Annotated in this window: 47 protein-coding genes and 1 pseudogene; 23 read left to right on the top strand and 25 right to left on the bottom strand. The window is 72.5% G+C overall.

All coding sequences use genetic code 11. The features are described 5' to 3' along the window. A partial coding sequence (dnaK, locus tag ACJ6WD_RS36610; RefSeq protein ID WP_407617384.1) for a molecular chaperone DnaK occupies positions 1–1,136 on the bottom strand: 1,136 nt, incomplete at its 3' end. Positions 1,137–1,300: 164 nt separating this feature from the next. On the opposite strand from dnaK, the pseudogene ACJ6WD_RS36605 reads away from it, so the two are divergent. Both ACJ6WD_RS36605 and ACJ6WD_RS36600 read left to right on the top strand, forming a co-directional pair. Next, positions 1,301–2,032 (top strand): annotated as a pseudogene (locus tag ACJ6WD_RS36605) (erythromycin esterase family protein); the annotation flags it as partial. A gap of 146 nt (positions 2,033–2,178) precedes the next feature. Beyond that, positions 2,179–2,940, top strand: coding sequence for a DUF72 domain-containing protein (locus tag ACJ6WD_RS36600; protein ID WP_407617383.1), 762 nt, complete (start codon positions 2,179–2,181; stop codon positions 2,938–2,940). Between the two features lie 295 nt (positions 2,941–3,235). On the opposite strand, the gene ACJ6WD_RS36595 is transcribed toward ACJ6WD_RS36600, so the two are convergent. Both ACJ6WD_RS36595 and ACJ6WD_RS36590 read right to left on the bottom strand, forming a co-directional pair. Then, entirely contained in the window at positions 3,236–4,009 is a 774-nt protein-coding gene (locus ACJ6WD_RS36595; RefSeq protein ID WP_376447816.1) for a recombinase family protein, read from the bottom strand. Positions 4,010–4,191: 182 nt separating this feature from the next. Continuing rightward, positions 4,192–5,391 (bottom strand): FAD-dependent monooxygenase, encoded by a 1,200-nt coding sequence (locus ACJ6WD_RS36590; RefSeq protein WP_376447817.1) that lies wholly within the window; start codon positions 5,389–5,391, stop codon positions 4,192–4,194. 98 nt (positions 5,392–5,489) lie between these two features. Between ACJ6WD_RS36590 and ACJ6WD_RS36585 the strand changes: the two genes are divergently transcribed. Continuing rightward, entirely contained in the window at positions 5,490–6,206 is a 717-nt protein-coding gene (locus ACJ6WD_RS36585; protein ID WP_331247524.1) for a TetR/AcrR family transcriptional regulator, read from the top strand. 103 nt (positions 6,207–6,309) lie between these two features. Here the strand turns inward: ACJ6WD_RS36585 and ACJ6WD_RS36580 are convergent, their stop codons facing one another. Both ACJ6WD_RS36580 and ACJ6WD_RS36575 read right to left on the bottom strand, forming a co-directional pair. Continuing rightward, positions 6,310–6,972: a DUF4158 domain-containing protein gene (locus ACJ6WD_RS36580; RefSeq protein WP_407617385.1), complete on the bottom strand. Its 663-nt coding sequence runs from the start codon at positions 6,970–6,972 to the stop codon at positions 6,310–6,312. 875 nt (positions 6,973–7,847) lie between these two features. After that, entirely contained in the window at positions 7,848–8,171 is a 324-nt protein-coding gene (locus tag ACJ6WD_RS36575) for a putative quinol monooxygenase (protein WP_407617382.1), read from the bottom strand. Positions 8,172–8,371: 200 nt separating this feature from the next. Here ACJ6WD_RS36575 and ACJ6WD_RS36570 point away from each other — a divergent pair, with 200 nt between their 5' ends. The 9 genes from ACJ6WD_RS36570 (at position 8,372) to ACJ6WD_RS36530 (ending at position 16,833) form a co-directional block, all read left to right on the top strand. Then, positions 8,372–10,078 carry a CocE/NonD family hydrolase gene (locus tag ACJ6WD_RS36570; protein WP_407617381.1) on the top strand — a complete coding sequence of 569 codons (1,707 nt, stop codon included), beginning with the start codon at positions 8,372–8,374 and terminating at the stop codon, positions 10,076–10,078. A gap of 145 nt (positions 10,079–10,223) precedes the next feature. After that, on the top strand, positions 10,224–11,132 hold the full coding sequence (locus tag ACJ6WD_RS36565; RefSeq protein ID WP_233661167.1) for a universal stress protein: 909 nt from the start codon (positions 10,224–10,226) through the stop codon (positions 11,130–11,132). Between the two features lie 129 nt (positions 11,133–11,261). Next, positions 11,262–11,915: a CBS domain-containing protein gene (locus tag ACJ6WD_RS36560; RefSeq protein WP_233661168.1), complete on the top strand. Its 654-nt coding sequence runs from the start codon at positions 11,262–11,264 to the stop codon at positions 11,913–11,915. Positions 11,916–12,064: 149 nt separating this feature from the next. Continuing rightward, positions 12,065–13,555, top strand: coding sequence for an AAA family ATPase (locus ACJ6WD_RS36555; RefSeq protein ID WP_407617380.1), 1,491 nt, complete (start codon positions 12,065–12,067; stop codon positions 13,553–13,555). Positions 13,556–13,675: 120 nt separating this feature from the next. Continuing rightward, positions 13,676–14,146, top strand: coding sequence for an Hsp20/alpha crystallin family protein (locus ACJ6WD_RS36550; RefSeq protein WP_233661170.1), 471 nt, complete (start codon positions 13,676–13,678; stop codon positions 14,144–14,146). A gap of 150 nt (positions 14,147–14,296) precedes the next feature. Further along, positions 14,297–14,524 (top strand): DUF1918 domain-containing protein, encoded by a 228-nt coding sequence (locus tag ACJ6WD_RS36545; protein WP_016574508.1) that lies wholly within the window; start codon positions 14,297–14,299, stop codon positions 14,522–14,524. A gap of 5 nt (positions 14,525–14,529) precedes the next feature. Beyond that, complete coding sequence (locus ACJ6WD_RS36540; protein ID WP_407617379.1) at positions 14,530–14,805, top strand: hypothetical protein; 276 nt, start codon at positions 14,530–14,532, stop codon at positions 14,803–14,805. Between the two features lie 105 nt (positions 14,806–14,910). After that, the gene (locus tag ACJ6WD_RS36535; protein WP_016574506.1) at positions 14,911–15,393 is read left to right on the top strand and encodes an Hsp20/alpha crystallin family protein; all 483 of its coding nucleotides are present in this window, start codon (positions 14,911–14,913) and stop codon (positions 15,391–15,393) included. 642 nt (positions 15,394–16,035) lie between these two features. Further along, positions 16,036–16,833, top strand: coding sequence for an ArsR/SmtB family transcription factor (locus tag ACJ6WD_RS36530; RefSeq protein ID WP_376444599.1), 798 nt, complete (start codon positions 16,036–16,038; stop codon positions 16,831–16,833). Here the strand turns inward: ACJ6WD_RS36530 and ACJ6WD_RS36525 are convergent. The 10 genes from ACJ6WD_RS36525 to ACJ6WD_RS36480 form a co-directional block, all read right to left on the bottom strand. Then, complete coding sequence (locus tag ACJ6WD_RS36525) at positions 16,781–17,725, bottom strand: glycosyltransferase family 2 protein (protein WP_407617378.1); 945 nt, start codon at positions 17,723–17,725, stop codon at positions 16,781–16,783. The genes ACJ6WD_RS36530 and ACJ6WD_RS36525 overlap by 53 nt on opposite strands. Before the next feature lie 472 nt (positions 17,726–18,197). Continuing rightward, positions 18,198–19,817, bottom strand: coding sequence for an ABC-F family ATP-binding cassette domain-containing protein (locus ACJ6WD_RS36520; RefSeq protein ID WP_016571402.1), 1,620 nt, complete (start codon positions 19,815–19,817; stop codon positions 18,198–18,200). A 245-nt stretch (positions 19,818–20,062) separates the two neighbouring features. Next, complete coding sequence (locus ACJ6WD_RS36515) at positions 20,063–20,806, bottom strand: class I SAM-dependent DNA methyltransferase (RefSeq protein ID WP_376444603.1); 744 nt, start codon at positions 20,804–20,806, stop codon at positions 20,063–20,065. An 85-nt stretch (positions 20,807–20,891) separates the two neighbouring features. Next, positions 20,892–21,797 carry an ornithine cyclodeaminase family protein gene (locus ACJ6WD_RS36510; RefSeq protein WP_407617377.1) on the bottom strand — a complete coding sequence of 302 codons (906 nt, stop codon included), beginning with the start codon at positions 21,795–21,797 and terminating at the stop codon, positions 20,892–20,894. A gap of 108 nt (positions 21,798–21,905) precedes the next feature. After that, positions 21,906–22,913, bottom strand: coding sequence for a DUF1259 domain-containing protein (locus ACJ6WD_RS36505; RefSeq protein ID WP_331247530.1), 1,008 nt, complete (start codon positions 22,911–22,913; stop codon positions 21,906–21,908). Positions 22,914–23,144: 231 nt separating this feature from the next. Then, positions 23,145–23,591, bottom strand: a complete 447-nt coding sequence (locus ACJ6WD_RS36500) for a MarR family winged helix-turn-helix transcriptional regulator (RefSeq protein WP_376558471.1) — start codon at positions 23,589–23,591, stop codon at positions 23,145–23,147. 66 nt (positions 23,592–23,657) lie between these two features. Then, on the bottom strand, positions 23,658–25,502 hold the full coding sequence (gene asnB / locus ACJ6WD_RS36495) for an asparagine synthase (glutamine-hydrolyzing) (RefSeq protein ID WP_407617376.1): 1,845 nt from the start codon (positions 25,500–25,502) through the stop codon (positions 23,658–23,660). A gap of 396 nt (positions 25,503–25,898) precedes the next feature. Continuing rightward, complete coding sequence (locus ACJ6WD_RS36490; RefSeq protein ID WP_376444613.1) at positions 25,899–28,157, bottom strand: FUSC family protein; 2,259 nt, start codon at positions 28,155–28,157, stop codon at positions 25,899–25,901. Positions 28,158–28,261: 104 nt separating this feature from the next. Further along, positions 28,262–29,206 (bottom strand): ornithine cyclodeaminase family protein, encoded by a 945-nt coding sequence (locus tag ACJ6WD_RS36485; protein WP_020930384.1) that lies wholly within the window; start codon positions 29,204–29,206, stop codon positions 28,262–28,264. 109 nt (positions 29,207–29,315) lie between these two features. Next, positions 29,316–30,569, bottom strand: a complete 1,254-nt coding sequence (locus ACJ6WD_RS36480; RefSeq protein WP_376558476.1) for a chitinase — start codon at positions 30,567–30,569, stop codon at positions 29,316–29,318. 360 nt (positions 30,570–30,929) lie between these two features. On the opposite strand from ACJ6WD_RS36480, the gene ACJ6WD_RS36475 reads away from it, so the two are divergent. The 4 genes from ACJ6WD_RS36475 (at position 30,930) to ACJ6WD_RS36460 (ending at position 35,107) form a co-directional block, all read left to right on the top strand. Continuing rightward, complete coding sequence (locus ACJ6WD_RS36475) at positions 30,930–31,784, top strand: endo alpha-1,4 polygalactosaminidase (RefSeq protein ID WP_331247532.1); 855 nt, start codon at positions 30,930–30,932, stop codon at positions 31,782–31,784. A 90-nt stretch (positions 31,785–31,874) separates the two neighbouring features. Further along, a complete protein-coding gene (locus tag ACJ6WD_RS36470) occupies positions 31,875–32,495 on the top strand; it encodes an L-threonylcarbamoyladenylate synthase (protein WP_038524498.1) in 621 nt (206 codons plus the stop codon). A 14-nt stretch (positions 32,496–32,509) separates the two neighbouring features. Continuing rightward, entirely contained in the window at positions 32,510–33,073 is a 564-nt protein-coding gene (locus ACJ6WD_RS36465) for a hypothetical protein (protein ID WP_233661181.1), read from the top strand. 234 nt (positions 33,074–33,307) lie between these two features. Then, positions 33,308–35,107, top strand: coding sequence for a coagulation factor 5/8 type domain-containing protein (locus ACJ6WD_RS36460; RefSeq protein ID WP_407617375.1), 1,800 nt, complete (start codon positions 33,308–33,310; stop codon positions 35,105–35,107). Positions 35,108–35,152: 45 nt separating this feature from the next. On the opposite strand, the gene ACJ6WD_RS36455 is transcribed toward ACJ6WD_RS36460, so the two are convergent. Continuing rightward, a complete protein-coding gene (locus ACJ6WD_RS36455; RefSeq protein ID WP_016575932.1) occupies positions 35,153–35,560 on the bottom strand; it encodes a DUF3224 domain-containing protein in 408 nt (135 codons plus the stop codon). A 104-nt stretch (positions 35,561–35,664) separates the two neighbouring features. Between ACJ6WD_RS36455 and ACJ6WD_RS36450 the strand changes: the two genes are divergently transcribed. Continuing rightward, positions 35,665–36,648, top strand: a complete 984-nt coding sequence (locus tag ACJ6WD_RS36450) for a helix-turn-helix transcriptional regulator (RefSeq protein WP_407617374.1) — start codon at positions 35,665–35,667, stop codon at positions 36,646–36,648. On the opposite strand, the gene xylB is transcribed toward ACJ6WD_RS36450, so the two are convergent. Genes xylB through ACJ6WD_RS36435 form a run of 3 tightly spaced genes read right to left on the bottom strand, consistent with a single transcriptional unit; the run spans position 36,618 to position 39,938 of the window. After that, entirely contained in the window at positions 36,618–38,051 is a 1,434-nt protein-coding gene (gene xylB / locus ACJ6WD_RS36445) for a xylulokinase (RefSeq protein ID WP_407617373.1), read from the bottom strand. The genes ACJ6WD_RS36450 and xylB overlap by 31 nt on opposite strands. Before the next feature lie 43 nt (positions 38,052–38,094). Then, positions 38,095–39,093 carry a zinc-dependent alcohol dehydrogenase family protein gene (locus ACJ6WD_RS36440; RefSeq protein WP_407617372.1) on the bottom strand — a complete coding sequence of 333 codons (999 nt, stop codon included), beginning with the start codon at positions 39,091–39,093 and terminating at the stop codon, positions 38,095–38,097. A 53-nt stretch (positions 39,094–39,146) separates the two neighbouring features. Next, positions 39,147–39,938, bottom strand: a complete 792-nt coding sequence (locus ACJ6WD_RS36435) for a DeoR/GlpR family DNA-binding transcription regulator (RefSeq protein WP_407617371.1) — start codon at positions 39,936–39,938, stop codon at positions 39,147–39,149. 421 nt (positions 39,939–40,359) lie between these two features. On the opposite strand from ACJ6WD_RS36435, the gene ACJ6WD_RS36430 reads away from it, so the two are divergent. Next, complete coding sequence (locus ACJ6WD_RS36430) at positions 40,360–40,449, top strand: tryptorubin family RiPP precursor (RefSeq protein WP_020930389.1); 90 nt, start codon at positions 40,360–40,362, stop codon at positions 40,447–40,449. Positions 40,450–40,525: 76 nt separating this feature from the next. Beyond that, positions 40,526–41,632: a cytochrome P450 gene (locus tag ACJ6WD_RS36425; RefSeq protein ID WP_233661187.1), complete on the top strand. Its 1,107-nt coding sequence runs from the start codon at positions 40,526–40,528 to the stop codon at positions 41,630–41,632. A gap of 15 nt (positions 41,633–41,647) precedes the next feature. Here ACJ6WD_RS36425 and ACJ6WD_RS36420 read toward each other — a convergent pair whose 3' ends face one another. Continuing rightward, positions 41,648–42,523, bottom strand: a complete 876-nt coding sequence (locus ACJ6WD_RS36420; RefSeq protein ID WP_407617370.1) for an NAD(P)H-binding protein — start codon at positions 42,521–42,523, stop codon at positions 41,648–41,650. 40 nt (positions 42,524–42,563) lie between these two features. Beyond that, on the bottom strand, positions 42,564–42,983 hold the full coding sequence (locus ACJ6WD_RS36415) for a nuclear transport factor 2 family protein (RefSeq protein WP_376558958.1): 420 nt from the start codon (positions 42,981–42,983) through the stop codon (positions 42,564–42,566). 112 nt (positions 42,984–43,095) lie between these two features. Here ACJ6WD_RS36415 and ACJ6WD_RS36410 point away from each other — a divergent pair, with 112 nt between their 5' ends. From ACJ6WD_RS36410 to ACJ6WD_RS36400, 3 genes are all read left to right on the top strand, one after another. Next, the gene (locus ACJ6WD_RS36410; protein ID WP_407617369.1) at positions 43,096–43,683 is read left to right on the top strand and encodes a TetR/AcrR family transcriptional regulator; all 588 of its coding nucleotides are present in this window, start codon (positions 43,096–43,098) and stop codon (positions 43,681–43,683) included. A 140-nt stretch (positions 43,684–43,823) separates the two neighbouring features. Continuing rightward, positions 43,824–45,383, top strand: a complete 1,560-nt coding sequence (locus ACJ6WD_RS36405) for an SDR family oxidoreductase (RefSeq protein WP_407617368.1) — start codon at positions 43,824–43,826, stop codon at positions 45,381–45,383. Continuing rightward, positions 45,380–46,753 (top strand): deoxyribodipyrimidine photo-lyase, encoded by a 1,374-nt coding sequence (locus ACJ6WD_RS36400; protein ID WP_331247543.1) that lies wholly within the window; start codon positions 45,380–45,382, stop codon positions 46,751–46,753. The genes ACJ6WD_RS36405 and ACJ6WD_RS36400 overlap by 4 nt, the downstream gene beginning before the upstream one ends. Positions 46,754–46,789: 36 nt before the next feature. Here ACJ6WD_RS36400 and ACJ6WD_RS36395 read toward each other — a convergent pair whose 3' ends face one another. The 3 genes from ACJ6WD_RS36395 to ACJ6WD_RS36385 form a co-directional block, all read right to left on the bottom strand. Beyond that, the gene (locus ACJ6WD_RS36395; RefSeq protein WP_233661193.1) at positions 46,790–47,689 is read right to left on the bottom strand and encodes an RNA polymerase sigma factor SigF; all 900 of its coding nucleotides are present in this window, start codon (positions 47,687–47,689) and stop codon (positions 46,790–46,792) included. Between the two features lie 251 nt (positions 47,690–47,940). After that, the gene (locus ACJ6WD_RS36390; protein WP_233661194.1) at positions 47,941–48,399 is read right to left on the bottom strand and encodes an SRPBCC domain-containing protein; all 459 of its coding nucleotides are present in this window, start codon (positions 48,397–48,399) and stop codon (positions 47,941–47,943) included. A gap of 50 nt (positions 48,400–48,449) precedes the next feature. Continuing rightward, positions 48,450–48,782 (bottom strand): hypothetical protein, encoded by a 333-nt coding sequence (locus tag ACJ6WD_RS36385; RefSeq protein ID WP_038524522.1) that lies wholly within the window; start codon positions 48,780–48,782, stop codon positions 48,450–48,452. A gap of 193 nt (positions 48,783–48,975) precedes the next feature. Here ACJ6WD_RS36385 and ACJ6WD_RS36380 point away from each other — a divergent pair, with 193 nt between their 5' ends. Then, positions 48,976–49,971, top strand: coding sequence for a hypothetical protein (locus ACJ6WD_RS36380; RefSeq protein ID WP_331247545.1), 996 nt, complete (start codon positions 48,976–48,978; stop codon positions 49,969–49,971). 66 nt (positions 49,972–50,037) lie between these two features. Here ACJ6WD_RS36380 and ACJ6WD_RS36375 read toward each other — a convergent pair whose 3' ends face one another. After that, entirely contained in the window at positions 50,038–53,817 is a 3,780-nt protein-coding gene (locus ACJ6WD_RS36375; protein ID WP_407617367.1) for a toxin glutamine deamidase domain-containing protein, read from the bottom strand. Positions 53,818–54,626: the final 809 nt, after the last annotated feature.

Here is a 54,626-nt window from a genome sequence, read left to right as displayed (position 1 = left end):
GTCTCGATGCCGAGGGACAGCGGGGTGACGTCCAGCAGGAGGACGTCCTTGACCTCGCCCTTGAGGACACCGGCCTGGAGGCTGGCGCCGATCGCGACGACCTCGTCCGGGTTGACGCCCTTGTGCGGGTCCTTGCCGGTCAGCTGCTTGACCAGTTCGGTCACCGCCGGCATCCGGGTCGAACCGCCCACCAGGATCACGTGGTTGATGTCGGACAGCTTGACGCCGGCGTCCTTGACCGCGTTGTGGAACGGCGCCTTGCACCGCTCCAGCAGGTCCGCGGTCAGCTGCTCGAACTGGGCGCGGGTGAGCTTCTCGTCGAGGTGCAGCGGACCCTCGGGCGACGCGCTCAGGTACGGCAGGTTGATCGTCGTCTCGGTGGCCGCCGACAGCTCGATCTTCGCCTTCTCCGCGGCCTCGCGCAGCCGTTGGGTGGCCATCTTGTCCTGGGCCAGGTCGATGCCGTACGCGTTCTTGAACTGCTTGGTGAGGTGGTCGACGACCCGCTGGTCCCAGTCGTCCCCGCCCAGGTGCGTGTCACCGTTGGTGGCCTTCACCTCCACCACGCCTTCGCCGATCTCCAACAGCGACACGTCGAAGGTGCCCCCGCCGAGGTCGAAGACCAAGATGGTCTGGTCGTTCTCCTTGTCCAGGCCGTAGGCGAGGGCGGCGGCGGTCGGTTCGTTGACGATCCGCAGGACCTTCAGCCCCGCGATCTCCCCGGCCTCCTTCGTCGCGGTGCGCTGCGCGTCGTTGAAGTACGCCGGCACGGTGACCACCGCGTCGGTGACGTCCTCGCCCAGGTAGGTCTCGGCGTCCCGTTTGAGCTTCTGCAACACCCGCGCGGAGATCTCCTGCGCGGTGTAGCGCTTGCCGTCGATGTCGCCGCTCTCTGGGAAGCGCCACTGCGCGTCCCCCATGTGGCGCTTGACCGAACGGCAGGTGCGGTCGACGTTGGTCACGGCCTGGCGCTTGGCGATCTCGCCGACCAGGACCTCCCCGCCCTTGGCGAAGGCGACCACCGACGGCGTGGTCCGGGTTCCCTCGGCGTTGGTGATGACCGTCGGCTCACCGCCCTCCAGCACGCTGACCACCGAATTCGTCGTCCCGAGGTCGATACCGACTGCTCGTGCCATGGTCCACTCCTCGTCTCGCGGCCCGATCCGGGGCGACGGCGCGGTGCGGGCCCACACGGCCGGGACAGCGCCCGACCACCACCCGCACACCGCCTCTCACCTGCTGATACGGCGACCAAGCCGGCTACATCATCTGCATAGAACGTGCCCCGACACATGTCAAGATGCACCTTTTATTCCGGATCTTCCCCATGGTGGCGGGGGAGCGGTGCCCGCGGCGGAAATCCGGCTGCGCGGCCGTCGCGGCCGGTGTTGCGTTCCGCCGCATGGCGAGGCACAACCTGACCCCCGCGCCCCACCAGCTCGCCGCCTGGTTCCGCGCCCACACCACCACCCTGACCACGCTCGAACCCCACGACGACGGCTTCCTGCACTGGCTGCGCCACCACAACCGCACCGGCCGCCACCCCGTGCGCTTCGCCGGCCTCGACCTGCCCGAGGCCGGCGGCGCCCTGCGGCCGGCCTTGGACCCGCTGCGCGACTACCTGGCCGAGATCGCCCCCGACGCGTTGCCGCTGCTCGACACCGCGCTGGAGATCAGCGACCGGTTCCTGGCCGGCATCGGCTCCGGCGCCGCGGCCGCGCCCGCCTGGGCCCGCCTCGCACCGGCCGAGCAGGACGCGCTCACCGCCACCCTCGCCCGCCTCCTGCTCCGGCTGCGCGCCGAGGAACCGCGGTACGCGGCCCGCGGCGGCCAGGAGCGCTGCGACGTCGCCCGCCGCCGACTGGAGGCCGCCTGCCACACCGACGCCCTGTTCCGGGCCGTGCACGCCCTGCAATCCGGACGGGGCGACGCGGGCGACCTCGCGATCCGGGAGAGCTTCCTGGCCGAGTCGGTGCACTGGCACCTGGCGCGCGGCGCGCCAGGCACCCGCCTCGTCGTCGTCGCGCACAACAACCACATCCAGAAGACCCGGATCGACTTCGGCGGCCCGCTCACCACGCTCCCCATGGGCCCCCGGGGCGGGCGACGACCCGGCGCCGGGGGCCACTGGTGCGCGCCGACCGGTACACCGCGCCCCGGACCGGGGACGCATCCCGTATGCCCCTCCACCTCGGCACCTCAGGCTGGCAGTACCGTGACTGGCGCGGCGTCCTCTACCCCTCGGACGTGCCGCAGCGCCGCTGGCTGGAGGAGTACGCCCGGCACTTCGCCACCGTCGAGAGCAACGCCGCCTTCTACCGGTTGCCCGAGGCCACGACGTTCGCCGACTGGCGGGACCGCACGCCGGCCGACTTCGTCATGGCCGTCAAGGCCAGCCGCTACCTCACCCACGTCAAACGCCTCCGCGACCCGCAGGAACCGGTCCGGCGACTGATGACCCGCGCCGTGCACCTCGGCCCCCGCCTCGGCCCCGTCCTGCTGCAACTGCCCCCCACCCTGCGCGCGGACGCCGCCCTGCTGGACACCTGCCTGGGCTGCTTCCCCACCGGAACCCGGGTCGCCGTCGAACCGCGCCACGCCTCGTGGTGGACCGAGGAGATCCGCACGGTACTGGAGCGTCGCGGCGCCGCACTGTGCTGGGCGGACCGCGGCTCCCGGCCGGTGACGCCCCTGTGGCGGACCACCGACTGGGGTTACCTCCGCTTCCACGAAGGCGCCGCGGCCCCCTGGCCGCACTACGGACGCCAGGCACTCGACGCCTGGGTGCACCGGATCGCCGCCGCCTGGCCGGACCGGGCCGACGTCTACGCGTACTTCAACAACGACCCGGACGGGGCCGCCGTCCTCGACGCCGCCCGCTTCGCCCGCACGGCCACCGCAGCGGGCCGCACCGTGACCCGCACGCCGCCGGAGCGGTAGCCGGCCGCCGGGCGTCCCCCGCGGCGGCCCTGGGCACGTACTCCCATCGGTAGGCTCGCAAACCGTGCCCGACCTCCGCCAGAAGCCGTCCCCCGCCACCGCCGTCGCGGACAAGCGCGGACTGCTCGACCACGGAGACGGTGTGGCCCCCACCGACATGCGGACGGGCAGTTGCTGTACCCCTCGGAGGGAGTCCTTGCCACCACGACGGAGCGAGGCACCTGGGTCGGGTATCGCCGAGATACGGGTCAAAGGGGCAATGAATTGATCTTGAAGCCCCGTTGAGCGTCCGGGCTCACCCTGTGCCGTCAACGTCCTCGGCGAGGATGCGGTAGACGGTGGCGACCGAGGGGCGCTGGCCCTTGTTCTTGCCCGAGGTGATGACGAGTTTCTGGGCGATCTGCGGTACGGGCACGCCGTTGGCCCGCAGGCTGCGGGCGTAGTCGGCCATGTCGTCGTCGACGACCTTGGGCCGCCCGCCGTGCCGACCGCGCTCTCGGGCGGACGCCTGACCCTCCAGAGACTTCTCCCGGATGTACTCGCGCTCGGACTCCGCCATGCCGGCGAAGAACGCGAACAGGGCGGCGCCGCGGCCCAGACGCTTCATCTCGTGCACGGCGAAGATCACCCGCTGGTGGGGGACAGCCTTCTTGATGGTGCGGGCGAAGTCCATCGCCTTGGTGAACTCCGGCCGGACCTTGCTGCGGGTGCTGATCTTCTCGGAGAAAACCGGATCGCATCCGGCCTCCGCCAGGGCGTCTAGTTGGCTCTGGAGTTCTTGTTGGGCGGTGCTGCACCTCGCGTATCCCACTCTCGTGGGCTTCGTGGTGGCCTCGGGCGCTGCGGCGTCGATCGCGGGGCCCATCTCCCAGGCGCGGCCAGGGCCGCGGTCGGCGGGGGTCTTCACCTCCAACTCGGCGCGGAGCTGGGGAACGAGCGTGAAGCGGGGCGTGTGGTACTTCGGGGCGACCTTGCCGCCGCGGGTGCGGCAGGTGCTTCCGGCGGGCACCTCACACGTGGGGCAGCCGAACTGTTCGACGGCGGTGGCCGGTTCGGCGAGCTGGGGCATGTCGCAGTACGTACCGCGAGGGGCATTGTGCGAAAGCTGTTTTGCGAGAGGTTGTGAGAGCGAAGAGCGGGGGCAAACCGGACACGGTTCGGTGAGGGCCTCCGCTCTCTCAGAACTACTCATTTATGAGAGCCGCCGACCGCCCACAGCGCCGGGCCTCCCCTCACTGAAGACCACGCCAGTCACCAGCTGACGCGGCTGGGGTCGGCTGGATAGCCCGGCAGGGCCACGGTGCTGCTGACTCTCTCGCCCAGCTTGAGCATGCCGTTCAGGAACAGGGAGCGCGAGAGCAAGGTGTTGCGGAGGCGCATGCCGGTGGCGGTGGCGGGGGCGAGGAACTTCCCGGTGCGGTCGCCGCCTGCCTGGCAGCCCTTGGCGTACTTGCGGAGCCTGCTCTCGTATCGGGTGAAGGCCGTTCGGTGCTCGCCCTGGGCTTGTGCCAGCTCGCCGGCCAGTACATAGGCGGCGACCATCGCGGTTCCCGTGCCCATGCCGCCGATGGTGGCCCCGCAGGCGGCATCGCCGACGAGGCACACCCGCCGCGTGGACCAGGTGTCCACGTCCGCCCGGCTGATCGAATCGAAGTACAGGTCGGGGGCCTGATCGAGAGAGGCGAGCAGGCGGGGCACCTCCCAGCCGAGGCCGGAGAAGGCGTCGGCGATCAACTCCTTTTGCTGTTCGGGGTCGTGCCGGTCGTACGACAACTCGGGCGAGGCGAAGAGGAAGAAGGCTCCCGCCCGTGCCGGGTCCCGGTGGTCGGCGCCGACGGAGGCGAGCCGCCCCGGCGCGTTGTAGCCGACTGGACCGTTTGTGAGCCCCGGGTAGCTGTTGCTGGGCAGTTGCCATGTGGCGGCGTAGTAGCCGAGATGGCTGACGTAGTCCTGCTCCGGGCCGAAGGCGAGGCGGCGGACGTTGGAGTGCAGCCCGTCCGCCCCGATCACGAGGTCGAAGTCGCGTGAGGTGCCGCTTTGAAACTCGACCCGCACGCCGGACGCGGTCTCGGCAAGGTCGGTGATCGAGTCGCCGAAGATGTACTCGGTGTAGGGGACGCTGTGCTCGTACAGCACCCGAGCCAGGTCTTCGCGGAGGACCTCTATCTCGCCGCCGGCGAACTCGGCGGGCAGATGCAGCAGCGTCCGACCGGCCTCGTCGACGAAACGCATCGGGCTGCCGCCGGTCTGGATGCGGCGCAGTTCCGGTAGCAGTCCCATGCGCTCCAGCACGGTCAGGTGTATCTCACCGCGGAAGTCAACGGCGTGACCGCCCTTGCGCAGGGCCGGGGCGAGTTCGACGACGGTGGTGTTGAAGCCGTAGCGCCCCAGCCAGTAGGCCAGCGCCGGGCCGGCGATGCTCGCGCCGGAGATGAGGATGTTCTTGTTCAAGGGATACCTCCCACTAAATTGTGTCCGATGGACACTGATGTTTACTGTGTACCATAGACGCAGTTGAATTGCTTCGACAAGGCAGGACCGGAGGGGACGTGAGCGACGAGCACGCCGATGCGGTGCGGCTGCTGTGGGGACCGCACCCGAAGCCCGCGCGGGGCCCCAGGCCGACACTCGACTTGACCCGCATCGCGCGGGCCGGCATCGATATCGCCGACTGCAGCGGGTTGGCCGAGGTCTCCATGCAGCGGGTCGCGGCGCAACTGGGCGTCACCAAGATGGCGCTGTACCGGTACGTGCCGGGCAAGGCCGAGCTGGTCGCGCTGATGGTCGACGGTGCGATCGGCCCCTACCCGGCGGCAGGAGAGCCGCGTGGTGGCTGGCGGGAGCAGTTGGAGCACTGGGCCCGCCAGTTGCTCACTGTCTTTCGCCGACACCCCTGGGCCCTGGAGGCCACCATCGGGCCGCGGATCATGGGACCCGGGGAGTTGTCCTGGATGGAGCGTGCCGTCACCGCGCTGGACGGTACGAGGTTGAGCGGTGCGGAGCGGATGGACACCGCAGTCCTGCTGGCCAGTCACGTACGTGGCATCACCCAGCAAGCCCGCGCGGCGGGCCCCGCGGGCAACCCCGAAGCCCAGCTCGGCGCCATCCTCGGCGAGCTGATGCAGGCACACGGCGAGCAATTTCCCGCGCTCACTGCGGCCCTTGCCTCGACAGCCCAGTCCGAGGGGCAGGACCAAGCATGGGAGTTCGGCCTCCAGCGCATCCTGGACGGCTTGGCCGCACTTATCGACCGGCGCGCTCGATGACCGCGGTACCAGTCGAGTTGTCTGGCTCCTGCTCGTCGGCGACCGGCTCCCGGCCGCCGACGAGCAGCTGCTTTGTCCCGCCCTCGACGGACTGCCAGCCGCCTCAGGCAGCCTGACTGAACCCCGCGGCGGTCAGGTCCTGCTCGCGCAGCGGGGTGAAGTCGACGTCGAGATTCGGGCCGTATGCCCAGTTCTTCAACCGGTTGAACAGCGTCGTGCCAGCCGAGTCGCGTTCCTCCAGCAGCCACAGCGGCCCGGCCCTCTGAACAGGACTCATCCGGTCGTGGATGCCCTCGCGGATCGAGGCGTTCACCTCGGTACGGATCTTCGAGGCCATCTTGTCGAAGGTGGAGAACCCGGGCAGTTCCCGCCCAGCCTCCACGACCTTCTCCAGGGCGATGTTGATGAGATCCGCCGGCCGGTTCTTCGCCGCGGCCTCCTTGCGGATCGACCGCTCGACAATCCGCCGGGCCTGACCCTGGTCGTGCTTCACGCCGACCTTCTCGCGAACCAGGCCCCGGTGGTGCTTGGCAGTCCGATCCGCCCGATACAGCGGCAGCGTGCCCTCCGACAGCTCCACCTGGCGCCGGACGAACTCCACCACCTGCTCCGGCACGTCCTCCAACGCAGGGAAGCGGCCCGTGCGCTGGTACGACTTCAGCTTCAGCATCAGCATCAGCAGCAGGGCCAGCAGATGCTCGTCACCATCCCTGGCATCGGCCGCCCACTGAAGCTCGTCGCGAGTCGGTGGGAAGAACAGATGCAGCTCATGCGCGGTGATCAGCCGCTTGAACCGCGGGTACGCGGTCCGCTCGATCGAGGTCGCAACCCCGTCCCGGGCCCAGACGACGACAACATCACGACCAATGACGCAGGGCCGAACGGGTGACGGGCCGAGGTGCTCAGGGCTTCAAGATCAATTCATTGCCCCTTTGACCCGTACCTCGGCGATATCCCTGGGTCGCCCTGCCCAACCGCGTGGTGTGGACGCCGCCGGGTTGCGAGCACCGCCACCGTGCGTACGGGCGGACCGAGGGCCGGGTGGTGGAGATCGCGGGCGCGATGGGCTTCCCCCGTTGGTGGAGCCTGCTGCGCATCCAGCACGCGCTGGTCAGGTTGCTCGAGGGGGACGCGGTCATCGACACGGCCACCCGGCTGGGGGTTGGGCCAACCCCACCAGTTTCATCGAAGCGTTCACAGCGGTCGTCGGGCAGACGCCGGGGAGGTATCAGCGGGACCTCCGTGGCGGTGACGGGTGATCGCTGACGGGTGATCGGTGGCGGGGAAACCGGCGGGCGGCCTCGTCGGCTGGTGGGAACTGCTCGGTCCTGGCGGGTTTCCGGAACATCTTGTCCGTATGCCGGTGCCGCGCGGGCCTGGTCTCCCGTGGCCATGTTCATCACCGGGCTGAACTAAGTGCCGCCACGGCCACGAGGTGGTCGGGCACCCCGGGAGGGCGAGCGCGCGGCCGGTGGCGTCAACTCCTCCGGGCCGCTGCCGGCCTCCGCGTCGTGGAAGTGCTCCCCGTTCTCCTTCACCCAGGACTTCATCGATGCCGGTCGACGTGGCGGCGCAGCGGAAACGACGCAGCGGCCGGCGCCGTCCTGAGGGGCGCCGGCCGCTGCGTCGGGGGCGTGCGGGTCAGTCGATGGAGAGTTCGCCCATCGCGCTCCAGCCCCCGGCGCCGGCGATCGTGGTGCTCACGATCTCCGGCGTGCGGCGCAGCAGGGGGCGCATGGCCTCCAGGCCGGCGCGGAAGTGGTCGGAGTTGACGTGTGCCTCGCCGGCGTCGTCCTGGAACGCCTCGACCAGGACGTAGGTGTTCGGGTCCTCCAGGCTGCGCGACCACTCGAACCACAGGTTGCCCGGCTCCTCCCGGGTGGCGCGGGTGAACGCGCTGACCTTCTGGGGCCACTCCTCGACGTGTTCGGGCTTCACCGAAAACTTCACAACGATAAAGATCATCCGAACACCCTAAACCATTTACCCCATCCCTCGCATTTCGCCCCGTTGGGGCGTTCAAGTGCGCGTTGCGGTCGACGTGTTACTCGTGGGTAGTTTGGCTGATCATGATCTCGTCCGGGACGGGCGCGCCGTCCTACGCTCCCGATCACCGCACCGGACGGACGCCACCGTGGCGCCGCGGTCAGAACCCTGGAGCAGCGATGGCACGATCCCGCCGTACCGCAGGCAACCCCCTCGGCGGCCGGCACCGGCACCGCACGGCAACGTCCTTATGCGCGGCGCTGGTTGCCACGTCCCTGGCCGTGGCCGTGCCGGCCGGACCCGCCGCGGCGGCCGTGCGGCACCGGCCCGCGGCGCCCGTCGCCGGCGCGTCGGCCGCCCCCGGCTTCCGGCTCGCCGACATCCCGATGAAGGACGGCACCGTCCTCAAGGCCGACGTCTTCACCCCCGCCCCGGGCACCCCCGGCGCCGACCGCACCGGTCATTACCCGCTGGTCGTCCAGCCGGCCAGCTGGGGCCAGAACGACCTGGAGTACGTGGCGCAGGGACGGCAGTTGGCCGCCGCCGGGTACGTCGCGGTGACGTACACGGTGCGCGGGTTCTGGGGCTCCGGCGGGCGGATCGACGTCGCGGGGCCCACGGACGTGTCCGACATCTCCGCGGTGATCGACTGGTCGCTCGCCCACACCCCGGGCGACCCGCGCCGTGTCGGGATGGTGGGGCTCTCCCTGGGCGGCGGCCTGACGCTGTTGGGCGCCGCCTTCGACCCGCGGGTCAAGGCGGTCGCCTCGCTCAGCGGCTGGGCGGACCTGGCCGACTCGCTCTACAGCGGACGGACCCGGCACGTCCAGGCCGCCGGGCTGCTCGCCGCCATCCAGACGCCGACCGGCCGGCGCAGCCCGGAGTTCTCCCGGACGCTGGCCGACCTCTTCGCCGACCGTGACATGCCCCGCGTCGTCCAGTGGGCGCACACCCGGTCACCGGCCACCTACGTGGACCGCATCAACGCCCACGGCACCGCGGTCTTCCTCGCCAACGCCTGGGGCGACAGCATCTTCAACCCCGGCCAGATGGCCTCGTTCTACCAGCGGCTGACCGGGCCCAAGCGGCTCGAACTGCGCCCCGGCGACCACGCCACCCAGGAGCTGACCAGCCTGCTCGGACTGCCGAACGCCACCTGGACCAGCGCCCGTCAGTGGCTCGACCGCCACCTCAAGGGCTCCGGCGGCGCGGGAGGGGCGGACGGGGGCGTGCAGTTGACGGTCCGGCCGGGCGGTGGCGAGGAGCGCTACCCGAACTGGCGGGCCGTCAGCTCGCGGACCGAACACCTGAAGCTGGGGAGCCCGGACGCCGGCGGCACCGGGACGCTCGGCGGGCCGGCCGGGACCGACCCGGGCGGCGCCGGTTGGTGGCGGCGGGTGTCCGGCGGCACCGATTCGGGTGCCGACGGCGGCATCGCCGAACTGTCCGGAGCGCTCGACCAGGTCGTCGGCCTGCCGCCGACCGTCGTCGTCCCGCTGCTGTCCCGCAGCGCCGCCGCGGTCTGGCAGTCGACGCCGTACCGCAGCGCGCAGCACCTCCGCGGCGCCGCACGGCTGCACACCGCCGTCACCGCGTCCGCCCCGCAGGGCACCGCCTTCGCCTACCTCTACGACGTGAACGCCCTGGGCGTGGGCAAACTGATCGCGCACGCGCCGCAGAGCTGGACCGGCAAGCAGCCCGGGCGCGCCTTCCCGCTGGACGTCACGCTCTTCCCCACCGCGTACGACCTGCCCGCCGGGCACCGGTTCGCCCTGGTCGTGGACACCGCCGATCCGCTGTACGGCGGTCGCACACCGCGGGGGAGCAGCGTCGCGTTCGGGGCGCCGGCGGACGGCCCCGCCGAGTTGGCGCTGCCGGTGCGGTGACGCGGCGGGCCGCCCCTTTGCGGCGGCCCGGGCCGTTCGGCCCCCGCGCGGTGCCCTCCGGCCCACTGGCCCCGTGCCGCACGGGCGCGCAGGCTCGATAGCGCGGGGCGCGAGCCCCGTCTCCTCGGACGCGTTGGGGACAGCCATGGAGCCGGAGACCATCACCGCCGGGCTCGACGGCTCGACGGAGGGCCTGGCGGCGGCACTGTGGGCCGCTGACGAGGCGCACCGCCGGGGCGCCGTGCTGCGACTGCTGCACGCCTGGATCATGCTCGCCGCCCAGGCACCGGACACCGCCCCCGAGCGGGACCAGAACGTCTTCGCCCGCGAGGTCGTCCGGGAGGCGACGGACGCGGTCCGGGAACGCCATCCGCAGCTGTCGGTCATCGAGGACCTGGTGGGCGACGAGCCGGAGCCGGCGCTGTTGCGGGCCTCCGCGGAGTCCCGGCTGCTGGTGCTGGGCTCGCGGGCCCTCACGACCTGGGAGAGCTTCGTGCTGGGCGACGTCAGCCTGAGCGTGGTGGCCCGGGCGCCGGGGCCGGTGGTGCTGGTGCGGGCCGGCGCGGCGGGGCCGCAGGACGCCGCGCCGGCCGCCGCCGAGCCGTCGGACGGCCCCGCGGCGGCCGGCGGACCACGGGTGGTGGCCGGGCTCGGCCTCGACGGGCCCGCCGAGCACCTGCTGGCGTTCGCCTTCGACGCGGCGGCGAGCCGCGGGGTCCTGCTCCAGGTGGTGCACGGCCGGCCGTTCCCCGCCCGGGTCTACACCCCGTGGGGCGTGGACCCGGACGCGGCGGCCGAGGTGTCCGCGGCGGTGGCGGGCGAGCTGGCGGAGGCCCTTGGCCCGTGGTGCGCACGGTTCCCCGGAGTGCTGGTGCAGCAGACCGTGCTGCCGGACAGCCCGGCCCGGGCCGTCGTCGAGGCCGCCGCGGGGGCCGGGCTCCTGGTGGTCGGCCGCCGACGGCACCACCGGTTGCCCGCGCCCCGGATCGGCGCCGTCACCCATGCCGCCGTCCACCACGTGACCTGCCCCGTCGCCGTGGTCCCGCACGACTAGGGGTTTCCGACGGGTCAGGGCCGGCCCCGTACGCCGTTCGGGCGCCGGACGCGGGATCATGAAGGCAGGACTCCGGCGAATCCGGCCGGGGCCGACGGAATGCCGCACACCCGGAGGTAGTGGCCCACCATGAGGCACCGCAGAGTGGCCGACCTGATGACCCCCAACGCCGTCACCGTCCAACGGGGCACCCAGTTCCGGGAGATCGCGCAGCTGCTCGACGAGTACGACATCACCGCCGTCGCGGTCGTCGACGACGACGGCCGGCCGGTGGGGGTGGTCTCCGAAGCCGATCTGCTGCGCCGGCAGCTCTCCAAGGCCGGGGCGGCCACCGCCGGGGCGATCATGACCAGTCCGGCCGTGGTCGCGCGGCCGGAGTGGAGCGTCGTCGAGGCGGCCCGGACGATGGAGGAACGCAGGGTCAAGCGACTTCCTGTGGTCGACGACGCCGACCGGCTCATCGGGGTGATCAGCCGCAGCGACCTGGTCCAGCTGTTCCTGCGGCGCGACCGCGCGATCCAGGAGGAGATCCTGGAAGAGGTGCTGACCCGCACGCTCGGGGTCGCGCCGTCCGCGGTCACCGTCGACGTCACCGACGGCACCGTGACGCTCACCGGCACGCTGGAGCGCAAGAGCCTGGTGCCGATCGCGGTCCGGCTCTGCGAGAGCGTGGACGGGGTGATCGAAGTGATCGACCGCCTCACCTTCGACCGCGACGACGCCGCCCGGGACGGCCGGGCACCGGACGGCACCACCGTCCGGCCCGCGCCGGAACCGGGCTGACGGCGCGGCCCGGCCCGGTGCCCCGGACGGCGCACCGGGCCGGGCACCCGCCGTCGGCCGGAGGTGTACTTGACCCACAGCGAACCGTACGGACAGCAAGGTCGGCCGCCGCTCGCCGCCGGCGGCCCGTGAACGAGGGGAGCGGGCCCGTGTCGCCCTCGGACGCCACTGACCTCCCGGCCCGTCCGGACCGGATGTTCGACCGTGCCGAGGCGTGGGCGGACCTGGTGCGCTTCGCCCGCGACCCCGGCCCCGGGCCCACCCTCGCCCTGGTCTCCGGGCAGCGCCGGCAGGGCAAGACCTTCTTGTTGGAGGCGGTGAGCCGGGCCACCGACGGCTTCTACTTCGACGGGCAGGCGGCGGCCGAGGCGGAATCCCTGCGGCGCCTGGCCGAGCGGCTCGCCGAGCACACCGGCGCGGCCGGGCCGCCGCACTGGCAGCGCTGGGACGAGGCGGCCGAGGCGCTGTTCGCGCTGGGCGACGAGCGGCCGGCGCCGGTGATCATCGACGACTTCCCCGAGCTCGTCGGGCACAGCCCGGCACTGCCCTCGGTGCTGCACGGCGCGTACCTGCGCGTGCGCCGGGAGCGTCCGGACAACCGGCTGCGGCTGATCCTCAGCGGCGCCAGCCCGGCCGTCATCCGCCGGCTCTTCGCCGGCCCGTCGTCGCTGCACGGCGTGGCGTCCCTGGAACTGGCCGTACCACCGTTCGGCTTCCGCAAGGCGGCCCGCTTCTGGGGCATCCGGGCGCCCCGGCTCGCGGTGCAGGTGCACGCCGTCGTCGGCGGTACCCCCGCCTACCGTGGCGACCTGGTCTGCGACGACGTGCCCGCCGGCCCCGACGACTTCGACTCCTGGGTGTGCCGGACGGTCCTCAACCCCCGGGTGCCGTTGTTCTGGGAGGCCCGACACCTGCTGGAACAGGAGGGCGACTACGCCGACCGCGCGCTGTGCCACTCGGTGTTGGTGGCGATCGCCGGCGGTCGGTCCACCCCGGGCGGGATCGCGGACCGCCTCGGGGCCTCGTTGCACGACGTCTCCCACGTCCTGGCCGTGATGCACAAGCACGGGCTGCTGCACGCCGAACCCGATGCGTTCCGCCCGGGGCTGACCCGCTACCGCATCGCCGAGCCGCTGCTGGCCTTCGAGCACGCCATCGCCTGGCCGCACCGCGCGGCGTTGGAGCAGGAGGAGCCGGCCGCCGTCTGGCACCGGATCCGCCCGGAGTTCGACGCCGCGGTGGCCGCCCCGCACTTCGCCCAGCTCTGCCGCGACTGGGCCACCCAGTACGCGGCCTGGGACACCTTCGGCGGCGAGGTGAGCACCGCGGTCCGGGGCACCGTGCCCGACCCGGAGGGCGATGCCCGGCTCGACGCCGAGGTGGTGGTCCGGGGCATCGCGGACGGGCGCCCGGGGGTGCTGCTGTCGGTCGGGCTGGCCCGCTTCGACGAGGTGATGGACGCCCCGCACCTGGAGCGGCTGCGCCGGCTCCTGGCGCTCCTCGCCGCGGCCGGTGAGGACACCGGTCAGGCCGTGCCGGCCTGCTACAGCGGCGTCGGCTTCGGCCCGGAGCTGCGTGCGGCGGAGGCCAAGGGCGAGGTCCTGCTCGTCGGCGCGGACCGCCTGTACCACGGCGAGTGACCATCGGGATCTGACGAGACATCAGGCGACGGGTGGCCCGTCGAGTCGCGGCGGTGCGCCGGCGGTGCCCAGCATGGAAGGAGCAGAAGCGTTCTGCTGCCGCACCGGGAGGTGAGCGTGATGGAACTGCCGATGCACCACCGTGCCGGCCCCCTGAGGGAACGCGGGCGGAGCCGGCCCCAGCCGATGGCCGACTTCCAGGAGATCTTCGACCGGATGAGCCACTTCCTGGAGGCCGCCTCGGGTACCCCGTCCCTGACCGGGACGACCGCCTTCGTCCCGCCGGCCGACCTGCACGAGACCGACGCGGCCTACGTCGTCGAGTGCGAACTGCCGGGGATCTCCCGCCAGGACGTCGACGTCCAGGTCGGCGAACACGAGGTGAGCATCTCGGGGGAGCTGCGGCAGTCCGAGCGGGAGGGCACGCTGCGCCGCCGCGGCCGGCCCACCGGCAGGTTCGAGTACCGGGCGCTGCTTCCGGTGGACGTTCAGGCCGACGCGGTGACCGCCGCGCTCTCGGGCGGCGTCCTCACCGTGACGGTGCCGAAGGCGCAGGCCGCCAAGCCGCGGCACGTCGAGATCCAGGACTGAACCGCCCCGGTGCCGCGGGGCGTTGCCCGCCGGCCGTCCGCCGCCCCCGTGCGGTCCGCGGCCGCGCACGCACACTGGAAGCAGGCGTCGGGCACGCCCCGGCGCGGCGTACGCGCAGAGTCACGGCAGTGCAGGGAAGGGTGAGCGGCCATGGAGGCGCACGAGGGAGACGTACTGCGGTTCACCGGACGCGCAGTGGGCGATCCGGAGCACCGGGCCACCGTCGTCGAGGTGCTCGGCCCCGGCGGCGAACCCCCGTACCGGGTGCGGTACGAGGACGGTCACGAGACGGAGATCTTCCCCGGCCCGGGCTGCGTGACCGAGGGCGCCCGCGGGGGCCGGCCGGCGCGGACCGACGCGCCCCGGCACGCGGGGTAGCCCCCATGGCACGCAAAGCGGCGGGCCGCCGCAGGCACCGGACCGAGCCCACCGGAATCGGAAGTCCGGGCCGCACGGGCCGCCCCGACCGCAACCGCCGCCCGGGCCGCGCCGACCAGCCGGGCGGCGCCGGGAAGCCTGGCGCGGCGGACGCCCCCGACGGTACCGGTGCCCACCCCGTCCGGGCCGACACGATCCCCGGTGGTCGGCTGCCACCGCACCAGGCACCGAAGCAGAAGCGGCCGGTGCGGACCATCCGGGTGCCCGGCCTGTTCGGTTGAACCGGAGGTCCGGTCACCGAAGTCGCCGGGCCGGACCGGGGCGCGCAGCATGGAACCAGGCATGCATCACATCAGCCGAACACAGTCCCCGCGGAGGTGACCGCGATGAACATGCCCGTGCGACACCGGCCCGGCAGCCTCCTGGAACAGGTCCTGCCGCCGTTGAGTTGGGGCGAGCCGATCGCCTCGGAGTTCGACGACCTCTACGAGCGGATGGGCCGCCTCCTGGAGTCCGCCGGCGGCACGTCCACGCTCGGCGGACGGCTCCACTGGGCGCCGCTGGCGGATCTGCACGAGACGGATCAGGCGTACGTCATCGAGGCGGAACTGCCCGGTGTGCAACGCGACGCCATCGACGTCGAGATCGACGACCGGGAGCTGCGCATCAGTGGCGAACACAAGGAGTGCGCGCGGGAGGGCGTCCTGCGCCGCACCACCCGCCGGACCGGCCAGTTCGAGTTCCGCGCGGCGCTGCCCGTGGACGTCAAGACCGACGAGGTCACGGCCAACCTCACGGACGGGGTGCTGACGGTGACCATCCCCAAGGCGCAGGCCGCGACGCCACGGCACGTCGAGATCACCGACTGACACCGGGAACGGCGGGTGCGGCGACGGTAGTTGCCGGCCGCTCGACGCCCAGCCCCCGGCTCGCGCCGTCCCGACCGGGCCCGTCCCGCCGGCCGTCCGGGCGGCGCGCCCGCGCCCGCCGCCCGGACGGCGCGCGGTCGTGTGCCGTCCAGCGGACGACGCAGGAGTGGCTCGGGGGGAGTGGGCGGGTCGGCGGAACCCGGTGACGTCCGGCAGTCGGTGACGACGGCCGCCACCGTCACGGACGGTCGTTGCGCCGCACGGAACGCCGCAGTGACCTGAAACACCGTCAGTCCGACCGGCCAGGCGCCGAGCATCAACGCGCACACCGCCGTGCACCACGCCCGGAAGTCCGGCACCGTCCGACGCAGGGCATACCCGGCGGCGACCGCGACCAGGAGCGCGAGGGCCGCCCGCAGGAGGTCGTGCACCCAGTCGTGCGGTTCCCCGTGCGCACCAGGGGAAGCGGTCGTCGCCCCGGTGTCAAGGGTCCGGATGTCGTGCGGTGCGCGGGCCCGGAAACCCGTCCTGAGCTGGGGCGATGTCCAGCGATTGACATGCAGTCGAATGGCTGCCTATTGTTTTTAGGCAGCCATTCGGCTGCGCATCAGGGGCGGGACGGGAGAACGGGCGTGGACGAGCGTGGATGAGGTCTTCAAGGCACTGGCCGACGCGGGCCGCCGACGGCTGCTGGACAGCCTCAACGCCCACAACGGACAGACCCTGCGGGAGCTGTGCGCGGAGCTGGACATGACCCGGCAGTCGGTCAGCAAGCACCTCGCCGTCCTGGAGGCGGCCCACCTGATCACCACGCTCCGCCGCGGACGGGAGAAGCTGCACTACCTCAACGCCGAGCCGATCAATGCCCTCGCGGACCGCTGGCTCAGCCACTACGACCGCGGCCGGGCCCGCGCCCTCGCCGACCTCAAGCACGCACTGGAGGCACCCCCCATGGACGGCAACGCGTTCGTCTACGCCACCTACATCCGCACCACGCCGGAACGGCTCTGGCAGGCCCTCACCGATCCCGCCTTCACCCGTCGCTACTGGGGAGTGGAGTTCGCCACGGACTGGCGCACCGGATCACCCATGACCTGGACCGAGCACGGCGCCACCACCGCCCACCCCGAACAGGTCGTCCTGGAGTCCACCCCGCACCGAAGGCTCTCCTACACCTGGCACACCTTCACCCCGGAGTGGGCCGCCAACGCCGGTGTCGCCGACGACGTGCTCGCCCGGCTCGCGGCCGAACCGCGCTCCAAGGTGACGTTCGAGATCGAACCGCTCGGCGACCTGGTCAAGCTCACCGTCGTCCACGACGGCTTCGCCCCCGACTCCACCGCCCGCGGCATGGTCCAGCACGGTTGGCCCGCCCTGCTCTCCAGCCTCAAGACCCTGCTGGAGACCGGCGAAACGCTGCCCGAGCCCGCACGGGCGTGAGCACCGGCGCCCGGTGGCCGGCCAGCGCCCGGGCGGCGAGTTCGAAGCGCAGCGCGCACTCGTGCCGCCCCCGGCCCGAGCCGGCCGGGTCGATGGCCGGCTCGAACGCCCGCTGGAGGACGACCACCAACTCGTCGTGCTTGGCGGTGAAGTAGGCGAGGTTGCGCCGCCACTGGCGGTGCCGCGCCGGGGACACCGGCGCCCGGTGCAGGTGGTACACCGCCGCCTCGGTGGCGTACCGCAGCCGCAGACCGCGCCGGATGAGCCGGAAGCCCAACTCGGCGTCCTCCAGGCCCCAGCCGACGAACGCCTCGTCGAACCCCCCGGCGGCCAGCAGGTGACTGCGCCGGACCGAGGCGTTGCACGCCCACAGGTAGTGCCAGGCGGTCTCCAGCCCGGCCAGTTCGCAGCCGAACGCCTCCAGCACCGGCTCCCGTTCGTCGCCCCGCACCACCGGCGGCAGCGCCTCGAAGCTGAACTCGTACCGCAGCCGCTCCCGGTCGACCTGCCCGTCCCCCAACTGGAACCGCCGGCCGACCACCACCAGGTCGTCGCTGCCGGCATGGGCCCGGACGTGCTCGGCCAGGAACGTCGGCGCCACCACCTGGTCCGCGTCGAGCAGCACGACGAGGTCACCGACCGCCTGTGCCAGGCCGAGGTTGCGGGCCCGGGCCCGGCCGGACGCGGGAGAGCGCGGCTCGTACACGTAGCACAGGTCCAGGCCGGCCGGGAGGGCGGCGACCATCCGGTCCGTGCCGTCGATCGAGCCGTCGTCCACCACGATCACCTCGGCCGAGTGCTCCGCGTCGAGCGACTGACGGGCCAGGGACAACAGGCACAACTCCAGGGCGTCACGGGCACGGTAGGCGGGGATGACGACACTGATCCTCATGCTCCGGTGGGCCTCATTCCTCGACGGGCGGCAGCCTGGTGAAGGAGATCCGTGACCGATGCTCACCCGGAGACGTGGCGGTGCCCACGGTGTTCGAGGACTTGGGGGGATGCGCTGGTGCCTGCCGGGGTGCGCGGCGTGGTGCGGGCGACGCGGGAAGTGAACCACTGGGTCAAGAAGAGGGTCAACGGCACTCTTCCGGGTGGGGATCGAGCGCCTTGACTCGGACGCCCCCGTGCGGTAGCGCGCTCGCGCGGCACACCGGCCGCACCGCTGAGGACGGTGGGACGCAGATCCAGTCCTGTGGCGCGGACGGGCGCCGACGATCACGCCGCCAGGACGACCGGGCGGGGCGGACCGGGGGCCCTCACCGGACGCGGCAGCCCGAACGGCCCAGCGGAAACCGGCCCGAACACGGCTGAGAAGTCCGCCCCACGGGTGAGACGGACCCCAACTGCCGTGCCGGCCGGCGCTATCGGCGGCGCTGCACCCGCCGCTCGTCCCACACCGGCTCCGGCGTCTCCCGGACCTTGCCGTCCTGTCCGAAGACCAGATAGCGGTCGAAGGACCGGGCGAACCAGCGGTCGTGGGTCACCACCAGCGCCGTCCCCTCGTACGCCTCCAGTCCCTTCTGGAGCGCCTCGGCCGACTCCAGGTCCAGGTTGTCCGTCGGTTCGTCCAGCAGCAGCGCGGTCGTTCCGCCGATCTCCAGCAGCAGGATCTGGAAGCGGGCCTGCTGCCCGCCGGACAGCTTCTCGAACGGCTTGTCACCGTGCTGGTCGAGCTCGTACCGGCGCAACGCGCTCATCGCCGGCCCCCGGCTCCGCGCGTGCTCGGTCCACAGGATGTCGACCAGGGTGCGCCCCAACAGCTCCGGCCGGGCGTGCGTCTGCGCGAAGTGCCCCGGCACGACCCGGGCGCCCAGCTTCCACTGCCCGGTGTGCGCGACCTCCTCGCCGGCCAACAGCCGCAGGAAGTGCGACTTCCCCGAACCGTTGGAACCGAGGACGGCGACCCGCTCCCCGTAGAAGACCTCCAGGTCGAACGGCTTCATCAGACCGGTCAGTTCGAGCTGCTGGCAGGTCACCGCCCGGACGCCGGTGCGGCCGCCCTTCAACCGCATGGTGATCTTCTGCGGGCGCGGCGGCTCGGGCGGCGGGCCGATCTCCTCGAACTTCTGCAACCGCGTCTGCGCCGCGTGGTACCGCGACGCCATCTCGTCGCTGCGCTTGGCGTACTGCCGCATGTCGGCCACCAGCCGCTTCAACTGGGCGTGCTTCTCGTCCCAGCGCCGCCGCAGCTCCTCGAACCGCTCGAACCGCTCGGCCCGCGCCGCGTGGTACGTCGCGAAGCCGCTGCCGTGCACCCACACATCGCTGCCCGCCGGCCCGGGCTCCACGCTCACGATCCGCTGCGCCGCACGCGCCAACAACTCCCGGTCGTGCGAGACGAACAGCACCGTCTTGCGGGTCTCCCGCAACTGCCCTTCGAGCCACTGCTTCCCCGGCACGTCGAGGTAGTTGTCCGGCTCGTCGAGCAACAGGACCTCGTCCGGGCCCCGCAGCAGCGACTCCAGAACCAACCGCTTCTGCTCGCCACCGGAGAGCGTCCGCACCGCGCGCCACTGCGCCTTCTCGTACGGGATGCCGAGCGCGGACATCGTGCACATGTCCCAGACCGTTTCGGCCTCGTACCCGCGGGCCTCCGCCCAGTCGCTCAGTGCCTGGGCGTACTGCATCTGCGCGGCCTCGTCGTCGCGCTCCATGATGGCCGTCTCGGCCTCGTCGACGGCGTGCGCCGCCTGCCGGATCCGCTGCGGCGCCACCGCGACGAGCAGGTCGCGCACGGTCCGTTCGTCCCGCACCGAGCCGACGAACTGGGGCATCACCCCCAGCCCCCCGCTCACCGTCACCGAGCCGCCGTGGGGCTTCAACTCGCCCGAGATCAGCCGCAACAGCGTGGTCTTGCCCGCGCCGTTCGCCCCGACGAGCGCGGCGACGGCACCCTCGCCCACCCGGAACGAGGCGTCGTCGAGCAGCACCCGCCCGTCCGGCAGGTAGTACTCCACGTGCGCGACTTCTACATGCCCCATGAATCGGCCCAAACTGAGAAAGCGAGAGAACGGAGGAACCTTGCGCCGAACGCCGCGCGAGCACCGGCATCCCCGCAGGCGGGAACGCGTCCCGCTTTGTCACTGTATCGGACGGGGGAACCGCACACCGCGCGGCGAACTCCGCTCGAACTCTCCCCCGTCCGCGCCCTTTCGGCCAAACGCATTTCCCCACGACGGCGGATACCGGCCACCGCTCCGGCGGGCCGGCAGGTGCCTGGCGCCCGTCATCCGCCGGCCGGCTTCTCCCAGATCGACACGTGCCGGTGGCTCTCGCTGGTGAACGGCTCGCCCGCCCATCCGGCCCACCGCTCGCGCAACCGCAACCCGGCGAGCTGCGCCATCAGATCGAGTTCGGCGGGCCAGACGTACCGGAACGGGATCGACTCGTGGCTGCCGTGCCCGTCGACCGCGTCGAAGTAGTGGGAACTCAACGCCTGGGTGGCGACGTCGTACACGTCGAACGCCCACCGCGTCGGACTGACGTGGAACGGCACGGCGGTCTGGCCCGGCGGGAGCTTGCGCAGTTCGGGGACCATCACCTCGACGACGAAGGAGCCGCCCGGTGCGAGGTGCGCCGCGACGTTGCGGAAGCAGTCGACCTGTGCCTGTTGGGACGTCAGGTTCATGAGGGTGTTGAAGACCAGGTAGGCGACCGAGAACGTCCCGTCCACCCGCGTGGTCGCGAAGTCGCCGAGGGTCACGCCGATGTCCTCGCCACCCGGCTTGGCCCGCAACCGGTCGACCATCGCCCGCGACAGGTCGATGCCGTGCACCGGCACGCCGCGCCCCGCCAGCGGCAGGGCGATCCGGCCGGTCCCGATGCCCAGTTCCAGGGCCCGACCGCCAGCGGCGAGCCGGGCCAGCACCTCGACGGCCGGTTCCACGACGTCCGCCGCGAACATCTCCGCCGACGACTCGTCGTAGGTCGCCGCGACGCTCTTCCCGAAGTAGCCGTCCTCGTCATCCATGGCCACGGACCGTACTGCGGACGGCACCCGCCCCGCACGGCCTTTTCGCCCGCCGGACGCAGCCCCTCGGACGCCACGACGGCCCTCAGCGCGGCACCGCCTCGCAGAGTGCCGCGGCGACCGCGACCTCGGTGCCGGCGAGGCCGACCGAGCTGAAGACCGTGAGGTCGTCGGGGCCGGTGCGGGCCGGCGCCGCTCCGGCGAGGACGGCACCGAGGGAGACCAGCCGGTCGGTGGGGAACAGCGGCGATCCACCGGAACCGGCGGACTGGGCGAGCGAGTCGGTGAGGACGGCGCGGGCGCGGTCGGCCAGCGCGGCGGGCACCTCGTGCCGGGCGGTGGACTTGGGGCCCAGGGTCGTCAGGTGGGTGCCGGGGGCCAGCCAGTCGACGTCGAGGACCGGCGTCGGACTCCCGGTCGCCACGACCACCACGTCCCGGTCGGTGACCGCGTCCTCGACCGCGGTCACCGCGCGCGCCGGGACGCCCAGCTCACCGGCCGCCCGCCGCGCGAACGCCGCGGCCCGGTCGTGGTGCCGCGCCACCACGACCGCGTCGGTCACCTCCCGCACCGCGCGGAGGGCCCACAGCTGCGTCCAAGCCTGCGGCCCGGCCCCCACCAGCCCGACGCGGACCGGACCGGGGCGGGCGGCGGCGTCCACCGCCACCGCGCCGATCGCCCCGGTCCGCCGCGCCCCCAGCTCCACGCCGTGCACCACGGCCCGCAGTTCTCCGTCCGCCGTGCCCCACACCGCGACCAGTTGCTCCGCGCCCACGAGGGTGTCGTACGCGCGGAAGCCGAACAGCTGCCGGGACCGTAGGTGGCCCGCGGTGATGACCAGGTCGCCGGTCCCCAGGGCGGCCCGGACCCGGGGCGGCGCGGCCAGGTCGTCGTGGTGGGCCGAGAGCAGCGCCGCCCGCACCGCCCGGACCGCGGTCGCGGCATCCAGGTGGGCGCGGACGGCGTCGTCGTCGAGCAGGAGCACGGACACCGGCACGGTCCTTCCGCTGGGAAAACGGGCAGCGGGGTCACTGTGCCGCACCGGTGCCGTGCGGTCATCCGTCGTGCGACCTGCGACCGCAGACGGATGCGGGTCGGCTCAGCCGGCCGGGATCACGTTGGTCGCCCGGACCACGGGACGCAGGTCGCGGGCCAGGCGGACGGCGTCGCCGACCGCCCAGAAGTGGACGAAGAACAGCCGGGGTTTGTCCCGCAGCCCGTGGTTGTGGAGTTCGACGAGCTTGACCCCGGCCTGCCGCAGCAGTCGGAGGACGTGTTGGACCTCGTCCGCGACCATGCAGCAGTCCGCGCTGATCGCGGCCCGGCCGTTGCCCAGCGGTTGGAAGTTGAAGGCGCTGGTCGACCCCAGGCCCGGGGGCAGCACCATGTGGCCGTCGACGATCTTCTCCTTGCGGACGAAGATGCACTTGTAGATGCCGTCGTCGGCGGACCCCTTGGCCCCCAGGGCGTCGTCGATCGCGCCGGTGTCGAGGTCGTCCGGCTTGGACTGGTCGGACGGCTTGGGGCGCGGGGTGTCGGTTTCGTCGAACGCCGCGCGGATGCCGCGCGCCAGCGTCAGCGCGTCGTGGCCGTGCCCGTGCACGTGGAGCCACCAGACGTCAGGCCGCTGCGCGAGGAGGTGCTTGTGCAGCGCGGTCACGCCGATCCGGTGCTCCTGTAGGGCGTCGACGAAGCCCTGCAACTCGCCCTCGGTCACCACCACGTCGCCCATCAGCAAGGTGCTGCGGTCGGAGTAGCGGACGAAGGAGACGTGTGAGCCGAGGGCGAGGGACGGTTTGACGTGCACGTGGTGCGAGACCAGCCGGAGGTCCCGACGGGGGAACCCGGTGTGGTACATCACCTTGCGCTTCAGGTCGCCGGGCCCGCCCAGGACCTTGGCCACGGCCGTCCAGTCCTGGCGGGTGGTGTGGACCGGCTCGATCAGCTTCTGCGCGAGCCCGACCGGCTCCGTCGCCGCGCCGGCGGTGCGGGCGCGCGCCGGGCTCGGTGCCGCGGCGAGCAGCGGGGCGAGGGCCGCCGCCGCCATCACGCGCCGCCGCGAGGTTCCCGCACCGGGGTCGGGGTGCTGCCGTCTTTCTTCAGTCATTACGTGCCTACCTCCGCGATGACCTCCATGAGGAGTTGGCAGCATGGCTGATCTGAGGCCCCGTCAGCTCGTTGTTGGGGGCCAGGTGGGCTAAGGCGATCATCGTCAGGGGTGAGCAGGCCGGCGGGCGAGGGCCGAGGACGGTGGATCAGCCGTCAGTTGCTTCCCGTTACCAAAGGGCCGGCGGTGGCTTCCCGGGCGGACCGGGCCGGGCCGCGCGCCGCGCGTCGGTCACGATCCGCCGGCCGGTCCGTCGCCGGCCTCCGCCAGCCGCCGCAGCAGCGGTTCGACCTCCACCAGCCGGCGGATCTCGTCCGGTTGGAGCGTGGTGAGGCGCCGGGCCAGCACCTGCGCCTCACCACGGGCGACGTTCGCCAACGTCGCGGTGCCCTCCTCGGTGAGCAGGACCCGGCTGGCGCGGCGGTCCTGGGGGTCGGCCTCCCGACGGACCAGGCCCGCCGACTCCAGGCCGAGGACCGCCGCGGTGGCGGTCGGCTGGGAGCAGGGCACCCACTGGGCGATCTCCCCGATCCGGGACGGCCCGCGCTGGGTCAGCAGGGCCAGCACGGCGAGGTGGGTCAGCTGGACGCTGTCCGCGGTGGCGGACCTGCGCAGGCTGCGGGTGAGCCGGTGCAGCGAGATCACCAGTTGCAGTGCCGCGTCGTCACCGATCGTCATCGCCCACCCTCGCCTGCGTGCCGGACCCGGTCCGCGCCGGATCCCCCGTTCGGGGACCGCCGTTGATCAGGAGAGCGTAATGGTGGGGGAGTACATCTCCAACCAGAGGGCCAGGTCCAGGGTCCGTTCGAGGCCGCGCCGCGACGCCTGGGTGATCTGCGGCGCCTCGTGCTCCGCGGCGCGCTTGAGCCAGTCGCGGTCGACGAGGTCGAAGACCTGGTGCGAGGGGCGCGCCAACAGGTCCTTGGCGTGCTGTTGCAGCGCCACGGCGTACTGCGGGTCCTGGGTGGAGGGGTACGGGCTCTTCACCCGGTCGTACACCGACCTGGGCAGCACGTCGGCGGTGGCCTCGCGCAGCAGGCTCTTCTCGCGGCCGTCGAAGGACTTCAGGGACCACGGCGCGTTGTAGACGTACTCGACCAGGCGGTGGTCGCAGAACGGCACGCGCACCTCCAGGCCGACGGCCATGCTCGCCCGGTCCTTGCGGTCCAGCAGGATCCGGACGAACCGCGTCAGGTGCAGGTAGCAGATCTTGCGCATCCGGAACTCGAAGTCGCTCTCCCCGTCGAGCCGTTCGACGTCCTTGACGGCGCGGTCGTAGCCGTCCTGGATGTAGGTGCCGAGGTCGAGGGCGCCGGTGACGTTCGCCTTGAGGATGTTCCCGTCGTCGCCGAAGTGCTGGGTGAAGCGGACGAGCCAGGGGAAGGTGTCGGCGTTGCGGGCCTCCTCGTCGAAGAACTGCTTGTACCCGCCGAACACCTCGTCCGCCGACTCGCCGGACAGCGCCACCGTCGAGTGCTCGCGGATCGCCTTGAACAGCAGGTAGAGGGAGGCGTCCATGTCGCCCAGGCCCATCGGGAGGTCGCGGGCGCGCAGCACCTTGGCGCGCACGTCCAGGTCGGCCAGGGCGGCGGAGTCCAGCACGATGTCCTGGTGCTCAGTGCCGGCGAGCCGGGCCACGTCGTGCACGAAGGGCGTGTCGGGGGTGGCGCGCAGGTCGTCGGCGATGAAGTTCTCGGTCTGGCCGACGAAGTCGACGGCGAAGCTCCGCACCGTCTCGCCCGCCTCGGCGAGTTGACGGGCCGCGAGGGCGGTCATCGCCGACGAGTCCAGACCGCCCGACAGCAGGGTGCAGCGCGGCACGTCGGAGACCAGCTGGCGGCGGACGATGTCGTCGAGCAGGGTGCGCACGTGCCCGATCGAGGTCTCGCGGTCGTCCTGGTGGGCGCGGGTCCGCAGCGACCAGTAGACGTGCCGGCGCACCCCGTCCGCGTCGACGGTCACCACGGTGCCCGGCTCGACCTCGTGCATGCCGTCCCACACCGCGTGCCCGGGCGTCTTGACGAAGGCGAAGAGCTCGCGGAGGCCGTCCAGCCCGACCCGGCGTTCGGCCAGCGGGTTGGCGAGGATGGCCTTGGGCTCGGAGCCGAACAGCACGCCGTCGGCGGTGGGGTAGTAGTAGAACGGCTTGATGCCCATCCGGTCGCGGATCATCACCAGCCGCCGGCGCTGCTCGTCCCAGACGGCGAACGCGAACATCCCGTTGAGGCGCTCGGCGACCGCTTCGCCCCACTGAAGGTAGCCGCGGAGCACCACCTCGGTGTCGGAGTCGGTGGTGAAGCGGTGGCCCTTGCCCACCAGTTCGCTGCGGAGTTCGCCGAAGTTGTAGGTCTCGCCGGAGTAGACGATGACGACCTGGCTGCCGTCGGCGCGCTCGGCCGTCATCGGCTGGCGTCCGCCGGGCAGGTCGATGATCGCGAGGCGGCGGTGGCCGAGCGCGGCCGGACCGCGCACCCAGGTGCCGCGGTCGTCAGGTCCGCGGCAGGACATCGTCTCGGTCATCGCGTCCACGGTCTCCTGCTCGGAGCGCAGCTCGCGGTCGAAGGAAATCCAGCCGGTGATGCCACACATGCCATGTCCTCCTGCTCCGAACCCTGGGGCGCCGGTGCCGCATGGGGTGCCGCGGCAGGCCGGGAATCCGGGAGGGCGGGCAACGCCGAAGAACGGTGGCCCGACTCGCTCCGCCAGAGTCAGTTGTATCGAGCACCTATGTAACGAGGGTGTTCCTCGGAGGCCCGTCACGTCAACCGGGGTGCAACACGGGCCGGGGCGCGCGGGGACCCGCCGGGGCGCACGCGGCGCGGCCGCTGCTCTCCGGCGGACGGGCTGACCTGCGCGTCCGCCGCGCGGGAGGGAAAGGGCCCGCCCCGGGGCGGGCGGGCAACCCGACGGAAACGGGGGAAAGGTTTTACCGGGAGGTGACGGAGGCGGGCCGGCCCGGGAGCGGGCCGGGGGCCGCCGTCCGCCTCAGATGCTCTTCCGCCGGGTGCGCCCGGTCACCGGCACGTCCAGGGCGCGGGCGATGCCCACCACGCCCTCGTCCAGACGCTGGAGGTGCCGCAGCACACGGAAGGCCACGGTGTGTGACGGCGGCACCGGCGAGCCGTCCGCGTCCAGCAGCGAGGCGATGCTCGCGCCCGCCTCCACCTCGCCCTCGGTGGGCTCCTCCTTCACCCGCGCGGAGATCAGGTCGATGTTCTGCCCGATGCGCCGACCGACGCGCTCCAGCCGGGGGTCGGCCGCCACGGAACGGCTGGACGGCAGGACTTCGGCGGTCGCCGCCAGCGACCGCGCGTGATAGGCGCAGGTCTCCAGCAGGGCCACCAGGTACCTGGCGGTCTGCCGGCGCACCCGCAGCGGGGTGATCGGGTGCACCAACGGCTGGGTGGAGCCGCGCAGGTCGTTCAGCGCGGTGTCCAGATCGCGCGCCAGCGTGAGCAGGTCCGCAGAGGGCCCGCCGGAGAGCTGTGCGACGGCCGCCGACACCGCGTCCCGCAACCGCTCCAGGACCGTGCTCAGGTGCTCGTCGGTGCGCCGGTCGGTGTGCACCGGCAGCACCAGCGCCGCGGCGATGATGCCGCACGCCGCCCCCAGCGCGGTCTCCTCGATGCGCAGCACCAGCGTCGCGACGCTGTAGGTGTTCAGCAGCGTGTAGAGCAGCCCGAGCATCGCGGTGACGAAGAAGGACATCAGCGCGTACGACAGCGGCGCGGTGAAGAACATCCCGAAGACGCACAGCAGCACCAGCGCGAACGCCGTCCAGGTGTGGTTGCCCACCAGCCCGGCCAGCCCCACACCGGCGATCACGCCGAGCACCGTGCCCAGCAGCCGGCGGTAGCCCTTGACCAGGACCTCGCCCGTGGAGGCGGTGTTGAGGAACACCACCCAGCAGGTCAGCACCGCCCAGTACCAGCGCTGGGTGGACAGGAACTCGCCGCCCACGATGGCCAGTGCGGAGCCGGCCGCGACCTGGAACGCGGCCCGGGTGGTGGGCCGCTTCAGACCGGTGCGGGTGTCCTCCTCTTCCTCTTCGACGCCGACTATCGCCAGGTCCTCGGCGTCGAACTCCTCCCGCGAACGGGCGGTCGCGGAGGTGTCGTCGGACTCGTCCTGCGGCCCGTCCAGCGCCAGCCGCAGGCCCAACACCGCCCGCGCGGCCTCCCCCAGCGCACGGAAGGCGTCCTGCACGGCCATCGAGCCGCGCGGCAGGTCCTCCTCGTCGCGGTAGCCGAGCAGTCGGTTCCGCACGTGCGCCAGGGCGGTGCCGCGGTCCCCGGGCGCCCGGCGGGCCACCAGCAGGCCCAGCGCGTCGAGGTCCCGGCGGAGCGTGGCCACGGCGTCGCCCTCGGACTGCATGCGGTTGCCGGTCGCCGGGACCGGGGCGTGCGGAAGGTGCAGGGTGAGGGTGTCGGTGCGCTCCGCGCTGCGGGCGTTGAGCAGCGTCATCCCGAGGCGCTCGGCGGCGATCTCGGCGTCCGCGATGCGGCGCTGGAGCAACGACGCGGTGGTCGCGTCGCGGGTGCCCTCCTCCAGGCGGCCCTGGATCATCAGCGCCGTCTCGTGCAGCCGCGCGGTGTGCCGCCGCAGGTCGTCGAGGACGCCGTCCAACTCCTCGGGGCCGGCGTCCACCAGCTCCCGGTGCGTGGCCACCAGCTGGGCGAGGCGGGCCCGGAACGCCTCCCGCAGCCGGCTCAAGGTGCGTTCGGGGGAGTCCGGGAAGACCGCGAACCGGACCACCGCGCTGCACGCGAATGCCACGGCCAGCGTCAGGAACAGCTCCGGCAGCGTCGCCACCGTCGCGTGCACGAACAGCGAGACGAAGTAGACCTGAAAGCCGATCAGCCCCAGCGCCGTGCCGCGGTCGCCGAACCGGCGGGCGTACGCGGCGCCGAAGATCAGCGCGAGGAAGAACAGGTCACCGGCGATGATCCGGCTGTGCAGCAGCGCTCCCAGCGCCACCGCGGCCAGGGCCACCGGCAGCCCCAGGGCGAGGGTGACGGCCTGGCCGCGCACCTCCTTCTCCCGGATGGCGAAGGTCGAGACCATCGCCGCCATGGCCCCGGCCACCAGGAGCGTGACGCCGGTGCCGAGCAGGGCCAGGACGACGAGGGTCAGCACGATCGCCCCCACCGTCCGCAGTCCCGCCATCAACCGCAGCAGTCCCGGGTCGGACGCCGCGAAGCGGTTCCACGTGCCGGAAACGGTCCGTCGTATCGCTGCCTTCACGCTGCCCTACGCTCCCCATCCTTGGCATCGACCGAGGTCACGCGCCTCGGCCGGGCGCCCCCAGCATCGCACGAGGAGCGTCACAACGGCCGGTGCGTGTGCCGTCAGGCAGCTTCGTAGGCGGCGCCCGCGACCGCCAGGTCCTCCCAGGCCATGCCGACGCCCTTGAAGAGGCGGGGGCGTTGCGGGTCCGCGGTGGCGGTCCCGCAGGCCAGTGCGGCGAGCGTCACCAACTCCTCGCGGGCCAGCCGGTCGCTCTCCAGCTCCGGGATGAGGTCGCCGGCCTCCCGGGCCGCGGCGGCCCGGGACTCCACCACCACCGTGCTGCGCAGCACGGTGGTGCCGTCCACCTCGCGGCTGCCGCGCTCGTGGGAGCCGACCGCGGCGACGGTGGCGTGCGGCGGGAGCAGCGCCCCGTCGAAGAGCGGGGTGCGGGCGGTGGTGCAGCAGGCGACGAGGTCGGCGTCGGCGACGGCGGAGGGCTCGCCGGCCGTGACGGCGAGCCCGGTGTCGCGGCGGGCCGCGGCCACGAACCGTTCGACGTTCGCGGGGGTGCGGCCCACCACGGTGACGCGGGTGAGCGGGCGCACCGCGCGCAGCGCGTCGAGGTGGCCGCGGGCCTGCGGGCCGGTGCCGAACACCACCAGGTGGCCGGCGTCGGGTACGGCGAGCAGGTCGACGGCGAGGGCGGACACCGCGGCGGTGCGCACGGTGGTCAGCGCGACGCCGTCGAGCAGGGCGAGCGGGGCGAGGGTCGGGGCGTCGAAGAGCAGGTACTGGCCCTGGACGCGGGGGAGTCCGGCGGCGGGGTTGTCGGGGGCGACGGTGGCGACCTTGACGCCCGCGTACCGGCTGCGGTGCGCCGGCATCAGCAGGAGCTGGCCGTGCTCGACGGGCACGATGGTGCGCGGCGGATCGGCTTCCGGGTCCGGTCCGTCGCGCAGTGCGGTGCGGAGCGCTTCGACGGCGGCGGTCATCGGGAGGGCGCGCAGCAGGTCGGCCTCGTCGAGGATGCGGGGCGGCTGGGGGGTGGTTGGCGTGGTGCTCATGCGGCCGAGTCTGCCCCGGCGGGTTGGTGCGATGCGTGATCTTCGGCCGGGCGTGCGGGGCCGTGGCGGGTGGGGGAGGAGCGCCCCGGCGGGCCGCTCCTCCCCGGTGTCAGCAGGCGCCCAGGTCCTGCCAGACACCCGAACCGCCGGTGGACGGGGCCTCGCCCTGGGTCCACCACCGGGCCTTCCAGGTGTGGCCGCCTGCCGAGACGGTGTCGCCGCCCACATAGACCGTGCCCGCGCTGTAGGGGCTGGCGGCGCAGCTGCCGCCCGGGGGTGTGGTGGGCGGGGTGGTCGGCGGCGTGGTGGGCGGGGTGGCGCCGGCGAACTTGACCGAGAACTTGGTGAAGTCCCAGGCACCCTGCGGGACGCTGCTGCAGGTGCCGGAGGTCCGGCCGTTGTTGTCCGGCGGGGTGCACTGCCGGTCCCGGTTGACGGACCAGTTGGTGAAGCGCGCCATGTGGTGGGAGGTGGCGAAGTCCAGCACGGTCTGGAAGTCCGCCTGGGTGAAGAACTCGCCGGTGTCGCTGCGGCCGTTCATCTGCGAGATGCCCTCGTGGGCGTAGGCGGTGGCCTCGTCCCAGCCGAAGGTGGAACGCAGGACGGCGTTGAAGTTGGTCAGTGCGGAGGTCTGGGCGGCGGCGCCGGCGAAGCCGCCGTCGAACGGCATGATGGAGAAGTTGTCCGGGACGAAGGACTGGGACTTGGCCTCGTTCAGCATCTGCTTGCCGAACCAGCCGGTGCCGTCGGCGGTGCCGGCGGTGGTGACGGAGAGGTAGAGCCCGGGGTTCTTCTGCTGGAGGATCTTGGCCGCGCCGATCTCGTTGTGGATGGCGGCGGTGTTCTCGTACTCCGGCTCCTCCAGGTCGAAGTCCAGGGCCTTCAGGCCGTACTTGTCGATGACTTGTTGGTAGGCGGCGGCGGTGGCCTCGGGCGTGCCGCACGCCTGGCCGAGCTTGGTGCCGTTGTAGCCGCCGATGGACGCGGAGACGTCGCCGCCCTTCGCGCGGATCGCGGAGATCACCCCGGCCACCGCGGTGTCCGACGCCACCGGGTGCAGGCCGTCCCAGGTCGGCGAGCAGCCGCCGCCGTTGGGCGCGAGGACGAAGGCGAGTTGGAACGCCTTGAGTCCGGTGGCGTCCATCACCGCGCCGGCGTCCGGCGGGTCGTTGTCCAGCGGCATGAGGTAGGGCGCGGCCGCGTACCAGTTGCTGCCCAGGGAGGTGGGGGCCGGGGCGGTCGCCGCGACGGCGGGCCGTGCGGGGGCGGGGTGGTTGGTGGCGAGCGCCGTGCCGGCGGCGCCCAGGGCGAGACAGGCCGCCGCGACGGTGGCGGCGAGGGTTCTGACGTGACGAGGTGGCACTTGACCTCCACGAGCCGACGAGAGGGGGGTGGTCCAGACCAATCGACCACAGAGTGAACCCTCGTCGTGAGCGCGTCAACACTTTGGACTGGACCAGTGCGAGAGGTGCCGCCCGGGTCGGGCCCGGGCGACACCTCCGTCGGTGGCCGTGCGCGCGGTGGGCTGCGTGAGCTGCGTCACCGCCGTGTCGTGGTGCGTTTCTGACGTCTCACCAAGTGGCTTGCAGGGTTTGGCTGTTGGTCCGTCGGGGCGAAGGTCGTCCGAGAGGTGTGCGCGGGGGCGGTTAGGGTGCGTGCCGTGTCCTCAGTGTCCCCTGTGTCCTCTGCGTCCCCGGCGTCCTCTGTGTCTCCGATGTTTCGCATGCCCGTACCGGTCCGCCGCGCCACCGGCGCCCTCGCGCTGGCCGCGCTGCCGCTCGCGGGCTGCGCCCCGGCCGGCCCGTCGACCGGTGCCGACCGCCCGTCCCCGACGGCGACCGCCCGGCACGACGTCCGGCTGCCGGCCGCCAACGCCGTCTTCGACTACCAGATCGGCGGACCGTACCGCCCGGCCGACGACGTCACGGTGGTCTCCCGCGATCGCACCGCACCGCCCGCCGGCGCCGGCCGCTACACCGTCTGCTACGTCAACGCCTTCCAGGCACAGCCAGGCGCCGACGCCCGACGGTGGTGGCAGCGGCACCACCCCGACCTCCTCCTGCGCGACCGGGACGGCGCACTGGTCGTCGACGAGGACTGGGACGAACCGCTGCTCGACGTCTCCACGCCCGCCAAGCGCACCGCCCTGATGGACGTCGTGGGTCCCTGGATCGACGGGTGCGCCAAGGCCGGCTTCGATGCCGTCGAACCCGACAACCTCGACTCCTACGAACGCTCCGACGACCTGCTCACCAAGGACGACGCCCGGGCCTTCGCGGCCCTGCTGACCCGCCGGGCGCACGACCGCGGACTGGCCGCCGCCCAGAAGAACACCAGCGACCTGCTCCCCGAACGCCGCCGCACCGGCTTCGACTTCGCCGTCACCGAGGAGTGCGCCCGCTACCGGGAGTGCACGGACTACGCGGAGGTCTACGACAACCGGGTCTTCGACGTCGAGTACCGGCGCGCGGACTTCGACACCGCCTGCCGCACCGTGGGCGACCGGCTCTCCGTCACCCTGCGAGACCGGGACGTCAGTCGCCCCGGAGAGGACGGCTACGTGCGTCGGGCCTGCTGACCCGACCTGCCCGACCCGCCCGACCGCCCCGCGCGCCGTCGCCCGCGCCGAGCGCACCGACCCGCGCGACGATCACCTAGACTCGCGAAAATGGCCAAGTACTTCGACGTCCATCCGGAAAACCCCCAGCGCCGCACCATCAGCACGGTCGCCGACGCGGTCCGCTCCGGTGCGCTCATCGCCTACCCGACCGACTCCTGCTTCGCCCTCGGATGCCAGCTCGGCAGCCGGGACGGCATCGACCGCATCCGGTCGATCCGCAACCTCGACGACCGCCACCACTTCACCCTGGTCTGCCAGAACTTCGCGCAGCTCGGGCAGTTCGTGCAGATCGACAACGACGTCTTCCGCGCGATCAAGGCAGCCACCCCCGGCAGCTACACCTTCATCCTCCCCGCGACGAAGGAGGTCCCGCGCCAGCTGCTGCACCCGAAGAAGAAGACCGTCGGCGTCCGGATCCCGGACCACACCGTCGCCCAGGCGCTCCTCGCCGAACTGTCCGAACCGCTGCTCTCCAGCACCCTGCTCCTGCCCGACGAGGAGGAGCCGCTGACCCAGGGGTGGGAGATCAAGGAACGCCTCGACCACGTCGTCGACGCGGTGGTCGACTCCGGTGACTGCGGCACCGAACCCACCACGGTCATCGACTTCTCGGGCGGCGACGTCGAGATCGTGCGACGCGGCGCCGGCGACCCGTCCCGCTTCGAGTGACGGGCGGCCGAGCGATGACCACGACCCGGACCCGGGCGATGGCGGTGCTCGCCGCGGCACTGGTCCTCCAGGCAGGCGCGGCCGGAGCGGCGCAGGCCCGGCCGCTGCCGGCGGCGCACGCCCCCGCCGCGTCCGAGGCCGCCTCCTCCCGGACCGCCGCCCTCAGGATCACCGAGGGGCAGGTCGGTGAGGTCGGGCCCGGCGGCACGCTCCGCTATCCCGCGGTGACGAGCTGTCTGACGGTCACCGTCCGCCTGGCGGACGGTGGGTTGGTCGGCGCGCACGCCAGTCTGTTCCAGGTGCCCGGGGAGTACCGGTCGGACCGGATCCTCGCCGCGCTCCGGGACCGGGTCGGCACGCGGGCCGTCCGCGCCGTGGAGGTGCGCGGCGCGGTCGGTGCCTGGCACCCCGACTACTTCACCACGGCGATCGAGAGCTATCCCGAGGGCGCCGAGGTGCCGGTGCCCACCCGACCCGACCCCGACGGCCTGGCCCGCGCGGTGGCGGACGGGCTCGGCCAACCGCGCGACGAGGTCACCGTCCACGACCTCCCCGACGGGGACCAGACGGTGAAGTGAACCACCGCATCGGACACTTCTTGAAGGCGGCAGGGATCCGTCGGTGACCCGGCCCGGCGCCGCATAGGGGCATCAACTCCCCTTATGCGGACGTACGTTGCTGGCGTCTCGCGGTCACCGCGCGGAACTCCGGTCCCCCCTCTTGACGCACCCTTCACGAAGCTGAAGCATGCGACGGCGGGAGCACGCTCCCCACCCCCCACGTCTTCACTTCCTGAAACAGGAGGGTCGCCCATGACCCCTGCCTCCAAGGAATCCCCCACCCCCGAAAGGCCCGCCGTCGGCCGCCGGGCCGTCCTCGGCGCCGCCGCCGCGGCCGCTGCCGCCCCCGCCCTGCTCGGCCGTACCGCAGCCGCCGCCGCTCCGGCGCGCAAGGGCCCGCGCGCCCTGCCCGGCGGCGGTGACCTCGGCCCCAACGTCCTGGTCTTCGACCCGTCCACGCCAGGCATCCAGGCAAAGCTCGACGAGGTGTTCGACAAGCAGGAGAAGGCCCAGTTCGGCACCGGACGGTACGCCCTGCTGTTCAGACCGGGCACCTACCACGGCCTCAACGCCCAACTCGGCTTCTACACCTCCATAGCCGGCCTGGGACTCTCCCCCGACGACACCACCATCAACGGCGACGTCACCGTGGACGCCGGCTGGTTCAACGGCAACGCCACCCAGAACTTCTGGCGCTCCGCCGAGAACCTCGCCCTGGTCCCGGTCAACGGCACCAACCGCTGGGCCGTCGCCCAGGCCGCGCCGTTCCGCCGGATGCACGTCCGCGGCGGCCTCAACCTGGCACCCGCCGGCGACGGTTGGGCCAGCGGCGGGTACCTCGCCGACAGCCGCATCGACGGGACCGTGGAGCCGCGCTCCCAACAGCAGTGGTACAGCCGCGACAGCGCCGTCGGCGGCTGGTCCAACGGGGTGTGGAACATGGTCTTCTCGGGCGTCGAGGGCGCCCCGGCCCAGACCTTCCCGAACCCGCCCTACACCGTGCTGGACACCACCCCGCTCTCCCGGGAGAAGCCGTTCCTCTACCTCGACGGCGACGCCTATCGGGTCTTCCTGCCCGAGCTGCGGACCAACGCCCGCGGCGTCACCTGGGGCAACGGCACCCCGCGCGGCACCTCCCTGCCGCTGTCGCAGTTCTACGTCGCCAAGCCCGGGGACTCCGCGGCCACCCTCAACCAAGCCCTCACCCAAGGGCTCCACCTCTTGCTCACGCCCGGCATCTACCACCTCGACGAGCCGATCAACGTGAGCGCGGCCAACACCGTCGTACTGGGCCTGGGCTACGCCACGCTGATCCCCGACAACGGTGTCACCGCCCTGAAGACCGCGGACGTCGACGGCATCCGCCTGGCCGGCTTCCTCATCGACGCCGGACCGGTCAACTCCCGCACGCTGCTCGAAATCGGGCCGGACGGTGCCTCGGCGGACCACGCCGGCAACCCGACCACCGTCCAGGACGTGTTCCTGCGCATCGGCGGCGCGGGCCCCGGCAAGGCCACCACCAGCATCGTCGTCAACAGCCGGCACACCCTCGTCGACCACACCTGGGTCTGGCGCGCCGACCACGGCGACGGCGTCGGCTGGGACACCAACCGCGCCGACTACGGCATCCGCGTCAACGGCGACGACGTCCTGGCCACCGGCCTGTTCGTGGAGCACTTCAACAAGTACGACGTGCAGTGGTACGGGCAGCGGGGCCGCACCGTCTTCCTCCAGAACGAGAAGGCGTACGACGCCCCCGACCAGGCCGCCGTCCAGGACGGCGACGTCAAGGGCTACGCCGCCTACAAGGTCGCCGACTCGGTCACCAGCCACGAGGCGTGGGGGCTCGGCAGCTACTGCTTCTACAACGTCGATCCCGGCATCGTCCAACACCACGGCTTCGCCGCCCCGAACGCACCGGGGGTCACGTTCCACGGCCTGCTGGTGGTGTCGCTCGGCGGCAAGGGCCAGTTCGAGTGCGTCATCAACGACACCGGCGCCCCGACCTCGGGCAGCTCGACCGTGCCGTCGACCGTGGTGGCGTACCCCTGACGGACGTCGGGAGGGCCGCGCAGGTCGCGGCCCGCCCCACGCGGCTCACCCCACCTGGTAGGTGAAGTCGTACGGGAACGACGGCTCGCCGGGCCGGTAGACGTAGCCGCCCGACCCGGTCAGCCCGGCCAGTTCCCCGGTGCCCGATCCGGGCACGACGTCGAACGTGCAGCGCACCGTGCCGTCCGGGTCGAACGAGCCGCGCTCCTCCAGGACGAAGGTGCCGGCCCGCCCGTCCAGCCGACCGGTCAGGAGTTCCAGTCCGGTGAACGCGCCGGTCTTCTCCGAGGTGTAGACCAGGCTGTACTCGCAGGTCGTGTCGGGGGCCTCGATGCCGCCGGAGAAGGAGTTGGTGACGGAGGCGTGGGCGAGCCGCGGGCCCGCCCCCTCGCCACCGACGGGGCGCTCCTCCCAGTTGGCGAAGGTGATGCGGCCGGTGGTCTGCGCGGGCATGGGGTGTCCTTCCGATCTGCCGCACGGCGGGTGCGGAGGCGATGTGCGACCAGTCTGTCGGCCGTACCTGACACCTCCTGTCAGGTACGCGGGACAATCGGGCCATGCGCGCCGACCGGCTCCTCGCCCTGCTCCTGCTGCTCCAGAACCGCGGGCGGATGACCGCTCCCGAACTCGCCGCGGAACTGGAGGTGTCGGTCCGCACGATCTACCGGGACGTCGAGGCACTCGGCGCGTCCGGCGTCCCGGTCCGCGCCGACCGCGGGCCGGACGGCGGCTACCGCCTGATGTCGGGCTACCGCACCCGACTGACCGGGCTCACCGACGACGAGGCCGGTGCGCTCTTCCTCGCCGGGGTGCCCGGCCCCGCCCGGGACCTGGGGCTGGGTGCGGTGCTGGCGACGGCCCAACTGAAGGTCCAGGCCGCGCTCCCGGCGGAGCTCGCCGAGCGCACCCGGCTGATCCAGGACCGCTTCCACCTGGACGCCCCGGCCTGGTTCCGGGACGCCGATCCGGTCGCCCACCTGGCGCCGGTCGCCCGGGCCGTGTGGGAACAGCGGGTGGTGCGCACCCACTACCGGCGCTGGCGCGGCGAGGTCCACCGGGAGCTGCGCCCGCTCGGGATCGTCCTCAAGGGCGGCATCTGGTACCTGGTGGCCCTCGTCGACGAGGCGGTGCGGACGTACCGGATCGCGCGGTTCCTGGCCGTCGACCTCACGGACGAGGTGTTCGTGCGTCCGGCCGGCTTCGACCTGGCCGCCCACTGGGCGGAGTCGTCCCGCCGCCTGGAGGCGGAGCTGCACCGGGACACCGCGCACCTGCGCATCTCCCCGCGGGCGCACCGGCTGCTGCCGATGCTCTACGGGGCGGCCGGCCGGCGGGCGTTGACCGAGGCCGGCGAACCGGACGCGCAGGGGTGGACGGAGGTGCGCCTGGCGGTCGAGGGGCCCGCCGTGGCCGTCGGCGACCTGCTCCGACTGGGGGCCGAGGCGGAGGTCCTCGGCCCGCCCGAGCTGCGCCGGGCGGTCGCCGCGGCGGTGGCCGCCTTGGCCGGCCGCTACGGTACGACGGCCGACCCCTCGACGTGACCGCGTCCGTGCACGGTGCCCCGGGCGGCGGCGTACGCGGCGCGGATCTGCCGGCCCGGCCCGGGGTCCGCGGGTGCGGGCACCTCGCGGGCCACGGGGCGCGGCCAGGACGGCGGTTCGGGGGTCCCGGCCAGCGCCCAGGCCGCCTGGCGGGCGGCGCCCAGTGCCACGTACTCCTCGGGTTCGGGCACGGCGACCGGGACGCCGAAGACCTCCGCGGCGATCTCGCCGACCGCCGGCGCCCGGGCCGCCCCGCCGATGACGAGCACCCGGCGGGCCTCGACGTGCTGTGCGCGCAGCCGGTCCAGGGCGTCGGCCATGTTGCACAGCATGCCCTCGACGGCCGCGCGGGCGAAGTGCGCCGGGGACATGGTGTCGTGGCGCAGCCCCAGCAGACTGCCGGCCGCCTCCGGGAGGTTGGGGGTGCGTTCGCCCCCGAGGTACGGCAGGAGCACCAGCCCGCCGGCGCCCGGGGCGGCGGTCCGCGCCAGCCGGTCGAGGTCGTCGAGGGCGACGCCGAGCAGACGGGCGGTGGACGTCAGGACCCGGGCGGCGTTGAGGGTGCACACCAGGGGCAGGAAGCGGCCGGTGGCGTCGGCGAACCCGGCGACGGCGCCGCTGGGGTCGGCGGCGGGGTGCGCGGCGCGGGCGAAGACGGTGCCGCTGGTGCCCAGCGAGACCACCACGTCGCCCGGTCCGATGCCGAGCCCCAGGGCCGCGCCCATGTTGTCGCCGGTGCCCGCCGCGACCAGGGCGCCCTGAGGTGTGCGCCCGGCCGGCTCGAACGGGTCCAGGACCCGGGGTAGTTGGGGTTCGCGTCCGCCGAAGGCGCGGGTCAACAAATCATGGCGGTACTGGCCGTGCGCCGGTGACCAGTAGCCGGTGCCCGAGGCGTCGCCGCGGTCGGTGACCGGTGCGGCGCGCCCGGGCCCGCCGCACAGCTGCCAGGTCAGCCAGTCGTGCGGCAGCAGCACCCGCGCCGTGCGGTCCGCGTGCGCCGGCTCGTGCTCCGCCAGCCAGCGCAGCTTGGCGACGGTGAGGGCCGCGACCGGTACCGTGCCGACCGCCTCGGCCCACTCCTGCGGGCCGCCGAGCTCGTCGACGAGGTCCGCGGCCGCCCGGGCGGAGCGGGTGTCGTTCCACAACAGGGCGTCGCGCACCGGCCGTCCGGCCGCGTCCAGGGCCACCAGGCCGTGCTGCTGCCCGGCCACGGCGAGGGCGTCCACGCGGTCCAGCAGCCCGTCGCCGGCCTCGCGCAGGGCGCGCCACCAGGCCGCGGGCGCGATCTCGGTGCCCTCGGGGTGGGGGGCGCGGCCCCGGTGCAGGACCTCCCCGGTATCGGCGTCGCAGATGACGACCTTGCAGGACTGGGTGGAGGAGTCCACCCCGGCAACGGTGGGCATGGCGGTGTCGCTTCCGTGCAACGGGAGGGTACGGAAAGGGAGTTCAGCGCTGCGGATGCAGTTGGATCTTGCGGCCGGAGCCCTCCCGGAACGTCCGCAGCGCGGCGTCGAAGTCGTCCAGGGGGTAGCGGTGGGTGATCATCGTGTCGGCGTCGACGACGCCCTTCGCCATCAGGTCCACGGCGCGGCCGAAGCTGTGCAGGACGGCCATCGACCCGACGACGGTGATCTCGTCGTTGTAGACCCGGAACGGCGAGAAGGCGGCGGTGGCGGCGGACGGCGCCACGCCGAACTGCTGGAAGGTGCCGCCGCGGCGGACCCGCCCGAGACCGTCCTCGATGACGGGGATCACACCGGTGCAGTCGATGACGGTCTCCCAGCCCTGCGGCCGGTCCAACTCCGCGGCGCCGACCGCGGTGGCGTCGGCGCCGAGCCGTTCGGCGACCCGCAGCCGGTCGGTGTTGATGTCGACGACGGAGAGGGAGGCGGCCCCCGCGGCCCGGGCGAGCTGGAGCATCAGCAGGCCCATGGTGCCGGCGCCGTAGATGAGGTAGTGGTCGCCGAGCCGGCGCGGCAGGACGTCGAAGCCGTGCACCGCGCACGACAGCGGCTCGATCAGCGCGCCCTGGGCGAACTCGACGTTCTCCGGCAGCCGGTAGCAGTTGGCGGCCGGCACCTTGACGTACTCGGCCATCGCGCCGTCCACGGTGTCCCCGATCGCGCCCCAGTTCTCGCACAGGTTGCCGCGGCCGTTGGCGCAGTAGTGGCAGGCCCCGCAGAACAGGGACGGGTCGACCGCGACCCGTTCCCCGGTGCGCAGCCCCGTCACGTCGGCCCCCAGCGCGACGACCTCGCCGGTGAACTCGTGGCCCGGCACGATCGGGTACGGGGTGGGGGCGAACTCCCCCTGGACGATGTGCACGTCGGTCCCGCAGATGCCGACCGCGGCCGGCGCGACGACGACCTCGCCGGGGCCCGGGACGGGATCGGTGACGGTGGTGACCTCGTACTGCCCGGGGGTGTGGATGACGACGGCGCGCATGGCGGGGCCTTTCTCGGGGAACGGAGGCGGGGATTCCGGAGGCGGGGCGCGGCTCAGGTGCCGGGGTCCACGGTGCGTACCTCGACCCCGAGGTCCCGCACGGCCCGGACCTCGGATTCCGGCGTTGCGGCGTCGGTGACCATCAGGTCGTAGCCGCCGACGTCGCCGTACGGATGGGTCGCGGTGCGGCCGAACTTGCTGTGGTCGACGACGAGGACGGCCCGGTCGGCGGCCCGGAGGTAGGCGTGCTTGGACTCCGCGTAGGCGTGCACCGGGTGGAACAGCCGGCCTTCGCGGACCGAGGTCGCGGTGACGAAGGCGAGGTCGGCGCGGAGGTCCTGGAGCTGGCGCCGGGCCTGCGGGCCGGCGCAGGACTCGAAGTCCTCGTAGTAGCGGTCGCCGAGCACCGTCACCTCGACCGGGGAGCCGGCCAGGAGGGCGGTGACCCGCAGCGAATTGGTGATGACGCGGAGCCCGTCGACGGCGGCGAGCCGGCGGGCCAGGGGGAAGAGCGTGGAGCCGCAGTCGATCAACACCGTGTCGCGGGGCGCGACCTCGCCCACCAGCGCCTCGGCGAACGCGGCCTTCACGTCGGCGTGGGCGTGCTCGCGGAAGCGCAGCGCGCTCTCCATGGTGACGTCGGGGAATGCCGTCGCCACGCCGCGGCCCTTGCGCAGCAGTTGCCGCTGGTGGAGGTTGTCCAGGTCGCGGTGCATGGTCATCAGGCTTACCCGCATCCGCTCGGCGAGTGCGGCGATGCGGATCTCGCCGTCCTGCGCGACCAGGCGCAGTACCGCCTGTCGGCGCTCCTCCACCTCGGCCTCGGAGCCACGGCTCGGTCGCATCGAGGGTCCCCCTCCGTCCCTTCGTCGTCCCGGCCGCCGCGTCCCGGCGGCCGCCGCGAAGTCACCCTAGAACATCACACACTTTGTGTGAAGTAGCGTGGTGGGCGCCATGCGGGACGGGTGGGGGGCGCGCTGCGCCCCGCGCCGAGCCGGATGCTCGGCCGTCCGTCCGTAAAATTTTGATGCTCCAATGCCTCCACCAACACCGGCGCTCTATGCGCTATTTGGCATGTATATCCGCTACATCGGGATCAATCGCCCACTCCGCGCCGCCTCGCGCCGCGAACGCCCGTGAAACATGAGGCGGTTGTTCTTTGGCGTGATCCGGGTCACTTGACGCCGCCCGGGTCCCGGCATTCACTTCTGCCGCGGTCGAAGGCCCATTCGACGGCTTGCCACTGGGGAACAACCCTTCCCCTCGATGGAGGTACGGATGAAGTTCGTTCGTCTCGTCAAGCGGATGCGCAGCGACAAGAGCCTCAAGGCGTACGCGTGGTACGGCTGGATCTGATCGGCCCACGCCCGTAGAGGATGGTGGCGGGTCGGGCGTGACGGCCCGCCGCCGGCCGTGTTCCCGGAGGTTCCCGATGCCCCAGCGATCGACCGCCAGCCGTGGTGGCCGGCAGGTGCGCTTCGCGCCCAGGATCGACGCATTGCTCAGCCGGCACACCGGCCAGGACCTGTTCCGACTGGAGCCCACCACGGTCGGCGTCGGGGGCGCCGACCTGATGGACGCCCTGCTCCGCAGCCGGCCGGCCAACGCCGAGGAGCGCCCGACCTTCAAGCCGGTCCTCGGCCGCCACGTCAGCCGGGCCGACGCAGCCACCTACATGCAGGCCGTCGCGGCGGACGTGCGGAAGGCGCTGCAACGCCCCTTGGAGGCGCCGGTCGATCTGACCGGCCCATGGCCGCAGGTTCCGCACGCCTACCTCCGGGACCTCGTCTTCGGACGGGAACTCCTGCGCTTCCGGGTCCTGGTCGACCGCAGGCTGGAGCTCACCCCGAAACTGACCTGGTCCGCCGTCACGTCGGGTGCCGCCCTGCTGCGCCGCCCCGACAGCACGGAACCCCTCTCGAAGCTCGCCGCCCTCGTCCTCGGCGCCACCGGTTTCCCCGACCGCCGCTACGCCATGTACCTCTACCGACGGGTGGCGGCACCCATCTGCTTCACCGTTGCCGCACTGGTCACCAACGCGGTCTGGCTGGGGGCACCGTTCGACGATTCCGTGCCGAACCGGCACCTGCTCGCCGAGGCGCTCCGACTCTTGCCGCCGTCCTGGAACATCCTCCGGGTGGCCTCACCGGAATTCACCGTGCTGGACACCCGGATCGGCCCGGCGGACGACGTCCTGCTGCTGCCCCTCCTGAGTCACCGAGATCCCGCGTTGTGGGAGGAGCCGGACGCCTTCCGACCCGAGCGGTGGGCGGACCTGGACCCGGACGATCACCCCGGCTATCTGCCGTTCGGGCACGCCAACGAACGCTGCTGGGGCCGGCACATGGTGCTGCCGCTCGCCGAACGCCTCCTCGACCTGGTGCGCCGGGACGGGCTCACGGTGCGCCCGGCCCAGACCGTCGGCCGGGTCGAACTCGACGGCCTGATGGAAGTGGCGGAGGTCCGGGTGACGCGCGGCGGACGCGGGCGGGGCCGACGCCCGCGTGGCGGGCGGAGCGGCGGCGCGACCGACCGGTGATTCATTGACGATACGTCATGAGGTAGTCAAGGCATCGGAGTTGTCCTCGGCGTAAGTGGTGAAGGAACGGGGTGGCCGGCCGGTGAGGCGCGCGACGGCGTCGGTGGTCCGGTCCTCGGCGCCGTCGGCGATCCGGCGGTCCAAGTCGGCCAGGACCGTCGCGAACTCCGGCGGCATCACCCGCGCGTGCCGAGCCCGCATCTCCTCGACGGGCACCGACCGGTGGCGCACGGGTCGGCCGGTGACCTCGGTCAGGACGGCGGCGACGGCGTCGTAGGAGAGGGCCTGCGGGCCGGTGAGGATCCAGTCGGTGTTGGGAGGCGTGGGAGCGGTGAGGGCGTGCGCGGCCACCGCGGCGATGTCCTCGGCGTCGATGAACGCCACCCGGCCCCGGCCCGTGGCCGTCGTGATGAGGCCCTCGGCGCGGATGCCGTCGGCGTGCGGGTGCCGGCCGGTGAGGTTCTGCATGAACCAGGAGGGGCGCAGCACCGCCCACTCCGGGAAGACGTCGGGCAGTGCCCGGTGGACGGCCCCGGTCGCCGGCCCGCCGGCGGGGATCAGCGAGGAGCTCAGCAGGACCGCCCGGCGGACCCCGGCCCGCCGGGCGCGGTCGAGGAACGGCAGCATCACCGCGGCGGGCTCGGCGGCCCCCGGCGGCGGCACGAGGTAGACCGCGCTCGCGCCGTCCAGCGCCGCGTCGTGCGTGGTCGGATCGGACCAGTCGAAGGACACCGGCTCGGCGCCGGCGACGGCAACCGGCCGACGGGCGGCCGTCCTGACGGGGTGTCCGGCCCGGATCAGCCGGGGCACCAGGTGGCTGCCGGTGGTGCCGGTCGCGCCGGTGACGAGCAGCGGGCCGGTGGTGAGGGAGGCGTTGCGGGGTGTGGTCATGGGGAGCTTCCTGGTGCGAGGGGGCGGGGCTGCGCTGCGGTCAGCCGCGCATCGAGGCGGGGACGCCCAGCGGGTTCCAGTAGTCGCGGTAGTGGGTGATGCGTCCGTCGACGACGGTGACCACGGCGACGTACGACATCGCGAACGGCCCTTCGGTGGCGACGAGTCGACCGACGGCGCTCATCTCGACGACGATCGTCCGGGGGTCCTGGGTCCGGTGGACCGTCAGTTCGGGGATGTCGTGCAGTTCGATGTGGTCGGGGTAGGCGCGCATGTAGGCGGCGACGGCGGGCTTGCCCTCCAGGCGGCGCGGGCGACCTTCGGGTGCGAAGGGGAACTCGAAGACGCCGTCCTCGGCCCAGAGTTCGACCCATCCGGCGATGTCCTGGTCCAGCAGGAGCCGGAGCCCGTGGCGGAAGATCTCTTCGGGGCTCCGGTGGGTGGGTGCGGTGGGGGGCATCTCGCTCCTCCTCGTGGGGAAGTGCGTGCGGTGCGGTCGTCCGATACCGTTGGACCGCCGGTCCGTTTCGACCATACGGACCGACGGTCCGCTTTGCAAGAGAGGTCATACCGTGCCCGAACCCCGACAGCGCGCCGACGCCGTACGCAGCCGTGAAGCCGTCCTCGACGCCGCCGAGGAGCTGTTCGCCCGCAGCGGACCCGCCGAAGTGAGCATGAACGCCGTCGCCGCGGCCGCCGGCGTCGGCAAGGGAACCGTCTTCCGCGCCTTCACCGACCGGGCGGGCCTGCTCCAGGCGCTCGCCGAACGCCGCACCGCACCACTGCGCCGGGCCGTCGCCGAGGGACCCGTGCCCCTGGGCCCCGACACCCCGCCCCACCAGCGCGTCCCCGCCGTGCTCGACGCCCTCGCCCGCTTCAAGCTCGACAACCAGAGCCTCTACCTCGTCCTGGAGGAGGCCGGCACGTCGAGCCCGTACGAGAGCCCCTCCTACACCTGGTGGCACACGACACTGCGGGACAGCCTGGCGCAGTGCACCGACGCCGAGCGCGCCGGCTTCCTCGCCCACGCCCTGCTGGCCGCCGTCCGCGCCGACCTCATCGCCCACCTGGTCACCGTCGAGCGGCTCTCGGTCGAGGAGATCCGCACCCGGCTCGCCGCCCACGTCCACTCCGTACTGCCGGCCGACGCGCGCCGCTGAGCCACCCGGGCCCGGAGCGACGTCCGCCGGCACCGAGTCCGCACCGCACCGGCGGCGTGGCGCAGCCGAACGGCTCCCCGGAGCCGATGTGATGGCGGCGGAAGCAGTACGAGAACGAGACGGCGGGCGGTGGCGGCAGCATGAACGACCGGGAGACGGCTCCGGAGGAACACCGTGGACGGGCCTGCCTGGTCACCGGCGCCACCGGATACATCGGCGGCCGCCTGGTCCCCGAACTCCTGGCCGCCGGGCACACCGTCCGCTGCCTGGCGCGCTCACCGGACCGGCTGCGGGACCACCCCTGGGCGGGCGACGTCGAAGCGGTCCGAGGCGACGTCACCGACGCCGCCTCGGTGGGCTCCGCGATGCACGGCATCGACGTCGCCTACTACCTGGTGCACGCCCTCGGCACCGGCAAGGGCTTCGAGGAGACCGACCGCCGGGCCGCCCGGATCTTCGGGGAACAGGCCCGCGCCGCCGGCGTCCGCCGCATCGTCTACCTCGGCGGACTCACCCCCTCCGGCGTCCCCGAGGACGAACTCTCGCCGCACCTGAGGTCGCGCGCCGAAGTGGGCCGGGTGCTCATGGACTCGGGCGTGCCGACCGCGGTGCTGCGCGCCGCCGTCATCATCGGCTCCGGCTCCGCCTCCTTCGAAATGTTGCGCTACCTCACCGAACGGCTGCCGGTCATGGTCACCCCGAGCTGGGTCCACACCCGGACCCAGCCGATCGCCGTCCGCGACGTGCTGCGGATCCTCGTCGGCTGCGCCGGACTGCCGACGGACGTCAACCGCACGTTCGACATCGGCGGCCCGGAGGTCCTCACCTACCGCGAGATGATGCGCCGCTACGCGCTCATCGCGGAGCTGCCGCGCCGGCTCATCCTGCCCGTCCCGGTGCTCACCCCGAGGCTCTCCAGCCACTGGGTCGGCCTGGTCACCCCCGTACCCTCGAAGATCGCCCGGCCGCTCACCGAGTCGCTCCGCAACGAAGTCGTCTGCCGCGAACACGACATCACCCGCTACGTGCCCGACCCGCCGGGCCACCCCTTCGGCTTCGACACCGCGGTGTCCCTGGCGCTGCAACGCATCCGCGAGGCCCAGGTCACCACCCGCTGGTCCTCCGCCTCGGTGCCCGGCGCCCCCAGCGACCCCCTGCCCACCGACCCGGACTGGGCCGGCGGCAGCCTCTACAGCGACTGCCGCGAACTCGACGTGGACGCACCCTGCGACGCGCTCTGGCGCGTCATCGAAGGCGTCGGCGGCGTACACGGCTGGTACTCCTTCCCGCTCGCCTGGGTCATCCGCGGCTGGCTGGACCGGCTGGTCGGCGGCGTCGGACTGCGCCGCGGCCGGCGCGACGCCAGCCGGCTCCGGGTCGGCGACTCGCTGGACTTCTGGCGGGTGGAGGAGATCGAACCCGGCCGGCTGCTCCGGCTCCGCGCCGAAATGCGACTGCCGGGCCTGGCCTGGCTGGAGATGTCCTGCCGGGCCACCGGCGACGGACGGTCGCACTACCGGCAGCGCGCCGTCTTCCACCCGCACGGACTGCTGGGCCACGCGTACTGGTGGGGCGTGTCACCCTTCCACGCAGTGGTGTTCGGCGGGATGGCGCGCAACATCGCCCGCGCCGCCGCGGACACCGCCCCGACTGATCAGTCCGAACAGTCCGAACAGTCCGACAAGGGAGTCGCCCCGTGACCGTCGCCGTCGTCCTGTACACCTCCGATCTGCGGCTGCACGACCATCCGCCGCTGCGCGCGGCGCTGCGCTCCGCCGACGCGGTGGTGCCGCTGTTCGTCCACGACGACGCCCTCGCCGCGACCGGATTCGCCACCCCCAACCGCCGGGCCTTCCTCGCCGACTGCCTCACCCAACTCGACGCCGGTCTGCGCGAACGCGGCGGCCGCCTGGTGATCCGGACCGGCGACGTGGTCGACGAGGTGTGCCGGGTCGCCACGGAGACGGACGCCACCGAGGTGCACCTGGCGGCCGGGGTCAGCGGCTACGCCACCCGTCGCGAGGAGAAGCTGCGCCACGCGCTGGAAGCCGCACGGCGCCGGCTGTGCGTCCACGACGCGGTGATCACCGCGGTCCCGCCGGGCGCGGTCGCCCCCGCCGCCAAGGACCACTTCGCGGTCTTCACCCCCTACTTCCGGCACTGGTCCCAACAGCACCTGCGCGATCCGCTGGCCGCGCCCCGCAAGGTGCCGGTGCCCGACCACCTCGACTCGGCGGACCTGCCGTCGACCGAGGACCGGTCCGGGGTCTCCGAGGGGCTGGCCGAGGGCGGCGAAACGGTGGGCCGCAAGCGGCTGACGGCCTGGCTGCGCAGCGGCGCCGCGGAGTACGCCGACCGCCACGACGACCTGGCCGGCGACGCCACCTCACGGCTCTCCCCGCACCTGCACTTCGGCACCCTCTCACCCGTCGAACTGGTGCAGCGGGCCCGCAGCCAGGGGGGCGCCGGCGCCGACGCGTTCGTCCGCCAGCTCGCCTGGCGGGACTTCCACCACCAGGTCCTCGCCGCCCGGCCCGCCGCGTCCACCGCCGACTACCGCACCCGGCACGACCACTGGCGCAGCGAGGAAGCGGCGGCCGAGGAGATCGCCGCCTGGAAGGCCGGCCGCACCGGCTACCCGGTGATCGACGCGGCCATGCGCCAGCTGAGCCACGAGGGCTGGATGCACAACCGCGGCCGCCTGCTCACCGCCTGCTTCCTCACCAAGACGCTGTACGTGGACTGGCGGGTGGGCGCCCGGCACTTCCTGGACCTGCTGGTCGACGGCGACGTCGCCAACAACCAGCTCAACTGGCAGTGGGTGGCCGGAACCGGCACCGACACCCGCCCCAACCGCGTCCTCAACCCGCTGCTCCAGGCCAAGCGGTACGACCCCGACGGGGCCTACGTCCGCCGCTGGGTGCCGGAACTCGCCGGGCTCGCCGCCCCGGCGGTCCACCAGCCGTGGCGGCTGCGGGCCGACGAACGCGCCGGCTACGACTATCCCGAGCCCGTGGTCCAACTCGACGACGCGCTGGCGCGGTTCAAGCGCGCCCGGGGCCGCGACTGACCGGCCCGCGGCGCCCGACGGCCCGTGCCGCGGTGGTCAGGACTGGCCGACCAGTCCCGTCCGCAGTCGCCCGAGGATCCGTGCGAGCAACCGGGAGACGTGCATCTGCGACACCCCGAGCTCCTCGCCGATCTCCGACTGGGTCTTCTCGTGGACGAACCGCAGGGTCAGGATCCGGCGGTCCCGCCCGTCCAGCTTCTGGACCAGGGGCGTCAGGGCGTGCAGGTCCTCGGCGAGCTGGAGCCGCGGGTCCTCGGCGCCGAGGGCGTCGGCGAGGGTGCGGGCCGAATCGTCGTCCGCCGGGTCGGTGGGCTGGTCCAGTGATCCGGCGGTGTAGCCGTTGCCGGCGATCAACCCGTCGATGACCTCGTCCTCGCCGATCCCGAGGTGCTGGGCGAGCTCGGCGACGGTGGGGTCCCGGTCCAGGCGGGCGAACAGGCGCTCCTTCGCCTGGGCGAGCTCGATCCGCAGCTCCTGGAGCCGGCGCGGCACGTGCACCGCCCACGTGGCGTCGCGGAAGAACCGCTTGATCTCGCCCATGATGTAGGGCACCGCGAAGGTCGTGAACTCGACCTCGCGGGAGAGGTCGAAACGGTCGATGGCCTTGATCAACCCGATGGTGCCGACCTGGACGATGTCCTCCATCTCGCTCGGGTCGCCACCGCGGTTGCGGAACCGGGCCGCGACGTAGCGGACCAGGGAGAGGTTCATCTCCACGAGCGTGTTGCGCACGTACTGGTACGCGTGGGTGCCCTCCTCCAGTTCCGCGAGCCGCTCGAAGAACGGTCGGGACAGCGCCTTGGCACTCTTGGGCGCGACCTTGGAGGCGTCCGCTACATACGGCAGCCCGCCCGTTCCGGAGCTCACGGTCCGGTGCTCCGGGCCCTGGACGTGGCCGTGCCGGATTCCCGTGTGCGTGCTGACTGCCGTCGTCATGGCTGCCCTCCCATAATTTGGATCATGGTCCGGTAAGCGGCGTCTGCCCTTCGTTCGCGGAACGAAACACCGTCCCTTCCTTTTTTGCCACGCGGGACCTTGACGTTCGGTCGAACGGCGTGGTGCGGCGGCGCGGCGGACCTCCACCGGCCCAAGCGCGTCCCCCGAACGGCGGGGTGCGGGGGACGGGAGCGTCAGGCGGACGGGGGAAGGACGGTGGGGCCGGCGTCACCGGAGGCCGTGACCGGCTGTCAGCCGGATGCGTCGATCCGCCGGTCGAGCTGCTCCAGGACGTGCGGCCAGGCTTCCCGGTGCCGGTCGCGCGCCGCCTCGTCGGCGAATCCGGCGTGGGTCAGCCGCAGCCGCGTCCCGGCGCCCTCGGCGGCGCATTCGACCGTGACCACGGTCTCCGCGCCCTCGGTGCCACCCGCACCGGTGACCCACGTCAGCTGGACCAGCCGGTCCGGTTCGAGGCGCAGGAAGCGGCCGTAGTGCGGGTGGCGGGCCCCCTCGTGCTCCGTCTCGAAGAAGAACGCGGTGTTCGGCCGGCCCTGCATGAGCACCGAGCCGGGGGCCGCGAACCATCGGTCGACCTGCTCGGTCCAGGCCCGGTACAGCGCGGCGGGCGGTGCGCCCATGAGGCGTTCGACGGAGAGCTCGTGCGGCCGGGAGGAGAGGTCGGGGACGCGGATCGCTTCATTGTTGGACATGGGAGGAACGTAACTCAAGGGGGGTAAAAGGGGCGGCCCGCCCGCTTTCCCTACTTGTCCTTTTCGTTCCGCTGCTTCCGGTAGAGCGCGATGGCCTGATCCGGCGGGTAGTTGGGGAGCGTCGAGATCGTGCCGGTGCCCTTGGCGACGACGAAGCTGCTACCGCCCGGCGGCGTGGGCAGCGGCCGTCCGTTCGCGTCCACCGGCTTGGCGTACGTGGCGTAGACGAGGTAGCCGAGGTCGAATTCCCGCACCTGCAAGGGGGCCGGGCTCCCGTCGAAGGAACGCGGCTCACCGAACGCGGTCCGCACGATTTCCAGGGCCTCGTCGGAATTGGTGGGAACGGACTGCGGGCCGGTGGGGGAGTCGTGGTCGGGTGTCATGGTGCTTCCTCGTCTGTCGTGGTGGGGAAATCCTGGCACATGCGAAATGCGGGGCGGGAATCGGGAGAAAAGCTGTCGTCCGGCGCGGAGTTGTCCCTGTCGGAGCGGGCGTTGCGGCCCTCGCTGCGACCGTACTCCAGGTTTCCGGGCGGAGCGGAGAAGCCCTTCGTTCCGCTCGGTTAGGGTCGGGTGCATGAGTGAGGAGATTGCCGCACTGGTGCGTCGACTGGCCGCCGAGAGTCGGGACGACCGCGCAGCCGCGCGGGACGCACTGACCGCTCTCGGGGCCCCGGTCGTTCCGTACCTGCTGCCGCTGCTGAAGAACGACGGAACGCCGGGCGGAATGGCCGCCGAATTGTGTCTGGAAGACATCGGCACCGCGGCGCTGGCCCCGCTGCGCGAGGTGCGGGCGCACGGTCCGGGCGCCCACCGGGCCACCGCGTTGCGCATGCTGGCCGAACTCGGCGGCGGCGACGCGCTGAGCGACGCGGACCGGGCCGCCGTCGAACGGTTGGTGCGGATCAAGCTGCCGGACGAACAGCCCGGCGACCTGCCCGCCGACCGTTGGGTCGCGGTGCCCAAGGCGGAAGTCGCCGACATCGTGGACGCATTGGGCCTGCACGACGCCCGGCCCGTCACCACGGCCATGGGACTGTCCGCCGCCGTGCACCACGAGAATTCACTGAGCCGCCCCGCGGACGACGGCAGCGACGCCACTTCCTACCGGGTGTTCATCACCCCGGAATTCGAGGGCTGGCGACTCGTCTACGGCGCCGACTACCTCAACGAGAATTGGGCGGAGGTCGTGACCCGGCTCAGTGCGCACTGCGGAGAAGCTCATTTCTACGCCGTCGACGAGTACGACGGGGCGTGGGTGTGGTGGGTTTCGGAGAACGGACAGGACCGGCGCGGCTACCGCACCTACGGCGATCCGCAGTGGATCGGCGAACCGATGGAATTCGAGCGGGACCTGATGCCGGACGAGGACGTGGACCCGGATTCGGAGGACTACGACGCCGAAGCCGCCGAGGAGTACGCCGAGGGGGTGCGCGACCCCGAGGAGGTCGCTTCCTCGATCTCCGTCCAACCGACCGTGGTGGAGGTGCTCGACCGGGTCGGCCACGGCTGGCTCGCCGTGACCGACCCGGAGGTCGGCCACGGCCGCTTCCGGGGTGCCCTGGACATCTGAGGACCGGGCCCGAGCCGTGCCGCCGCTGGTTCCCGGAACCAGCGGCGGCACGGCTCTGCTCGTCCGCTACATCAGGCTCGGCTGGATCTTCTTCCAGGTCGAGTTCAGGTGCTCCATGTGCCGCTCCATTTCGCGCACCATGGCCTGCTTCTCGGGCGTCGTGGACGCGTCCTTCCGCTTCCTGTACTCGTAGTCGATCAGCTTCTTGAGTTCCTTGCGCGCCTCCGCGTCGTTCGAGGCGTCGATCTTGCCCTTCTCCCTGTCGATCCACTGCTGAGTGTGTTCCGTACGGAGGTCGAGCCGTTTCTTGGCGGCCTCTTGGACTTTGTCGTGTGACAATTTGTCCACCTCCTTCTTCAGCTTTCTCTTTTCCGTGTCGAGGTCCTTCTTCGCCTGGACGTTCTCAGGGTCGGTGCGGTAGGTCGTGCTGTAGTACACCTTGGAGCCGTCCGGCATCATCTTGCGCAGCGTGATCGAGCAATGCGCGTGCCCGCCCCCCCTTCCGCACGGTTCGCGCTCGGTGTACAGGGCGTTCGCGGTGTACTTCGTGCCTTCCTTGTTGGCCCGGTCCAGCCAGTCGAGGAGGTGCTTCTCGGAGTGCCGTAGGGAGACGTTCTTCTCACCCGGCGGAACGGACGAGTCCGCGACGTAATGCAGCTGGTTCTCGGGCGGCGGCCCCTTGACCTCCAGGACCGCGTAGTTGCGGTCCGAGAAGTCCGGGGTGTTCTTCTTCAGGCTGTCCGGGGCGCCGTCGTTCAACCTGAGCTTCTCGAGGTAGTTTTTCCCGCTGATGCGGTGTCCGCGGGCCCCCAGTGACTCCTCGGCGTTCTTGGCGCCGCTGTCCTTCGTGCCGTCCGCGGGAGCCGCTTCATTGGGATTGCGGTACGGATGCTTGACCTCGACCGGGTGCTGCCCCACACCGTGCTGCTCGTGGAATCCCACGCTCATCCGCGCCAGGGACGAGACGACCGCGAGCTTCTCACCGTGGTCCAGGTCCTTGAAACCGGGCAGCCGCTTTTCCAGGTCGCTCTCGGTGAACTTCTGCGGCCCCTTGCCGGCGTCCGGATCACCGGGCTTGGCATGACCGGAGGAGGCCCGGAAGACCTTTTCGAGGTCCCCGCTGTCGGCCCATCGGGTCAGGCCCGTGTGGACCCGGTCGAGCGGGATGCGGTGGACGTCCAGGGTCGCCCGCTCGCGGAGCTTCTGCTGCTCCGCGTCCGGCTCCTTGCCGTACTCCTTGGAGTGCGCGTCCTCCCGGTCGAGGGTGTGCTTCCCGTCCCTCTCCTGCTGGGCGGTGTCGCTGTCGCCCCGGTCCTTCGGGTCGGAGTAGGGCGGTTTGGGGTCGGCCTTAGAGTCGGACTTGGTGTCCGACTTCGTGTCGTTGGACCCTTCGGCCTGGGTCTCCTTGCCCTTTTGCTTGTCGTCCTGCTTGTTGTCCTGCTTGTCGTCGCCCTTGTTGTCCGCTGTCTGCCCGGCCTTGTCGCCGTCCTTCGTCGAGTCCGTGGTGGACGGGCCCGTCTGGTTGTGGTCCGGCGTGGGGGAACCCTGCCCGTCGCCGTGTGACGGCCCGGCGTGCGACTGGCCGTCGACGTCCATGGGAGTGCCGGAGCCGGACTGCCCATCGTGTCCGGGGCCGGACTGGCCGGCCGGCGGGCCGTGTTGCGTCGGCGGTTGGTGCGACGGGGAGGAGTCGACGTCCATGTGGTCGTCGAGGTGCATGGCGTCGAGGTGGTCCGGAAGGCTGCCGGACAAGCTCTGGGGTGGTGACGGGTCGTGGTTCTGGCCGTCGCCGACCGGCGGCTGGCCTGACTGCCCGTCGTCGTCCACCTCCATCCTGGTGCGCTTGTGCGGGTCGGAGTCGGAAACGGGTGCGGCGGTCTGGCCGTCGCGCGAGGGCTGGTCCTCGGCCTTGCGCTTCGCCGAGGGGTCGCTGGCCTCCGGCTGATCGCCCTTCGCGTGGTCCGGGCCGGGTCCGCCGTGCGTCGAAGCACTGTCCTGCGCGCCGTCGTGCGTGCCGTCCTGTGTGCCGTTGTGCGAGCCGTCGTGGGAGCCGTCGTCGGACTGGCTGTACGAGCTGTCGGAGTCGGAGTCGGAATGGGTGTCGGAGTGCGTGTCGGAGTGGGAGGACGGATCCGGGGCCTGGTGGAGGGGGTTCCGGTCGGAGTCCAGCGGGATGTAGAAGACGTCCGTGGCGCCGTCGGTGTTGATGGGCTTGTGGCTGACCTCGCCGCTCTGGGTGTCGACCCAGACGACCTTCCCGTTGTGGTTGACCGCGTTGAACGCGTGGCCGCCGCCGCCCGCCCAGTTGACCTGGACGATCGCGGAGGAGCCCGGCCCGGCGTTCAGGAGGTCCTGGGCGATCGCGTGGTGACCGTCCGGGCTGGTGCCGGCGTAGGAGTGCGACGCCCCGGCCCAGTCGATGATGTTCTCGTTGGCCTTGTTCTCCGGCGACCAGCGGTCGGGCGTCCCGTCGGGGTTGACGTCGGGTGTACGCGGTGCGGACACCTGGGGGTTGCCGTACCAGGTCTCCAGGAACGAACGGCTGCAGTCGGCACAGTTGTTGGAACGGCCCGGCACGTCGGTGCCGCCGTCGTTCTGCAACTTGGCCCAGTCGCCGGTCGGGTCCGGGAAGCGTTGCGGAGTGCCGTCGTCGTTGCGCGGGACGGAGTTCTCCAACGCCTGCTGGTCGGCGGCGTGCGGCTGATCCAGGCCGCCGGGTGCCTCCTGGATGCCGGAGCGGATCTCGTCGAGGCTCGGACGGTCGTCGTGCTTGTCCGCACCGTCGGAGTCCGACTGGTCAGCGTGGTCCGACTGGTCCGGGTGGTCCGATTCCTGGGATTGGTCGGAGTGGTCCGGTTGCTCGTCCTTGGCCGGGCCGTTCTCCTCGTTCTTGTCCGGTGACTGGTCGCCCTCGGGGTGCTGGTCGCTCTCGGGCTTGGGGGCGTCCTCGGACTTCGGGTCGCTGTCGGACTTGCCGTCGGACTCGTGGCCGTCGTCGTGCGGTTTGTCGTGCGGTTTGTCGTCCGCCTTGGAGTCGGTGTCCGGCTCGGGGCCGTGGTCCTTGGGCTGGGCGTCCTTGTCCGGACCGTCGTCGGCCTTCGGGGGGTTGCCCTCGGCGTTCGGGCTCTCGTCGGCCTTGGGGTTCTTGTCCTCGGGCTTCGGAGCGTCGCCGTCCGGCGCGGGGGTCTCGTCGGCCTTCGGGGGCTTGGTCTCCGACTTGGGACCGTCGTCCTTGGGGCCGTCGTCCTTGGGATTGCCGTCAGGAGTCGGCGTGTTGGCGTCGGTCTTCGGGGGGTTGTGGGGCTGCTGGTCCCCGTCGGGCTTCTGGTCGTGGGCAGGCTTGGGCGTGTTGTCGGCGGTCGGCGCGTCGTGGTCCGTCGCGGACGAAGGGTTCGGCTTGGTCGACGCCGGCGGACCGTCATGGGCCTGCGGCAGCTGCTGCGCGGGCCGGGACGGGGGCGGAGACGGCTGGCTGTCCTGCGGCCGCTCGGTGCGCGGCGCCGGGGCGGGCCGGGGAGTGGTGGGCCGAGGACGCGAATCCTGCCCGGCCTGCGGGGTGTTCCGCGGATCGCGGGCAGGGGTCTGGCGGGACGGCGCGCCACCACTGCCTGTGGACGTACCGGAGGACCGCGGCGGCGTTGCGGAGCCGTGCCCGCCACCCGTGGGAGCACCCGTGGGCGGTACGGTTCCGCCGCCCATCATCCCGCCGGGGGGCGGGGCGTGCTGGCCGGACGCCGAGGGCGTGCCGGTCGGACCCGACGTGCCCGGCGCGTCGCCGCCGGACGGTCCCGTCTGCGTGAGGCCGGATGGCGGCGGCGGGGCCAGAGTCGCGCTCTCCGTCTGCATGGTGACCGGGCCGTCGTCATCCGGGCGGTGCGGCGCGGGCTGGTGCGGCGCACCGGAGTGGGAACCGGAGGAATGGTGACCCGACGAGCCGGCATGCGGAGCGCCGCCGGTCGGCACGCCGCCGCCCGTCGGCATGGCACCCCGACCGCTCCCGCTGCCGCTGCCGCCGTCGTTCTGCGTCGAGGAGTGGTCCGGCGCGGACGCGGGCGAAGAGGCGTGGTCCTGCCCCGGGGAGGACTGCGGACCGTGCGTCTCGGGACGGCTCCCGGAGTCCGGGGACGCCGAATGCGAGGAGTCGGGGGTTGGGGCCGAGTCCGGCGTCGGAGCCGACGTCGGGGTGGCCGAGGAAGCTTGGTGCTGCGGCGGGTTGCCCTCGTGCGCCGGGCTGGTGGCGCCGCCGCCGCCGTGCTGCTGCGGCGTCGTGTCGTGTTGTTGTGGGGTTGGGTTGTTTCCCTGTGCTGGCCCGTCGTGCTGTTGCGGTGTGGGGCTGTGGTCCTGTGTCGGGCCGTCGTGTTGTTGTGGGGTTGGGTTGTTTCCCTGCGCCGGCCCGTCATGCTGCTGCGGGGTGGAGTCGCTGGGGTGGCTGGGGCCGTCGGAGTTGAAGGGGGTCGGAGCAGGGCCGTTGTCGTGCGGAGCAGGCGTCGTCGGACCTGTGGAGTCCGGCGTGGGGGAGTGGCCCGGAGCAGGAGGCGGCGCCGAAGCGGTGTCCGGGGACGGCGTGTGTGCCTGTGCGGTGTCCGGGGACGGCGTGTGTGCCTGTGCGGTGTCCGGGGACGGCGTGTGTGCCTGCGTGGTGTCCGGGGACGGCG

It is taken from the genome of Streptomyces sp. VTCC 41912, from assembly GCF_045799175.1.
In the GTDB taxonomy this organism is placed as follows: Bacteria; Actinomycetota; Actinomycetes; order Streptomycetales; family Streptomycetaceae; genus Streptomyces; species Streptomyces albulus_C.
This window is presented reverse-complemented; position numbering and strand designations above follow the sequence as displayed.

Coding starts and splice junctions, on each gene's coding strand:
- ACJ6WD_RS36600 (WP_407617383.1), top strand. CDS start 2,179: ATGCCCCTCCACCTCGGCACCTCAGGCTGGCAGTACCGTGACTGGCGC.
- ACJ6WD_RS36595 (WP_376447816.1), bottom strand. CDS start 4,009: ATGCCCCAGCTCGCCGAACCGGCCACCGCCGTCGAACAGTTCGGCTGC.
- ACJ6WD_RS36575 (WP_407617382.1), bottom strand. CDS start 8,171: ATGATCTTTATCGTTGTGAAGTTTTCGGTGAAGCCCGAACACGTCGAG.
- ACJ6WD_RS36570 (WP_407617381.1), top strand. CDS start 8,372: ATGGCACGATCCCGCCGTACCGCAGGCAACCCCCTCGGCGGCCGGCAC.
- ACJ6WD_RS36565 (WP_233661167.1), top strand. CDS start 10,224: ATGGAGCCGGAGACCATCACCGCCGGGCTCGACGGCTCGACGGAGGGC.
- ACJ6WD_RS36560 (WP_233661168.1), top strand. CDS start 11,262: ATGAGGCACCGCAGAGTGGCCGACCTGATGACCCCCAACGCCGTCACC.
- ACJ6WD_RS36550 (WP_233661170.1), top strand. CDS start 13,676: ATGGAACTGCCGATGCACCACCGTGCCGGCCCCCTGAGGGAACGCGGG.
- ACJ6WD_RS36545 (WP_016574508.1), top strand. CDS start 14,297: ATGGAGGCGCACGAGGGAGACGTACTGCGGTTCACCGGACGCGCAGTG.
- ACJ6WD_RS36540 (WP_407617379.1), top strand. CDS start 14,530: ATGGCACGCAAAGCGGCGGGCCGCCGCAGGCACCGGACCGAGCCCACC.
- ACJ6WD_RS36535 (WP_016574506.1), top strand. CDS start 14,911: ATGAACATGCCCGTGCGACACCGGCCCGGCAGCCTCCTGGAACAGGTC.
- ACJ6WD_RS36525 (WP_407617378.1), bottom strand. CDS start 17,725: ATGAGGATCAGTGTCGTCATCCCCGCCTACCGTGCCCGTGACGCCCTG.
- ACJ6WD_RS36520 (WP_016571402.1), bottom strand. CDS start 19,817: ATGGGGCATGTAGAAGTCGCGCACGTGGAGTACTACCTGCCGGACGGG.
- ACJ6WD_RS36515 (WP_376444603.1), bottom strand. CDS start 20,806: ATGGATGACGAGGACGGCTACTTCGGGAAGAGCGTCGCGGCGACCTAC.
- ACJ6WD_RS36505 (WP_331247530.1), bottom strand. CDS start 22,913: ATGACTGAAGAAAGACGGCAGCACCCCGACCCCGGTGCGGGAACCTCG.
- ACJ6WD_RS36500 (WP_376558471.1), bottom strand. CDS start 23,591: ATGACGATCGGTGACGACGCGGCACTGCAACTGGTGATCTCGCTGCAC.
- asnB (WP_407617376.1), bottom strand. CDS start 25,502: ATGTGTGGCATCACCGGCTGGATTTCCTTCGACCGCGAGCTGCGCTCC.
- ACJ6WD_RS36485 (WP_020930384.1), bottom strand. CDS start 29,206: ATGAGCACCACGCCAACCACCCCCCAGCCGCCCCGCATCCTCGACGAG.
- ACJ6WD_RS36475 (WP_331247532.1), top strand. CDS start 30,930: ATGCCCGTACCGGTCCGCCGCGCCACCGGCGCCCTCGCGCTGGCCGCG.
- ACJ6WD_RS36470 (WP_038524498.1), top strand. CDS start 31,875: ATGGCCAAGTACTTCGACGTCCATCCGGAAAACCCCCAGCGCCGCACC.
- ACJ6WD_RS36465 (WP_233661181.1), top strand. CDS start 32,510: ATGACCACGACCCGGACCCGGGCGATGGCGGTGCTCGCCGCGGCACTG.
- ACJ6WD_RS36460 (WP_407617375.1), top strand. CDS start 33,308: ATGACCCCTGCCTCCAAGGAATCCCCCACCCCCGAAAGGCCCGCCGTC.
- ACJ6WD_RS36455 (WP_016575932.1), bottom strand. CDS start 35,560: ATGCCCGCGCAGACCACCGGCCGCATCACCTTCGCCAACTGGGAGGAG.
- ACJ6WD_RS36450 (WP_407617374.1), top strand. CDS start 35,665: ATGCGCGCCGACCGGCTCCTCGCCCTGCTCCTGCTGCTCCAGAACCGC.
- xylB (WP_407617373.1), bottom strand. CDS start 38,051: ATGCCCACCGTTGCCGGGGTGGACTCCTCCACCCAGTCCTGCAAGGTC.
- ACJ6WD_RS36440 (WP_407617372.1), bottom strand. CDS start 39,093: ATGCGCGCCGTCGTCATCCACACCCCCGGGCAGTACGAGGTCACCACC.
- ACJ6WD_RS36435 (WP_407617371.1), bottom strand. CDS start 39,938: ATGCGACCGAGCCGTGGCTCCGAGGCCGAGGTGGAGGAGCGCCGACAG.
- ACJ6WD_RS36430 (WP_020930389.1), top strand. CDS start 40,360: ATGGAGGTACGGATGAAGTTCGTTCGTCTCGTCAAGCGGATGCGCAGC.
- ACJ6WD_RS36425 (WP_233661187.1), top strand. CDS start 40,526: ATGCCCCAGCGATCGACCGCCAGCCGTGGTGGCCGGCAGGTGCGCTTC.
- ACJ6WD_RS36420 (WP_407617370.1), bottom strand. CDS start 42,523: ATGACCACACCCCGCAACGCCTCCCTCACCACCGGCCCGCTGCTCGTC.
- ACJ6WD_RS36415 (WP_376558958.1), bottom strand. CDS start 42,983: ATGCCCCCCACCGCACCCACCCACCGGAGCCCCGAAGAGATCTTCCGC.
- ACJ6WD_RS36405 (WP_407617368.1), top strand. CDS start 43,824: ATGAACGACCGGGAGACGGCTCCGGAGGAACACCGTGGACGGGCCTGC.
- ACJ6WD_RS36395 (WP_233661193.1), bottom strand. CDS start 47,689: ATGACGACGGCAGTCAGCACGCACACGGGAATCCGGCACGGCCACGTC.
- ACJ6WD_RS36390 (WP_233661194.1), bottom strand. CDS start 48,399: ATGTCCAACAATGAAGCGATCCGCGTCCCCGACCTCTCCTCCCGGCCG.
- ACJ6WD_RS36385 (WP_038524522.1), bottom strand. CDS start 48,782: ATGACACCCGACCACGACTCCCCCACCGGCCCGCAGTCCGTTCCCACC.
- ACJ6WD_RS36380 (WP_331247545.1), top strand. CDS start 48,976: ATGAGTGAGGAGATTGCCGCACTGGTGCGTCGACTGGCCGCCGAGAGT.
- ACJ6WD_RS36375 (WP_407617367.1), bottom strand. CDS start 53,817: ATGCAGACGGAGAGCGCGACTCTGGCCCCGCCGCCGCCATCCGGCCTC.